Below are 57,671 nucleotides of genomic sequence, written 5' to 3'. Positions count from 1 at the left end.
AGCCAAACAGCAAGGTACGGAACAGAAATATCTTACGGGCAAAAACATCGCCTTAATTTTTGAAAAGGATTCTACGCGTACTCGTTGTGCTTTTGAAGTTGGTGCTTTTGATCAAGGTGCTTGCGTTACTTATTTAGGACCAAGTGGTAGTCAAATTGGCCATAAAGAATCGATTGCCGATACCGCACGGGTATTGGGACGAATGTATGACGGTATTGAGTACCGCGGTTATGGGCAAAATATTGTGGAAACATTGGCAAAATATGCTGGTGTGCCAGTTTGGAATGGCTTAACTACTGAAGCTCACCCAACACAAATTTTAGCTGATTTTATGACTATGCAAGAACATATTGACGAGCGGGAACTTAAATCTGTTAAGTTTGCTTATTTAGGTGATGCACGTAATAACATGGGCAATTCATTGATGGAAGGTGCCGCCTTAATGGGCATGGAAATACGTTTAGTCGCCCCTAAAGCATGCCAACCGGAAGCCGATCTTGTACAAAAGTGTCAAGCAATAGCCAAAACCACAGGAGCAAAAATCATCCTAACCGAGGATGTGACGACTGGTGTTAAAGATGTAGATTTTTTATATACTGATGTTTGGGTGTCAATGGGTGAACCTAAACAAGTATGGGATGAACGGGTTAAGTTATTAACGCCTTATCAAGTTAATCAGAATGTCATTAAACTGACTAATAATCCAAAGGTAAAATTTATGCATTGTTTACCGGCTTTTCATGATATGAATACCACTGTGGGTAAACAAATGGCAACACAATATGGTTTAGCTAATGGGCTGGAAGTAACCGACGAGGTTTTCGAATCCCAGCACAGTATTGTATTTGATGAAGCGGAAAATAGACTGCATACTATCAAAGCAGTAATGGTTGCAACCTTAAGTAAAGACGCATAATATACCTGCCAATCAGAAAATACTCAGCTAATATGTATTTTCTTCACGCTTATGCCGATATAAAGTCGGCATAATAATATCGTTTTAGTTAGCAAAATAGACCAAAATGACAAAACAAGATCGCAACAAAGGTTTTAAAAAATACCTTAAACTAAGCAATCCCATTCATTTATTAGCCGTTGGTTTGGGTAGCGGTATGTCACCAATAATGCCTGGTACGACGGGATCATTAATGGCGATTGTATTTTGGTGGTTATTTTATGGTTTAGAACCTGCTTTGTATTGGGTGCTTATTATTGTCGCTTTTGTATTTGGTTGCTTTTTATGCCAAAAAACCTCAGATGATACCCATACCCACGATTCCGGACATATTGTTTGGGATGAATTTGTCGGCATGTGGATCACCCTATTTTTTATCCCGCAAGTTTCGCTAAGTTGGATTGCTATTGCCTTTATTGCTTTTAGAATATTTGATATGGCAAAACCATGGCCAATTCGCTGGTTTGATAAAAAAGTACCCGGAGGTTTTGGCATTATGATTGATGATGTCATAGCGGCTATTTTTTCATCCACCGCGGTTTGGATTCTAGCTAAAATAATTACTTTCTAATTTTAGCTGCCTTGCTTTAATTAACTGCTCTTATTATTTAATTCGACGCAAAAACATGTTTAAAACATCTTTTGTGACCATCCTAATTTACTGGAAAGATTATTAAAGTAATCATAATCTTTAGTGTGAATTAAATTAAATTGATAAGCTGAACGGCGAATAATCACATCTTGGCTAGGTTTAACCGGCAAAATAATTTGGCTGTCACAAGCAATATTTAAATCCAGTGCTGTGGTCGGGAATTTAAGATGAATAGGCTCACCACTATTAATAACCAGTGGCCTAACCGATAACGAATGCGGGAACATTGGTGTAATAATTAACGCATCTAAATGAGGTGCCAGGATTGGACCGCCAGCTGATAAAGAGTAAGCGGTAGAACCTGTAGGTGTAGCAATAATTAAGCCATCGGCACGTTGTGAAAAAGCATTACGTTCATTAATATATACATCATAATCAATCATATGGGCAACTGTATTGGGGGTGACCACAATCTCATTAACGGCAAAACCAGAATTGATTAAGGCACCATTATCATAAATGGATACTTCCAGTAAAAACCGAGGATCATCATCATAATCACCGGCAATAACTGGGCTTAACTGTTCAATGACCTGTTCGTGCAATATATCAGTTAAAAAACCCAAATTACCGCGATTTACGCCAATTATCTTGATATTATAATGTGATAAATAGCGAGCTGATCGCAACATATTACCATCACCACCGACCACAATGGCTAGATCAGCTTGTTTACCAATAGTATCTAATGAAGCATACTCACTAACCGGAAAGGTGATAAATTCGGCTAATCTGTCTTCGACTAACACGCGAATTTTTTGTTTAACCAGCCAATCATAAAGCACTTGATGGGTTTCAATTGCTTCTAATTTACGTGGAACTCCAATTAAGCCAATACATTTAAATGGTTTATCCATAAAATATTCCTGTAATATTGCCGATTAACTTATGTATTTTTTCACCAAAGATTAAAAAAACACTTATCAATATACCGATAAACTTGTAATAATAAAAATTGTCCCCATAATAACTCTAATTCATTAAGTTTTCGACTACATTTGGAGTACCTTATGACAGAGCAAGATAAGAACATGTCAGAAAATGAAAATAACAATCAAACTGTGACAGAAGAGCCTACCGAAAAAGAGGCACCCGCAGAACCGAGTATTGATGAGCAATTAAAAGCTAAAGATGCTCGCATTGCAGAGCTTGAACAAGAATTACAACTAGCTAAGAAAAATGAAAGTGAAGCCATGATCCGTGCGCGCGCTGAAATTGATAATGTACGCAAACGTGTGGAGCAAGATGTGGATAAAGCGCGTAAATATGCGTTAGAAAAATTTTCCAATGAATTATTACCAGTGATTGATAATTTAGAGCGGGCATTAGAATCAACTGATAAAAATAATCCAGAGCATCAAGCCACCGTTGAAGGCTTAGAGCTCACGTTAAAATCATTTTTAGATACGGTGAAAAAGTTTGGTATTGAAGTAGTTAGTACCGATAACTCTCAATTAAATCCTGATGTACACCAAGCAATTAGTATGGTTGAGTCGCCAGATCATCAATCCGGGCAAATCGTTAATACCATTCAAAAAGGTTATACCTTAAATGGTCGCTTAATTCGCCCAGCTATGGTAATTGTTGCTAAATAACTGTTTTGATAGGTCTACCGCCACCACTAGTGGCGGTTAATTTTATTTATTTTTCTGCTCTTCCCGAGTCATTTTTTTCATTTTTTGTTCGATGCGTTGACGTTTTAGCGGCGAAAGATAGTCAACAAATAACTTACCTTTTAAATGATCCATTTCATGTTGAATACAAATAGCCAGTAACTCCTCAGCATCTATTTCGTACGCCTCACCATGACGATCAAGGGCCTTGATTTTAATTTTTTCAGATCTCGGAACAAATCCACGGCAATCTGGTATGGATAAACAACCTTCTTCAATACCTGTTTCACCTTCTTGACTAATGACTTCCGGATTAATAATCACATAGAGTTGATTTTTATCTTCTGATACATCAATTACAATAATTTGCTCATGCACATCCACTTGTGTAGCTGCCAGCCCAATACCATTTTCAGCGTACATAGTCTCAATCATATTATCAATGATGGTTTGTAGCTCAGGGGTAAATTGGGTAACCGGCTTTGCAATTTTGCGAAGTCGTTCATCAGGAAAACGTAATATCGGTAAAATAGCCATAAATTCTTCGATCTACTCCTCAAAAATAAGGTTAATTAAATTTCGTAATCATTGTAAACATTTATCTTGTTAATGAATAGCTTTTGTTAGCTATTGGTCAAATATATCTTACCAATTTATGGTTTAACACTTGTTTAAAATGAATATACAAAGACTATGATGAGTAAATATGAATTTTTTCTACGAATTTCAATACTAGGCATTGGAAAAATTGAGATCTTTAAAAGAATCGGTGAACTTTTTGAGAAAGGGTTACCTGAACAACTGCCTGATGTGCCGTTTATATTAACTAGTTTAGGATTATCTAATAGTCAACAGTCTCGCTTCTTTGAAGTGTCTTATCTACACTTTGAACCCATGCTTGATTGGTTAAATAATTCTAATCATCAGAATAGTATAATTGCTTATTGTGATGTAGATTATCCGCCTTTACTTAAGCAAATTAGTTCTCCACCTTCGTTGTTATTTGTTTCAGGTAATCGGCAATTATTACATTCACCACAAATTGCTATGGTGGGGAGCCGTGAATTTAGCGAATATGGTGCCCAATGGGGGCGCTATTTTGCTGGTGAATTAGCCATAAATGGTTTGACAGTAACCAGCGGTTTAGCCATTGGTATTGATGCAATTTGTCATAGAGGCGCGCTAGATGTGGCGGGTTATACTGTCGCTGTTTTAGGCGGTGGTAATGCTAATATTACCCCGAGATCTAATTTGAGATTGGCTAATGATATTTTGCAGCAAGAAGGTACGATTGTGTCAGAGTTTCTGCCATTTGAGGCTGCCAGGCCGGAATATTTCCCGCGGCGTAATCGGATCATTAGTGGCTTGAGTTTAGGTACTTTTGTTGTTGAAGCATCAGAAAAAAGTGGTTCACTAATCACCGCTCGTTATGCCCTTGAACAAAACCGCGATGTGTTTGCCTTGCCTGGCGATATTGATAATGAAAATTGTAATGGGACTCACTCGTTAATTAAACAAGGTGCTTATTTAGTGACTAACCCAACTGACATCTTAGAACATTATTGCGGTTATTTATCTACAGTAAATAAGCAACAACATCAAACTAGCAAGCAGGCGAATAGTATTTTATATCCTGAAATTTTTGCAGTTATTCATCATCAACCTATTTCCATTGATCTTATTGCTGAACAGGTAAATTTAACTATTCCAGAGGTAACCAGTAAATTATTAGATATGGAATTGGAAGGACTGATCAAAACTGTAACCGGTGGTTATATTCGTAACCGCACTTTATAAATATTGTTGTCAAGATGTTTCCTGAGACATATACGTTTGAGTATAAAAACCGCTGACAATCATCACCAGCGGTAAGCAATATTTTTATTTTTCTTCGACTTCAAGTGCTATTTCGGACAAGATGATACCGGTATTGTCGGCATACACAAAATCACCAGAAAAGAAGGTTACCCCACCAAAATTAACGCGAATATCAACTTCACCAACGCCCTGATCATCAGCTCCAGCAGGGATTGCGGCTAATGCTTGCACACCGATTTCAGCTTCAGCAAGGTAATCAACTTGACGGACGGCGCCATAAACAATAATACCTTCCCATTGATTTTGAACGGCAATATCAATCAGTTCAGCATCAATTAATGCTCGACGGACTGAACCACCACCATCAATAACCAGGATTTTTCCGGTGCCATCAGATTGTAATACTTCGTATAGTAAACCGTTATCTTCAAAGCACTTAACAGTTACAGCTTGGCCTGAAAATGATGCTACTCCACCAAAATTACTAAATATCGGTTCAACTACGTTAACATCTTCCGGGTAATAATCGCAAAGTATTGAAGTATCAAACTCCATCATCAAGTCTCCTTTTGCTGTCGTATTTAATTTAACCTAGTATACCGCTAACAGTGAGTAACACGATATAAAATTTAAATAAACGTGAGCTAGCTCAAAATAATACCCAAACAATAAAGTAAATTAGTCAATAAAGCAAGCTTAACCATCTGTAATAATAGTGGTGCAGCATCTTTGGATGAATTAAACGTGAAAACCGCATAAATATGTTTAACTAATAACGGCAACGTTAATATAAACAAGCCACTGCAAAGGGTATGTAAATAGAAGTAGGCAAATATGCTAAGTAAGCACCATGCGAGTAATAATAAAAATAAATGATAATAACGACCAACGGTATTACCCATTAATACCACTAATGTGCGTTTATGATTGCGACGATCACTATCAATATCGCGTAAATTATTAATATTAAGTACCGCCACTGATAATAATCCACAACCAATAGCCGGTAACCAAATAAAGGCTGGTAATGATTTAGTTTGCAAATAATAACTCCCCATTACACCAACTAAACCAAAAAAAATCAGCACTGATAAATCACCTAATCCAATATAACCATACGGTTTTTTACCCACAGTGTAAGTTATAGCGGCGACAATAGATAATAATCCTAATAATAAAAAACTGAACAGTTCATAGATATTTTGACAGGCTAATATTAACAATCCCAGTCCGGATAAAATACACAAAAGAGTATTGATACATAATGCTATTTTTAATTGTTTTAGATTAATTAAACCTAGTTGTATTCCCCGAGTATGGGCAATAGGATTGGCATCATCACTGCCTTTAATGGCATCACCATAATCATTAGCTAAATTAGATAATATTTGTAATAAAGAAGCAGTAATCAGCGCGAGAACCATGACTAACCAATGAAATTGTTGTTGCCAAAAAGCCAGAGCATTACCTACAAAAATAGCAGATAAAGACAGGGGTAAGGTTTTTAATCGTAAACTGATCATCCATGGGTAAAATTTCATCTAAATCTAACATGTTATTTCTGTTGATAAAAATTACTAATCATCATAACAGGAATACAAACATGATTCACGTGCTGTAATCAAAATCATTTTTTATCCGAACTTTTGGTTATTGCCCAGGTTAATTATAACTAATGTTTAGTATTTAGCTGTTTTATTTGATTGAATTTCTTAATTTTGCGGAAAAATTTTCTTACCCGACCTTCCCTTAAGGCACAAATAAAAATGCCCATACAGCTATAAATCAATCCTAGCAACAGGATCATAAAGATATTTAGTAAATTATCCGATAAACTTATACCCATTTGGTTTACTCCGGCAATCATATTGGTTGCCCATGTTGATGGCAGCAAATATGAAACAAATTGTACCCAAAGTGGCATCGCATCAATGGGCCAAATAGTGCCTGAAAGGTAGAAAACTGGTGTAGTTAAAAATGCCAGTGTAAGATAAATCATCTCGGTACGGCGTAAGCATTCAGTAACCAATTTACTTAACCCCATAACACCAATTAATAGAGGAAATGTCATCACTAAAATTTCTGGAATACTGGCTAATTGGCGATAGCCGAGTACCCAAGGCCATAAACCAAATAATACAATTGATAAAAATAACCAAATTGGAATTAAACCACATAAACTACCAAAGACAACAATTTTAGGAGGTTTACCCTGAGGTAATGAGCTTAAGGTTATATTAGTTCGAGTCGCGGCAATTAAAAACGAATGTTGCAATAACATCACTAATAAACCAGGAAAGGTAATTGCGGCAAAACTTATTCCGGCATTATAAAGAGGCTCAGTCTGACCATTGATTGGTGATAAAATAATATTAATTTGTTTGTCAGAAAAACCACTATTACGCATTATCTTAGTATTGATATCAGTTAAAATCTGCTGATAAATTCCTCTTAGATCAAGCTGTATTAACCCATTGGCTAAACGACTTGATGCATCCCCGTAAGCTGGGATAGTAATTTCTTCGCCATTTAACAATTTTTTTTCAAAATTTCTAGGAATAGTAATAACCGCAAAAAGTTTACGGGTATTAATATCATCGTAAGCTTGTAATGAGCTTTCATACATAGAAATTTCAATTTTAGTACTGGTATTTAATGATCGGATTAAGCTATGACTTGCGGGTGTATGATCAAGATCCACAATGGCTACAGGTAAATTAGTGATAGTTCCATTACTATAAACGAGGCTCATTAGCGAAACTGATAATAGCAATAATAACCACATTGGTCGTCCTAATAATAAGAAGAATATTCTTACAAATGAAGACCAAAATATTTTAACCATCCGAATATTACCCTCTTACTGCGAATGTAAACGTCTAACAAGACGTTTTCTGACTAATACTGTGATAATTATTGGGTAGACCATTAAAATACCGCAAGTTTTTAATACTGATAACCAACTAGAATGACGTAAAAATAGATCAAACAGTTTATTGAGTGCATAGGTTAAAGGTTCTAACGATGAAATAAGTCTAGCGATCCACGGCATGGAAAGTTCGGGCACCACAATACCAGAATAGGTTAATGCCAAGCCAACTAATACCCCAATATAGGTGTAGGCATCAATTGGCGTTTTGGTAAAGGTATACAGTAAGATACCAATGCTTTGAGCCGCAATCACATAGAAAAATACTACAATTATCATCGCAAATGGCGAGCCTGAAACTCTGGCTTTTGAAAAGAATACTAACATAGCAATTTCAAAAATGAGCAACATTGTAAACCAAATGGTATAAGGTGCTAATTTACCTAATACGAAAGGATAGTTAGGGCGAGTACGCTTAGGTAGTTGCGCTAAAATATGGATGGTTATTGTAACCACAAATAACTGTAGTAAATGTACAACTGCGGAAAATTGCTGGAAATACATTGAATTACCACTGGCATTAAACAACCCATCATAATTAAAATTAACTTTAGCTAAAGGTGGTACAGTTAGCCCAATGCTAGTTGCCATGGTGGTTCGGTATTGCGTATTCAACGTCGCAATTAATCCTGAATAATCCATAATTGAATATAAACCAGCACTGTAATACAAGGCGTTATAATAAAGCATCGGTGTAGGTTGACGGCCGGCTAATACATCAGCTTCAAAATTAGATGGAATATAAAGTATTGCGTAAATTTTAGCTTTTTCAAGATCGCGTTTGGCTTGGGTGAGTTGATTATCATAATTGATAAGATCAGCATGCGCAGCAGCATTAAGATCACGGACTATTTCACGCGATAAAATACTTTTATCCAGATCGATATACCCCACAGGTAAATCAAATAGTACCCCACGGTAAAAAATACTGCTGATTAATATGAAAATAATAAGCGGTAAAATCCACATTAACCAATGGAAAGTGAACCGCCTAAATATTGTTGGTATTTCATCATTAAACGCATCTTTAAAACGATGGTAGAAATCCAACATTAATTGTCTAATTTCCATAATGAACTCATACCTGAACGCAATCCGTCAACAGGATTAATAGGATATAATCTAACTTCAAAAGTTTTTAAATCAAAATCACCTGTGGCACGAGTAGCTCGTTTAGTGGCATAATCACCCATTGGAGCTATGTAGCGAATTTCTGCTTCAACTTCTTTATGGCCTAGTGCTGGTACCTCTAATTTGACGCGGTCACCTTTGTGAATATTGGGCATAATATCTTCACGCAGATTATAGACAAAATAAGCTTGAGGTAGCCGGATTATGGTTAATAACGGGCTGTTAGCATTAAATAATTCACCCACTTCAGCTGGGATTGCCCCAACTTCCCCTTCTACTTGCGCTTTAACTTGTAAATCATCATATTGAATTTGCAACTGTTTAAGTTGTTCTTCTGCTTCTTGTAATTTTGCGGCATAAATTTCACGTTGTTCAACACGATCACCATTTTTAGCTTGATCTAAATTAGCTTGCGCTGATTGTACTTGTTGAAAGGCGGCATCACGAGTTTTTAGGGCATTATCTAATATCGATTGTGATACGAATCCTTTAGCCGCAATGGCTTTATTACGATTATATTCTTTAGTAGCATTATCATAAGTCACTTTAGCTTGTTGGAGCAGCGCTTGGTAATAACGAATACTTTCTTCGCGGGTACCATTATCGGAAAGTGCAACCTGTGCTTGAGCTTGATCGCGAGCAGCCTCGGCAGCTTTAACTTGAGCTAATAATTCAGGACTATCAAGAGTAATTAAAATGTCATTCGGTTTGACATCATCCCCACGATTTACATGAATAAGTTGTACTCGCCCTTTAGCTTTAGACGCGACATTGACATTAGGCGCATCGACTTCGCCTTGTAGTATAAGTTGGCTATTATGCGAACGTATTAATATTGTCATTGAAATTAAAATAACAATTAACGCAATAATAATAAAAGTTTTTTTATTCATAAAATTCTATTATAGAGTGATATTAAATGGGTAAGACAAAGAGAGTTAAGATAATTGCATGTTGAATAGAAATAACACACGTAAATTATTATCGATCGCATTATACGGAAAGAACGGTATCTATACAAGTTAAGTCAATTTTAATTCAAAAAATTAACGTCAGATTTATATCTTATCATCAACTTCATTCTTACTATCTAAAATAGACTAATATAAACATTAAGTTAATTTCAATAATTGTAATCTATATGTTTGATAGCTTTCATTTATAAATAAGATTAGTCAAAGAAATAGATAAAAACCTACTTATTTAGTATGATATTCGCAATTAAATTGAAAAGGTAAAATTATGAAGAAAATAATTATTATCGGTGGTGGGGCTGGTGGTTTCGAACTAGCAACAGAGCTTGGTGATAAATTAGGTAAAACCAACCAAGCCGCAATTACTCTTGTTGATAAAAATAGTTATCATCTCTGGAAACCTTTATTACACGAAGTTGCCACTGGTGTGCTTGATGAACAAGTTGATAATATTTATTATGCTTCGCAAGGGCAACAACATTATTTTCAATTTACCCAAGGTACTTTCACTAATATTGATCGTGAAAAGAAACAAATTAGTTTCTTAAATATTAAAGATGAAACCATGTTTATGGATTACGACATTTTAGTACTAGCAATTGGTAGTACTTCAAATGATTTTGGTACCCCTGGGGTTAAAGAACATTGTATTTTCTTAGATGATCAAAATGCAGCTATTCGTTTACGTGAAACCTTAATTGCCAAATTCACTAGTTTTTGTTCCATTGTTGATGAAAAAGAAATCAAAGACGAAGATAAAATCCATATCGCTATTGTTGGTGGTGGGGCTACAGGGGTTGAATTAGCCGCAGAATTACCACATATGGTTGAAGCTTTTGGTGCCTGTGGACGTAATAAAATGTGTTCTGATCTTTTAGTTGTTTCAGTAATTGAAGCCACTGATCGAATCTTGCCAGCATTGCCCGCAAAAACTGCAGCCAGCATTACTCAAACTTTAAAAAACCGTGGGATTCGTATTTTAACCAAAACTATGATCACTAAAGCTGAAAGTGATGGCTTTTATCCTAAAGAAGGGAATATTATTAAGGCCGATATAATGATTTGGACTGCTGGGGTAAAAGCGCCTGATTTTTTAAAAGAGATCGCTGGTTTAGAATCCAGCCGTTCGAACCAACTCGTTGTTAAGCCAACTTTACAAACTACCCGCGATGACAATATTTTTGTTATTGGTGATTGTGCTTATGCAATGCAAGACAATGGCCATGCTTCACCGGCAACAGCACAAGCTGCTCAGCAAATGGCAAAAGTTTGTTATGAAAATATTGTTAGACTTTTAAATAATCAATCATTGAAAGTATTTAAATATGTAGATAAAGGAACAATTATTACGCTGCATGATACCGCACAAGGTGTGTTAAAATTAATTGGCAAAAATGAAATGAGTGTTAAAGGACGTTTTGCTTTAATGATTCATCGGTTATTGTATCGTATTCATCAAGCTAGTTTGCTTGGTATTTACAAAACAATTCGCTTTGTTAGCGCCAGTAAATTTATGTATAAAACTAAATCTTCATCTATTTTTACCAATAGAGATTAGTGCTTGTATTAAAAAATAGTTAGTTACTTATTATTATTAATTTTATAAGTAACTATTTTTTTTATATAATTTAGTATAAATAAATTTCGTTTGTAGATAATCATTTATGCGTTTAATTTTGCTAATATTTGCACTATTTACTAGTTTTATTAGTGTAGCTAGTTATAACCCCCAAAATGGCGATATAATTTTTCAATCTTCGCAATCACGACAAAGCCAAGCCGTTGAGCAAGTAACTAATTCTCCATACAGCCATATGGGTATTATTTTTATTAAAAATGGCCAACCTTATGTTTTTGAAGCTATTAATAAAGTAGTTTATACACCATTGAATAATTGGATCGCACGTGGAAAACAGCAAAATTATGTAATCAAACGTTTAAAAGATCATAATTTATCTAATAATGAGATAGATAAACTAAAGCAAGTTGCTAGTACTTTTGAAGGTAAGCCTTATGATATCTGGTTTGGTTGGGATGATCATTATATTTATTGCTCTGAATTAGTCTGGAAAATTTACGATAAAGCACTTAAACTAAGAATTGGTCGATTGCAAACTATCAAAGAGTTTAATCTTTCCTCTCCTTTAGTTAAAAAAATCTTGAAAGAGCGTTATGGAAATAAAATCCCTTATCAAGAAACGGTTATTTCACCTGCATCTATGTTTAACTCTCCTTTGCTAATAACCGTTGATAAGCAATGGCAGTATTAAAATAACATTAAATTTTTTACTGGTGCAAAACTTTTACGATATAAATGATTAATACCATGTTCTGCAATTGCCGCTAAATGGGCTTTGGTTGGATAACCTTTATGTTGAGCCAAACCATATTGTGGGTATAACTTATCTAATTCAACCATTTCACGATCGCGTGTGACTTTAGCCAAAATTGAGGCAGCACTAATTTCTGCAACTAATAAATCACCCTTAACAACAGCTTGGCTTTGCATGCCAAAATTAGGGCAACGATTACCATCAACTAATACAAAATTGGGTTTAACTGCTAAACCAGTCACAGCACGCTGCATTGCCAGCATGGTTGCATGTAAAATGTTTAATTTATCAATTTCGGCCACCGAGGCTCTGGCTATAGACCAGGCTAAGGCATTTTGTTGGATAAGATCAAACAATCGTTCGCGTTTTTTTTCGGTTAGTTTTTTGGAATCAGTAAGACCAATAATCGGTTTATTGGGATCTAAAATAACGGCCGCGGTAACAACATCACCACAAAGCGGACCGCGACCTACTTCATCTACCCCAGCAATAAGTGTAGCATCAGGGTAGATAAATTCTAGCAACAAGTTGCAACTCCTAAAACATCAAGCACAGCTTGTGCCGCTTGTTCGTCAGCATTACAACGTATTTGCTGGTGCAAAGAAAGAAATGTTTGTTGCAATGCCGCATTATTGCCTTCTAAAAAGGGGATAATATGATTGGTAATGTTTTCGGGTGTACAATCTTGTTGTAATAACTCTGGTACAATTTCTTTACCGGCTAAAATGTTAGGTAAAGAAACATAAGGTGTTTTAATTAATTTTTTTGCCAACCAAAAAGTAAATGCTTTCATTTTATAACCAACTACCATTGGGCATTTAGCTAACATACATTCTAATGCTACTGTACCGGAAGCTAGGATTGAAGCATTACTAGCGATCATAGCTTCGCGCGCATGCCCCATTAATAATTGCATATCAAGTTCTGGGGTAATTTCGGCTTTGATTTGCTCAAATTCTTCCTGCCGTTTAGCGTTGACTAAAGGTACCACAATATGTAAATCTGGATAACGTTGTTTTAATAATTTTGCTGCCAGTAAAAAAGGTTGGGTTAGTAATGTGACTTCAGCATGACGGCTACCAGGTAGTAAGGCTAAGCAACGACCATTAATGGGGATGCCTAATTGTTGCCGCATAGCGGTTTGATCTGGCTCTAGAGGCACATCATCTGCCATTTTGTGACCAATAAAACGACAGGGTACAGCAAATTTATCATAAAAGGCTTTTTCAAAAGGCAAAAACGCTAAAATAAGATCGGTATTACGCTTAATTTTAAAAACACGTTTTTGCTTCCAAGCCCAAACTGATGGACTAACATAATGAATGGTTTTAATGCCAGCCTGTTTTAGTTTACCTTCTAATGAAAGGTTAAAATCCGGTGCATCTATGCCGATAAAAATATCAGGTTTGAGTGCAATTAAACGTTTAGTTATATCTCGTCGTATTGCTAAAATGTGGCGTAATCGTCCCAAAACTTCAACAATACCCATAACCGATAATTCTTCCATTTCATACCATGCTTGGCAACCTTGTGCTTGCATTTGTGGCCCGGCAATACCAATGAATTGAATATTGGGATAGCGATTTTTGAGAGAACGAATTAAACCCGCACCGAGAATATCGCCGGAGGTTTCTCCGGCGACTAAAGCAATAGTTAATGGTTTATTAGTCATTAACGAATAATGCCTCGAGTTGAACGAGAGAAAAAGTCAATGAACAACTGCACTTCAGGGTATTGTTTGGCAATAGCTTCTATTTCGAGTTTGGCATCATCTAATGCTAAGCCATTTCGGTAAAGGATTTTATAAGTATTACGAATCGCTTGTAAGGCTTCTTTACTAAAACCTCGGCGTTTCAAACCCTCATAATTAACGCCATGGGGAGTTGCATGGTTTCCTTGCGCAATTACATAAGGGGGAACATCTTGAGCTACACCGGAACAACCACCAACCATAACATGTGCGCCGATTACACAAAATTGATGAACGGCAGTCATACCACCAATAATAACGAAATCATCTAATTGAACATGGCCACCCAGTGTTGCATTATTGGCTAAAATACAACGACTACCAATTTGGCAATCATGGGCAATGTGTGCATTAATCATAAATAAATTATCATTACCAATGCGAGTTAACTCACCACCTTGTACGGTACCACGGTGAATAGTTACACTTTCGCGAATCATATTACGATCGCCAATTTCGGTACGCGTAGGTTCACCACGATATTTTAGATCTTGGTTTACCTCTCCAATTGAAGCAAATTGATAAATCTGATTGTCTTTACCTATTTTAGTATGACCATTTATAACTACATGCGATTTTAAAAAGGTTCCATCACCAATTTCAACATTTTCACCAATAAAACAAAAAGGACCAATTTTGACGTTATCGCCAATTTTGGCACCTTTTTCAATCACTGAACTTGGATGTATATCCGTTGTCATAGCACTTCCTTAATACTGTTTTCGGAATTGTTAAAAACAAACATTATTTACGCGCACACATCATTTCGGCTTCACAAACCAATTTTCCATCAACAGTTGCAACACCATGGAATAATGCAATACCACGACGTTCTTTAATATATTCAACATCTAGTACAATCTGGTCACCTGGTACCACTGGTCTTTTAAAACGCGCTTTATCTATAGAAGCAAAATAATATAGTTGCCCAGGCGTTAATTCTTCAATGCTTTTAAATGCCAAAATTCCGGTTGCTTGAGCCATTGCTTCTAAAATTAATACACCTGGGAAAATTGGTTTATTAGGGAAGTGACCTTGAAAGAAAGGTTCATTAACAGTGACATTTTTGATGGCTTTTAACGTTTTACCTTTTTCGTAACAAAGCACACGATCAACCATTAAAAATGGAAAACGATGAGGTAATAAACTAATGATTTCTTCAATATCAAGAGTATTAAGTTCGGTAGTCAAAATAGCTATCCTTTTACATTATTTAAAATAAACTTTTGCTATTATACTGAGGATGCTACTTTCACTCAAGAATGATTTAAATAACCTAATTTTATAGCAATTAAACTGTTAGTTATACGTTAAAGTAGCTTTATTAAATAAATGATTTGTAAATACTATATTATCCTATATTAAATCATATATAATAAATCGAATATTTAGCTAAAAAGTTTTTTTACTTGGAGAGGTAGCATGAAATCATTGATTAAAATGACATTAGTAAGCGGCGCCATAGTGTTAGCATTAGTGGGCTGTGATGATAAGAAAAATAGTTCAGCAGCATCAAATAAAGTAACCATCTCTACTGATGCACAAAAAGAAGCTTATGCATTAGGTTCATCATTTGCTTCTTATATGAAATCAAATTTAGAACAAAATGAAATTAAAGCTGATTCTGAATATATAATAAGTGGTTTTAATGAGACATTTCGAGATGCATCTCAATTATCTAAAGACGAAGTTAAAACTGTACTAGAAACATTTGGGAAACGTATTCAGGAAGAAAATAAAGCTCGTTTTGAAAAAGAAAAAGCAACTAATACTGAAGCCGGTGACAAATTCCGCGCTGAATTTGCTAAACAAGCAGGTGTTAAGCAAACTAAATCCGGGCTACTTTATCAAATTATTCAAGAGGGTTCTGGACGCCATCCAACTGCTGATGATACAGTTATTGTTCATTATACCGGTACCTTAACTGATGGGCGTAAATTTGACAGTTCTTATGACCGCGGTGAAACAGCAACATTTCCACTTAATGGTGTAATTAAAGGATGGACCGAAGGAATTCAATTAATTGGCGTTGGTGGTAAAATCAAATTAGTAGTACCACCAGATTTAGGTTATGGCGATCAAAGCCTTCCTGCCCAAGACGACAAAGTCGGAATTCAACCAGCTTCAACATTAGTATTTGAAGTTGAGTTACTTGGTATTGATGGCGACAATAATAGTAATGAAAAAGAAGCAACCGAATCAAATCAACCAACAAAATAATGTGATTATTCCATTAAATTATGCAATTGTGGTTATGGGTCCCGCTTATGGGACCCAATCTGCCTATTGTGCTTATCAATTCACACAAACACTTGTAACTCAAACCGCACATACAATTAAAAATATTTTTTTTTACGCGGATGGCGTTTATAACGGTAACAGCTATACCGATCCTGCTAATGATGAATTTGATTTAGTTTCTGCATGGCAACAATTAGCCGAAACGTATTGTTTCCCATTAAATATTTGTGTTGCCGCCGCTCAGCGACGTGGCATTATAGAACAAAATCTTGCTAATCATTTTATATTAACCGGACTTAGTGAACTAAGTGAAGCAATGGCTATTTGTGATCGGGTTATTCAATTTTAAAATGAAGGCTGTTAAATGAAAAAAGTCGCAATTATTATTAATACTCCTCCTCATGGCAATGCCAAAGGTAGAGAAGCACTAGACATTGCTTTAGCTATGTCGATAATTAATCATATTTCAGTATTTTTTATAGGCGATGGTGTGTTGCATTTGTTACCCAATCAACATCCTGAAAATATTTTAATGCGGGATTATATTGCTACATTCAACATGTTGGAATTATATGATATTGAAGATGTTTATGTTTGTGAATCTTCACTTACTGCGCGAAATCTTACCCATGCCACACTTAATATTCCTAATAAAGTCATTAATACTCAGGCTTTACAACAATTATTTGCTGCTCAAGATGTAATCTTACGATTTAATTAAATTACCATTCAAAACCTATCCTTAATTTAAAGTAAATTTATATTATTTAATAAAGCTGTATTTATTTACAGTATTTTTATTGTTATACTGGCATTAATTTTAACTGGTCTTATGTATGAATTTACTATGATAACCCAATTAACCATTAATAATTTTGCGATAGTTGATCAGCTATTAGTCGATTTTACTACCGGCATGACTGCCATAACAGGTGAGACTGGTGCCGGTAAATCGATTGCAATTGACGCATTAGGATTATGTTTAGGAAACCGATCTGATGCTTCATCTATTCGATCTGGTGCTGATCGGGTGGACATTTCTGCTAATTTTATACTTGATGACACCCCAGCTGCTTTTTCTTGGTTAGCTGAAAATCAACTTGATGAAGGTAACGAATGTATTTTACGTCGCGTTATTAATCAAGATGGTCGTTCTAAAGCATTTATTAATGGCCGTGCAGTACCTATTTCACAATTAAAAGATTTAGGGCAAATGCTGATTCAAATTCATGGGCAACATGAACATCAACGGCTGTTGCGTAGTGACTATCAACAATTGCTATTAAATCATTATATGAATGATCCAACCCTACTTGCGCAAATGAATCAAGCTTATAAACAGTGGAAAGAGGCATGTCGTGCTTATCAACAATATGAAGCAGCAAAACAAGAACGTGATGCCCATATACAACTGTTGCAATATCAATTAAAAGAATTAAATGAATTTTCCCCTATTGAAGGTGAGTACCAACAAATTGATGAAGAATATAAACGATTATCTAACAGTGAACAATTAATTAATCTCAGTAACCAATCGATAATGTTATTAGAGGAAGCTGATGAATATAATGTCAGCAACTTGCTCAATAGTGTCAAAAACAGTGTTCAAGAATTATCAGAACTCGATCCTACTCTAATTAATATTTATAGCATGTTGGAAGAGGCATCGATTCAAATCAAAGAAGCTAGTTACGAACTACGTCATTATAGTGAAAATTTAGAAATAGATCCTGAGCGAGTCATGCAACTTGAACAACGATTATCAAAACAAATAACACTAGCGCGTAAACATCATGTTGCACCTGAAGCCTTACCTGAATTATATCAAAACCTATTAGCCGAATTTAAACAGTATAATCAGCAAGATGAACAAAATGAACAATTAAAAGAAGATATAGCTAAATACTATGTAATTGCTTTAGAAATAGCCAACAAATTACATCAAAAACGCTTAATCGTTAGTAAAACTTTAGCGAAAAAAGTAACTACTATTATGCATGAATTATCAATGCCAAATGGTCAATTTAGCATAGACATAAATTTTAATGAAAATCGCTTAAATGAAGACGGTGCCAACCAAGTTACTTTCCTAGTTAGTACTAATGCCGGGCAAAATATGCAACCACTTGCCAAAGTGGCTTCTGGCGGCGAGCTGTCTCGAATTGCATTAGCGATTCAAGTATTAACTGCGCAAAAAATGGATACCCCGGCATTAATATTTGACGAAATTGATGTGGGCATAAGTGGCTCAACCGCAGCTAAAGTTGGGCAGTTGTTAAAACAATTAGGACAATCAACTCAGGTAATTACAGTTACACATTTACCTCAAGTTGCTGGTCATGCTAATCAACATTATTTTGTAAGCAAACAAACTAACGGTAAACAAACTACAACTGATATGCAACAATTAGATAATAGTGGGCGCTTGCATGAATTGGCGCGCTTGTTAGGTGGTGATAAAATCACCGCGGCAACATTAGCCAATGCGAAAGAGCTACTTATCATCTAGCTTAATTGTGGTAATATAACGCTTTCAGTTTGGGCATGAAGGAAGCTTGATTATGAATTTATCTGGTAAACGTATTTTATTAGGGATCACGGGTGGCATTGCTGCTTATAAGTGTCCTGATCTGGTTCGCCATTTAAAAAAAGCAGGTGCACAAGTACATGTGGTGATCACTGATTCAGCCAAACATTTTGTAACACCAATGACCTTACAAGTAGTATCAGGTAATCCCGTTGCCAGCGATTTATTTGATCCTTCTGCTGAGCTATCGATGAGTCATATTGAACTCGCTAAATGGGCGGATCTACTATTAATAGCTCCCGCTACAGCCAATATTATAGCTAAAATAGCTAATGGCATTGCTGATGATTTATTATCCACTATTTGCTTAGCGACTTCAGCTCCGATTATACTAGCACCAGCAATGAATCAACAAATGTATAAAGCGCCGGCAACTCAGCATAATTTGGCTACATTAGCTTGCCGCAATATTTTAATGTTAGGCCCTGAAAACGGTTATCAAGCATGTGGTGATGTTGGCCCTGGCCGTATGCTTGAGCCGAGTACTATTATTGAACATATTAATAATTATTTTTTATCATCGGCAAAACTTACCGGTACCTCTATCACTATTACCGCTGGGCCAACGGTTGAAGATATTGATCCAGTACGTTTTATCAGTAACTATAGCTCAGGGAAAATGGGGTTTGCTATTGCTAAAGCAGCGGCAGACATGGGTGCTACGGTAACATTAATCAGTGGACCGGTACATTTAGATACCCCTAATAATGTGACTCGGATTGATGTAAAAAGTGCTAAAGAAATGTACAAAGTGGCGTTAGAGCAAGCTAAAAAATCCAATATTTTTATTGCTTGTGCTGCAGTGGCTGACTATCATGCCGCCACAATTGCTGCGCAAAAAATCAAAAAAACTGATGATAATAATGAACTAGTGATTAGATTGGTCAAAAATCCTGATATAGTTGCTGCGGTGGCAGCACTAAAAAAACAACGTCCTTTTGTAGTTGGATTTGCCGCTGAAACCAATAATGTTAAAACTTATGCACTTAAAAAATTAACCAGTAAAAACTTAGATTTAATCTGTGCTAATGATGTCGCCAATAAAACCATTGGTTTTAATTCTGATCAAAATGCATTAACCCTTTATTGGCAAAATGGTGAACAAAAGTTACCATTAAACAGTAAGAATATATTAGCCCAGCAGTTACTTGAAGCCATCTTAACACTATATAAAGTGAGCAGTAATGAAAAGAAAAATTGATATTAAAGTTTTAGATAAACGTTTAGGCAGTGAATTTCCACTACCAACTTATGCAACTGAAGGATCCGCGGGTATTGATTTACGTGCTATGTTTGACAAAACCACAGAAATTAAACCCGGGGAAACCATTTTAACTCCAACGGGTTTATCTATGCACATAGCAGATCCAAACTTAGCAGCACTGGTCTTACCCCGTTCAGGACTTGGTTCTAAAAATGGTATTGTGCTTGGTAATTTGGTTGGTTTAATTGATTCTGATTATCAAGGGCAATTGTATGTACCGCTTTGGAATCGCAGCCAAACACCTTTTACTATAGAAGCGGGCGATCGAATCGCTCAGTTAATTATTGTGCCAGTTATTCAAGCAGAGTTTAATATTGTTGATGAATTTACTGAATCTCAACGTGGTGAGGGTGGCTTTGGACATTCGGGTAAAAAATGATTGTGAACATCAAAAATAAAAATCGCAAAGAAGATATTTTACAAGCTTTAGCAACTATGCTGGAATCTAATGAAGGAACCCAGCGGATCACTACGGCCAAATTAGCTGCAACTGTCGGAGTTTCCGAGGCAGCTCTTTATCGCCATTTCCCTAGCAAAACTAAAATGTTTGAAAGCTTAATTGCTTATATTGAAGATATTCTACTTTCAAGAATAAATGTGATTTTACAAGACGAACCCAAAACTTTCACTCGGTTACAACTTATTTTAGCCTTAATATTAGGTTTTTCAGAAAGAAACCCTGGATTAACTAGAATTATGACTGGTCATGCATTAATGTTTGAGCAAGAGCAATTACAAGATCGCATAAGTCAGCTATTCGAAAAAATTGAAACCCAAATTAAACAAGTTTTACGTGAAAGTAAAATTCGTGAAGGCATAACTTTTACTACTGATGAACGCATTTTATCTAGTCAGTTATTAGCCTTCTGTGAAGGGATGATGGCCCGTTATTCTCGTTCAAATTTTAAATATCTACCAACAACAGATTTTGATACTCGATGGGCTTTATTAGCCAAACAGCTAGTTTAACCGATTCAATAAAATTATAGTTAATTCTTCGTTTACCGATTGTTGAGGATAATAAAATGAACATTGAAAATATTTTCAATCAGATACTCTCTTTAGTAGATAAGTATGATGGGGTTGTACTTAGTTATATCGCTCATTTATGCTTTGCTATAATTATTTTCATGATTGGTAGGGCTATTGCCAGATTTATTGGTAGTCAACTAAAAAAAGTTTTAACTCACCGCAAAGTTGATCCTACCGTAGTAAAATTTGTTAGCTCATTAGCCTACTACGCAATAATTGTCATAACCCTGGTGGCTGTTTTAGGGCAATTAGGGGTACAAACTGCATCGATAGTAGCCGTAATTGGGGCTGCCGGCTTAGCCGTTGGTTTAGCATTACAAGGTTCTCTCTCAAATTTTGCCGCTGGCGTTATTTTAATTATTTTTCGTCCTTTTAAAGTTGGCGAAACAGTTACCATTAATAATCAACAAGGCATTATTGACTCGATACAGATTTTTTCAACTACCATTATTACCCCTACCAATGAACTGGTGGTTATTCCCAATGGGCAAGTAGTAAGCGCCAATATTACCAACTACACCCGGTTACCGGAAAGGCGTTTAGATCTTGTGATTAATGTCGGTTATGATTCCGATATTCAAAAAGTTTATCAAGTTCTAAAACAAGCAGTGAACGAAACAAACAATATATTAACTAGTAAAGAACCGACTATTCGTTTAGATATGTTAGATGCTTCATCAATGAATTTTAATGTATTAGTGTGGACTTTAAATGATAACTATGGCCCGGTAAAAGGTGAATTACTTGAAAAAATTAAAAATAAATTAACTGAAAATGGTATTAATATTCCATACCCAACCATGGATGTTAATGTCAAAAGTAACCAATAACCATCTAGCTTGACAGCTCCGTTGACAAGGTTCAACGGAGGTTATCGACAAAATAATGTTTGCTTAAATTTCTTGATCCATATTTAAAGCTGGTTTTTCACAGTTTGGATTACCGACTATTTTAGCAGGTACACCAGCAACTGTAGTATGTTGTGGGACAGATTCTAACACCACCGAACCCGCCCCAATTTTGGCACCCTTACCAATTTCTATATTACCTAAAATAGTAGAATGTGCGCCAATCATAACACCTTCACGAATTTTAGGATGACGATCACCATTTTCTTTACCTGTTCCGCCTAAAGTGACTGATTGCAAGATAGAAACATCATTTTCAACCACTGTTGTTTCCCCTATTACAATGCCAGTAGCATGATCAAACATTACCCCAGATCCAATTTTAGCTGCCGGGTGAATATCAACGCCAAAAACAATAGCAATTTGACTTTGTAAAAATATAGCTAACGATTTACGATTTTGCTTCCAAAGCCAATGCGCAATGCGATAAGCTTGCAGCGATAAAAAACCTTTATAATAAAGCAATGGCGTTGAATAATAATTAGTCGCAGGATCACGAATATAAACTGCGATAATATCAGTTATGGCTGATTGAATAATACTTTGATCTGCTTGATAAGCTTGCCACGCTATTTCTCGGATCTCAATGGCCGGCATAACTTGTGTCGCAAGTTTATTTGCCAAAATATAACTTAAGGCACTATCTAAATTATCATGATTTAATAATGTTGCATGAAAATAACTAGCCAACATAGGTTCACTTTCAACAAGTTCCGATGCTTCTTGTCGAATGGTTTGCCATAACATATTTGGATTAACGATGTTTTTTTCAATTTTCACCACAAATTCCTATCCACAAAATGAATGATGTTTACATTGTTTCGCAAACTCTTTGCAGAAGCAAGTTTTCCGCATAAATATCTTAAATAAAATACGTAATAGTTTAATAATCATCTAGTTATCATATGCTCAAACTTGATAATGGTTACTTTTATCACATTTTTCTATTCTACCGCTTACTACAGTACAATTACCCTATTATGCCATTGGTGAACAAACTACATTGTATGTTATAACCAGTAAAAAATAAGGAGACTACTTATATTGTATCTCCTTATTTACCAAGAATATTTTTCTCTTTAATATAATTAACTCACTGTCACAAAAACAATAAAATCAAACAACGAATTACTCATAAATCGATTTTAACTGCCAGCTGTCTAATTTTATAATTTTGGCGGTACCATTTTCGGCAAATAAATTCACTTGTCGTTTTGCTGGTAACTTTGGATAGATACGACTAGAAAAACTATACAAATCATTATTAACAAACACCTCAACTGAAGAAACATCAACATAGATGTGTAAACATAACTTTTTAGTTTTTGGTAACCGCACACTACGATAACCTTTTAAGTCAAGTCCTGAAAAGCTTCTATCAAGTATTATTCGTTGTGATTGTAAATCAACATATAGTAAAGTAGCTTGTTTGCCATCTGGGGTTGCTGCAAGTTGTAAACCAAAGCGTTCAGCATTACTTTGCGTCATATCAAATTCAACTATTAACTCACAGTTAATTGATTCAATAGCAGTATTTTTTAATTGATCTTTGACAACGATATCCACTAATGACTTTGACTTTTCTCGAAGTGTTTCAAGTTCTTTAATCGGGCGATTACGTAAATGATTATTACCATCTAGTATTAATTCACGTGGAATAGTAAAACACCCCCGCCATTTATCTTGTTTGCTTGGCGATTTTGACTCCCACATATCCATCCATGCGAATACAAGCCGCCTGCCATCTGCAGCTAAAAAAGATTGTGGCGCATAAAAATCATGACCAAAATCCATTTCTTGAAAATGTTTACTAATTGTAAACTGTTGTCCTGGACGCCAATTACCAACAATATAACCAGACTGAAACAGATTGCGGTACTTATAGCTTTTTGCTTGCATACCTTGAGGCGAAAACATCAAGATCCATTTATCTCCCAGAGGGAAAAAATCCGGGCATTCGAGCATATAAACCTTGGGGTCAATATTACTTACTACAATATGGTCAAATGTCCAATGCCTTAAATCATCAGATCGATAAAGTAAAACTTGACCAATATTCTCAAGATCGCTTTGGCCGACAACCATCCACCAGTTACCATCTTGTTGCCAAACTTTTGGATCCCGAAAATGAACAATGCCTTTTTTAGGTTCTAATACAACTCCCTGTTTTTCAAAATGAACACCATCTTTACTTGTCGCTAGGCATTGAGTTTGATGAATGGCTTCAAACTTATCTTGTCCTTGTAAATAAACGTGACCGGTATAAAACAAACATAACTCATCATTATTAGCCACAGCTGAACCAGAAAAACAACCACTTTTATCAAATTCTTGATCAGGGGCTAATGCAATGGGTAGACGACGCCAACTAATTAAATCATCACTCACTGCATGGCCCCAATGTATTAATCCCCAATTTTCATCATAAGGATGATGTTGATAAAAAGCATGATACTGCCCTTTGAAGTAGATTAATCCATTAGGATCATTCATCCACCCAGCAAGGGGGGCTAAATGGAAATGTGGATAATACTGTTTGTTAGTGATGGTTTCTAATTGTTGAACTGCTTGATTAGCTTTCTTGATTGCCGTAGACATTGCCGCCCCTTTATCATCGCTTCTTAAACCAAATTTATAGTATAGTACAATAAATAATCTGTTAACGTTAACTGATAATGTAATTCTTAGAAAAGAAACGAAGATAATCACCATCCTTTCAAAGGATAGCCGTATTGCAGCTTCTGGTATACCAAAGATAAGTCAATATTAGAAAGTATAATAACTGCTACTACTTCATGTAACTTTTATAACTCGCGACTTTGAGTGCGTGCCCAATCGTCGATAGCCAATACATCATCAATAGTCGACGGTTCGGGTAAGTTAAGTTTATTCAAAACCGTTGACACATTTTTGGCGATATCCATAAAACCAATTTTATTGTGCAAAAATGCTTCGACTGCAACTTCATTAGCGGCATTGAGCGCTGTAGTCGCCGCTTGTCCTTGATTTGAAGCATCAATGGCTAATTTCAAGCATGGGTAGCGATTAAAATCCGGCTCATTAAAAGTTAATGCAGAAATTTGACTGAAATCTAATGGTGGTACCGTTGATGACACTCGGTCAGGATAAGACATGGCATAAGCGATTGGCGTACACATATCTGGAACACCAAGTTCCGCCACCACACTACCATCTTGGTAACGCACCATGGAATGAATAATAGATTGTGGATGAATAATAATTTCCATTTCTTTAGGGCTAGCATTAAATAACCAACGAGCTTCGATATATTCAAGGCCTTTATTCATCATTGTTGCAGAATCAACCGAAATCTTTTTACCCATTGACCAATTAGGATGCGCGATGGCTTGTTCCGGAGTAACCATAGTCAACTTATTTACATCCACATCTCGAAATGGCCCACCCGATCCGGTTAAAACAATTTTAGTGATGCCATAATCAGCTAGCTTAGCAAAACCTAAATCTTGCTGCACCGCAGCAGGCAAACTTTGAAAAATAGCATTATGCTCGCTATCAACAGGTAACAATTGCGCACCATACTGTTTAAGCGCTTGCATAAATAAATGACCACAAGTTACTAGTGATTCTTTATTAGCTAATAAAATACGTTTACCTTTATGAATCGCCGCCAGTGTAGGTTTTAAGCCTGCAGCCCCGACAATTGCCGCCATTACATAATCGACTTCCGAAAGTTGTGCTAACTCACAAATAGCTTGCTCACCAACCAAAACCGCAATATCCAATTTTAGATCAGCTAGTTGATGTTTAAGTTGCGTAGCGGCTTGTTTATTAGCCATAGCTACATATTTGGGTTTAAACTCAAGGCATTGTGCCAGCATTTTGGTCACATTGTTACCACCTACTAAGGCGATAGCTTTAAACAAGCTGGGATTTTGGCGAATAACCGCTAAGGTACTACAACCAATTGACCCTGTTGATCCTAAAATTGTGATATTTTTCATATTAATATATTCTGATATTAATAGTTACTTGATGAAGTCGCTGCACCGGAAACAATAGCAATGCCAGCGCTTGCACCTAATCTACTTGCTCCAGCTTGTATCATTTTTTCAGCCGTTTGACGATCTCTAATACCGCCTGACGCTTTAACACCCATTTTTTCACCAACAGTTTCACGCATCAATTTAACATCTTCAATTGTGGCTCCTGAAACACTAAAACCAGTTGATGTTTTAACAAATGCTACACCAATCTCTTTACATAGAGTACAAACTCTAACAATTTCTTCTTTAGATAATAGACAGGTTTCTAAAATAACTTTTAATGGCACTTCACCACAAGCTTTAAAGACAGCATTAATATCGTTTTTAACTGCATCCCAGTCATTACTTTTTAACCAACCAACATTGATCACCATATCAATTTCTTGGGCACCTGCTTTGATCGCCATTTCCGTTTCATAGGCTTTAACTGAAGTTAACATTGCGCCGAGCGGAAAACCAACTACCGAACAAACTTTTACATCACTACCTTTTAATAAGTTTGCAACCAAAGGGACATAGCCTGAATTAACACATACTGAATAAAAATGGTATTCTTTGGCTTCATCACATAATTTTCGAATCTGATCTTCTGTCGCATTCATAGCCAGTAAAGTATGATCAATATACTTTGCATAATTCATAATAATTCCTTAAATTGCGTCTTCAATAGAGTGTATGGTTTACCACTCTAAAATACTAAATGGCACTTATTATAAAACTATTTTATAAATAAAAAACAATTAACCAATGAAAATAGCTATCAACTTTTAGGGTTTGTTTATTTTTTAAGTAATAACTGATTTTATTATATTAGAACAATACTAATAGCGTTAAAAATAGCTTTCTAATTCTAGTTATTTGTTTTATATGAAGTATTGCTATAAATATTAGATATGATTGTCGAGGGACTTTACCCAGCTTTAGCTGGGCAATATAAACTAACTCACTACTAAGAAACGTTAGTATTAGAACTCCATTAATTCTTTTTCTTTATCAGCTAAAACAGCATCAAGTTTTTTAATTGCTACATCAGTAGCCTTTTGAATCAAATCTTGGGATTTACGTTCGTCATCTTCTGAGATTTCTTTATCTTTCAATAATGCTTTAATTTGGTCATTAGCATCACGACGGATATTACGAATTGATACTCGACCTTGCTCTGCTTCATTACGCACAATTTTAGTTAAATCACGGCGACGTTCTTCAGTTAATGGGGGTAATGGTACACGAATTACTGTACCTGCTGATGCTGGATTTAGTCCTAAATCAGAGGTTAAAATAGCTTTTTCAATAACAGGGGTAAGTGACTTATCAAAAACGGTAATAGCTAACGTTCTAGCGTCTTCAGCTACCACATTGGCCAATTGGCGAAGTGGTGTTGGGCTACCATAGTATTCAACCATAATACCATCTAATAAACTTGGCGAAGCACGGCCTGTTCTGACTTTAGAAATATGAGTTTGAAACGCTTCGATACTTTTTTCCATGCGCTGTTGCGCTTCTTTTTGAATCTCATTTAACATAATAAAAAAACCTTATTTAAAATAAAGAAGACTAACAGCTTACTGTTGCCTGATTATTAATTAATGTCCCTTCTGGCTCGCCTAAAATAACACGACGTAATGCACCTGGTTTATTCATATTAAATACACAAATCGGTAAATTATGATCGCGAGCTAAAGTAAATGCGGCTAAATCCATCACTTTTAATTCATCATCTAACACTTTTTCATAATTTAATGTTTTATATAGTGTTGCATTGGGGTTTTTAACAGGATCAGCAGAATAAACTCCATCAACTTTTGTTGCTTTCAAAACAACATCTGCCTCAATTTCAATACCACGTAAACAAGCAGCTGAGTCAGTAGTAAAAAAAGGATTTCCTGTACCTGCAGAAAGGATAACCACTTTACCATGGCGAAGCAAGCTAATTGCTTCTGTCCAACGATAGTCATCACATACGCCATTTAATGGGATGGCCGACATTAACCGAGCATTAACTTCAATGCGGTGCAAAGCATCACGCATAGCCAAGCCATTCATAACCGTTGCTAGCATCCCCATATGGTCACCAACTACCCGGTTCATTCCTGCTTTAGCAAGGCCTGCACCACGGAATAGATTACCACCTCCAATAACAACTGCAACTTCAACCTTCATATCGATCAATTCTTTAATTTCTTGAGCCATTCTATCAAGAATCGTTGCATCAATACCAAAACCTTCGGCGCCTTGCAGTGCTTCACCACTGAGTTTAAGAAGAATACGTTTATAGAAAGGGGTTACCATAAGAAGTCTCACTATTTTATTATTTAATTACCAAAATGCTAGACAGACTAGCTATCAGTAATTTTAAAATATTTTGTAGATAAACAAAACCGCCATAACGGCGGTTTTTGTAAAACAATTAAGATTGTTTCGACATCGCAGCAACTTCAGCGGCAAAATCGACTTCGACTTTTTCGATACCTTCACCCACTTCAAAGCGGATAAATGTAGCAACAGTCGCTTTTTTCTCTGTTAATAAATCACCCACAGTTTTGCTTGGATCCATAACAAAAGGTTGACCAGTTAATGAAACTTCACCAGTGAATTTACGCATACGGCCTTCGACCATTTTTTCAGCAATTTCACGTGGTTTACCAGATTGCATGGCAATATCAATTTGGATTTTACGTTCATGTTCAACCACGTCCGCAGGCACATCGCTTGGGTTAACATATTCTGGTTTGCTTGCAGCAATATGCATTGCAATATGTTTAACTAGTTCATCATCACAGCCACTATTTGCGGCAACTAATACACCAATACGCGCACCATGTTGATAACGACCAACTACATCGCCAGCGATTTCAGCAACACGACGAATACTAATATTTTCACCGATTTTAGCGACTAAAGCAGTACGTTCTTCTTCAAATTTTGCTTGTAAAGTTGCAAGATCTTTAATGCGATCTTTTAATACTGTGTCAGCAACTTTTTCACTGAATGCTAAGAAACCAGCATCTTTCGCAACAAAGTCTGTTTCGCAGTTGATTTCTAAAATTACACCAAACTTTTTATCAGCCGCAATTTTAGAAATAATTACACCTTCAGCAGCAACTCGGCCTGCTTTTTTAGCTGCTTTTGCTTGACCAGATTTACGCATATTGTCGATAGCTAGATCGATATCACCCTTTGCTTCAACTAATGCTTTTTTACATTCCATCATACCTGCGCCGGTTCTTTCACGCAGTTCTTTTACCATAGAAGCGGTAACTTCAGCCATTTTTTAATCCTCTATTTAACCATTGTGATGATTTTCATAAGAATGGGTCGACTTAAATTACTTGGCATCGACCCTGAAAATATTTGAGTTATTACTCAGCTGCTGGAGCTTCTTCAACAAAGCTTGCTTCAGAAACAGGAGATTGGTTTTGTTCGCGACCAGAACGAACTGCATCAGCAACAGCATTTACATATAACTGAATTGCACGAATTGCATCATCATTACCCGGTACGATGTAATCAATACCATCTGGATCTGAATTTGTATCAACAACAGCAATGACTGGAATACCTAAATTGTTAGCTTCTTTGATAGCAATATTTTCATGATCTGCACCAATAACAAATATCACATCGGGTAAGCCACCCATATTTTTAATTCCACCCAAGCTATTTTCTAATTTAACCATTTCACGAGAACGCATTAATGCTTCTTTTTTGGTTAATTTATCAAATGTACCATCACTAGCTTGTGTTTCTAAATCTTTTAAACGTTTGATTGATTGACGCACTGTTTTCCAGTTAGTCAACATACCACCTAACCAACGGTGATTAACGTAATATTGTCCACAGCTTTCTGCTGCTTGTTTAATTGCTTCGCTAGCCGCACGTTTAGTACCAACAAATAAAATTTTGCCTTTACGAGCAGCAATTTTATTTAATTCAGCTAACGCATCGTTGAACATTGGAACTGTTTTTTCAAGATTAATAATATGAACTTTATTACGTGCACCAAAAATAAATGGTTTCATTTTTGGGTTCCAATAACGAGTTTGGTGCCCGAAGTGTACACCAGCTTGCAGCATATCGCGCATAGATACTGTAGTCATGATTTCCTCATTTTGACGTTGGGGTTATGCCTCCACATATCCGCTTTAACCGACCTCATTGCTTTTAACATAAGGCACCCCGGAAAAGAGTAATGATATGTGTGTGTTATAACGTTATTTAATAATTAAAATTTATGCTACCTTGTTTCAAAAAAATACTGAAAAGTAGCGCGCGTTTTATACCATATTTTGTGCAAGAATACTAGCTTTATTTAGGCAGGTATTCTTTTAGATATCTACAAAATTAAATTTAATTAATAAATTGGTAATAGATGATGACTAAGAAAGGAATAAATAATTAAATTTTTATACTGAAACGTATACGTCTCAGGAAACATCTTTACAGATGATTTTGTGACTATATAAATAACCAAAACTACAGTCAAGTTAAAAACCTTTAGGACTGTAGTTTAAGGATGTAGATGCTTTTAATTAAACAATTTGTGGAATTGTAAACTTATCCAATCCCAAATACCACCAAAGAACCCTGTTTCTTCAACATTTTGCAAGGCTACTAATGGTTGTTCATTAATCACTTTGCCATCTAATAAAAATTGCATTTTACCAACCGCAGTACCTTTGGTAATTGGCGCATAAATATAGTCGTCAACAATATATTGTACTTGTACATCAGCAGAACGATCTTTAGGTACGGTTACATAAGCGCCATTCACTGAGCCTAGTGGAATTTTATTTTCATCGCCATACCAAATTGATTCAGTGACTATTGGAACACCAGCTTTAATTGGGTTAGCGGTTTCAAAAAAGCGGAAACCCCAAACTAACAATTTTTTACTCTCTTCTTCACGTCCTTTGAAGGTTCGGCCACCAAGTACCGCAGAAATTAAACGGGTGTTACCATTCACTGCCGAAGCCACTAAATTATAACCGGCCGCATTAGTATGACCAGTCTTAATGCCATCCACATTTAATGTAGTATCCCAAAGTAAACCATTACGATTTAATTGTGGTTTAGACAGCGTATAAGTGAATTCTTTTTCTTTATAAATTGCATATTCTGTTGGTAAATCACGAATTAAAGCTTGCCCTAAAAAGGCCATATCTTTGGCTGTGGTATATTGCCCCGGAGCATCTAATCCATGTACTGTTTCAAAATGGGTGTGCTGTAAACCAATCTTTTTAGCATAATCATTCATTAAATTAACAAAAGCACCTTGGCTACCGGCCACATGCTCTGCCATGGCAATACAAGCATCGTTACCTGATTGAATAATAATACCTTTATTAAGATCAGCAACTGATACTGTTTTACCCACTTCTAAAAACATCAATGATGATCCTTTCAAAACAGGATTACCTGTGGCCCAAGCATCTTTACTGACGACTACCATATCATCATTTTTAATGCGTCCTGATTGTAGCGCTTGACCAACCACATAACTGGTCATCATTTTAGTTAAGCTAGCCGGATCACGTTGCTGCTCAGCGTTGTATTGCGCTAAAATTTCACCAGATTTAGCATCAATTAAAATGTAAGATTCAGCATCTAGTTGTGGAATAGCTGGAATAGGGAAAGTTATTTCAGCCGACGCAGACGAGCAAATTGCAAACGCTAATATAGCCAAAGATAATTTCAATTTCTTTTTCATTTATTAAAATTCCGTTAAATATTTTTAGATAACATGTATCGATGTGTGTGAATAGACATCATAATGCCAAAGCCAGCCATTAACACCACTAAAGACGAGCCACCATAGCTAATTAGCGGTAATGGTACACCAACTACCGGTAATATTCCACTGACCATACCAATATTAATAAACACATAAACAAAGAATACTAAAATAAGCCCACCGACCAATATTCTTCCAAATGTGGTTTGTGCTTGGGACGCAATAATTAGCCCACGTGCAATTAAACATAAAAAGAGAACCAGTAAAATAATTGAACCAATAAAACCAAATTCTTCGGCAATTACCGAAAATATAAAATCGGTATGCCGTTCAGGTAAAAACTCTAATTGTGATTGAGTACCCTCAAGCCAACCTTTACCCCACAAACCTCCAGAACCAATGGCTGTTTTTGATTGAATTATATGATAACCCGTTCCCAAAGGATCACGCTCAGGATTAAATAAAGTTAATACTCTTTCCCGCTGATAATCATGCATTAAAAAGAACCACATAATCGGTAAAAATGCCGCAATTAAAATTATTGCAATAATAATAAATCGCCAATGAATACCTGCTAAAAAGATAATAAAAATACCCGACATCACAATTAATATTGCCGTACCTAAATCTGGTTGCATAGCCACCAACAAAGTTGGGACTCCAATAATAGCCAAGGTTTGTAAAGTTGTTTTTAATGGTGGCGGACAACCTTCTCGATTAATAAATTTAGCCACCATTAACGGCACGGCAATTTTTGCAATTTCAGAAGGCTGAAAACGTAATACTCCCAAATCTAACCAGCGTTGTGCACCTTTACTAGTATACCCAAAAATATCTACTAATAATAAAACCACAATACAAATAATATATAAATAAGGCGCTAATTTTTCATAAGTTCTAGGAGAAAACTGCGCCAGAATAATCATCACAAACAGGCCTAAAAGAATTTGGCCAACTCGCCTTTGCATCATATCGATATCTTGCCCACTCGCGCTCCATAAAATATAAAGGCTATAACCAAGCAATAAGGCCACAAATAGGAAAAACAGCGGATCTATATGTATTTTTTGCCAAAATGATTTTTTAATATTATTCATTATCAATCTTCATGTCCTGTATTGGGTGATGGTTCTTCCAATTCTGTTGAATCATTTCCTAAAAGGTAATAATCTAATATTTTTCGCGCCACAGCCCCACCATTTGAACTACCACCACCACCATTTTCCAGGACAATAGCTAAAGCAATAGTTGGCTTATCAAAAGGTGCATAGGCAACAAATAATGCATGATCACGTAAATGTTCAGGGATTTTATGGGCATTATAAACTTCATCTTCTTTCAAGCTATAAACTTGCGCGGTACCGGATTTACCAGCGGCTTGGTATTTAGCATCAGCATAAATTTTACGGGCGGTACCTCGTGATCCAAACATTACCCGATGCATCCCTTCTTTAGCTATTGCCCAATAATTAGGATTAACATCAGTCAAACTATTAGTTTCGGTATATTTATCTTGATTAACTGTGGGTTGTGCCTGATTAGTATTTAAAATGTCACTCTTTTTATACAATAAAAAATGCGGAGTGTAAGTCTTACCATTATTGATCAAAATAGTTAATGCTTTGGCCATTTGCATTGGCGTTGCTGTCCAATAACCTTGCCCAATACCTACAGGAATAGTATCCCCTTGTAACCATGATTTTTTATGGCGTTTTAATTTCCACTCACGACTCGGCATCACTGCACGCGTTTCTTCACTCGGTGCAATATCAATACCTGTTCTTTCGCCATAACCAAATTTACTCATCCATAAATTTAATCGGTCAATACCCATATCATAAGCAACCTGATAAAAATAGGTATCAACTGATTCTTCAATCGCTTTTAATACATCTACACGCCCATGTCCCCATTTCAACCAATCTCGATAACGCCTATCGGTACCAGGTAATTGCCACCAACCAGGATCATTAATTGCACTTTTGGGAGTAACTACGCCTTCACTCAATGCCGCAATAGAAATATAAGGTTTAACAGTGGAAGCTGGCGGATAAGCCCCCAACAATACGCGATTGAATAAAGGTTTATTAGGATCATTAAGTAATTCGTTATATTTAGCACTGGAAATACCGCCAACAAAAGGATTGGAATCATAACTTGGACTGGAAACTAATGCTAAAATTTCACCATTATTTGGATCAATCGCTACTACCGCAGCTTTGCGACCAGCGAGTAACTGTTCGATATAAAGTTGTAGTTTAAGATTTATTGATAAATAAATATCTTCACCTGCTTGTGGTGGGTGTTGATTGAGTTGGCGGACGATTCGTCCACGGCTATTTACTTCAACTTCTTCATAACCGGGATAACCATGCAGTACATCTTCATAATACCTTTCAATGCCCATTTTACCAATATTTAGTGTAGCAACATAATCACTAGTTTTATTTTCATCATCTAAGCGTTGTTTATCTTGGCTATTAATTTTAGAAATATAACCAATAATATGGGTAAGAGAAGCGCCAAAAGGGTAATAACGATGTTGGATACCCACTATAGAAACAAATGGGAACCGGTGTTGATCCACAACGAAACGCGCGATTTGCTTTTGGGTCAAATTATCTTTAAGTGGCACCGGACGGTGCGCTTTATAATTGCGGCGTTCTTTTTGAAAATTTTCGATATCTTCATCAGTTAAATCAACAATCTGTTTTAATTCATTAAATTGTTCATTTAAATTTTTAATTTTATCGGGAATGATATTCAGTTGATAAGTAATATTATTAATTGCTAATGGCGTGCCATTACGATCATAGATCATACCTCGGCTAGGAGGAATAGGAATGATTTCAATACGATTATTATTAGATTTAGTACTATAATAACTAAAATTTGAGATCTGCAGATCGGCTAAATTTACTAGCAACACTATAACCAATAAAATAATCATTACAAAAGCAAATAACGCTCTACGCAAAAACAGATTAGCTTCTGCTGAATGATCGCGAATCTCAGTTCTATTTTTATTGCGTGCGATAGAGATAATAATACTCCTCTAAATACTTTTTTCTGTATATTGCTGCTTATGCTGCATTTCTTTTTCTTCCCATTTTTCATAAGCATTAACAATTCGCGCAACTACAGGATGACGCACTACATCTTCACTATTAAAAAAATTAAAGCTAATATCATCAACTTCACTTAATACTTCTATAGCATGCCGTAACCCTGATTTTTGATTTTTAGGTAAATCAATTTGGGTAATGTCGCCAGTTATCACCGCTTTTGAATTAAAACCAATGCGGGTTAAAAACATTTTCATTTGTTCAATTGTAGTATTTTGACTTTCATCAAGAATAATAAAAGCATCATTAAGAGTACGCCCGCGCATATAAGCAAGTGGTGCAACTTCAATAACGCTTTTTTCAATAAGCTTTTCGACTTTTTCGAAACCTAACATTTCAAATAATGCATCATAAAGTGGACGCAAATATGGATCGACCTTTTGACTTAAATCGCCCGGTAAAAAACCCAACTTTTCACCAGCTTCAACCGCTGGACGAGTTAAAACTATTCGACGGATTTGCTGTTTTTCGAGGGCATCAACTGCAGCAGCTACAGCTAAATAAGTTTTACCGGTTCCGGCAGGGCCAATACCAAAAGAAATATCATAATCTAATACATGGGCAATATATTGTGCTTGATTAGGTGTTCTTGGTTTGATAATGCCACGTTTAGTTTTAATCATTACCAGTTTGCTCCCATGCTGATCTACATAGGCTGGTAAATGCTCATTGGCTTTCTCAAGGACTCCTGATTCTTTAATGGCTAAATGAATCTGTTCCGGTTCAATATCAATGATTTTATCTTTGATTTTAGTTTGTTTATACAATGTGTGTAATATTGCATCTGTCGCTTTGACACTGAGTACATCACCAGTGATTAAAAATAAGTTACTACGATGATTAATTTCAATACCAAGCCGGCGTTCAAGCAGTTTAATATTATCATTATAAGGACCGCACAGACTATTAAGCCGTTGATTGTCAGCTGGTTCTAGCTTGGTTTCATGTGTCGTAATATTCAAAAATAAAACCTCTAATAATTAATTTTAACCACTTCTATTTTATTCATATAATAAAATTTTTTAAGGTTGGTAAATACCTACACCTAAATCATTCTCTTTGCGAGTACGTGAAATAATTGACAGAGGTGATTCACTGACCCGTAAATCCATTTCATCTTCGGTACGCACAACTTTACCACGTAATGAATTTGGATAGATATCAGTAATTTCAACATCCACAAATTTGCCAATCATATCCGGATGGCCTGCAAAATTAACAATGCGGTTATTTTCAGTGCGACCCGTCAATTCCATAATATCCTTTTTAGACGGACCTTCAACTAAAATACGTTGTACTGTATTTAACATCCGGCGACTATATTGCATTGCTTGCTGATTTATACGCTCTTGTAAAATATATAAGCGTTGTTTTTTCTCATCTTCTGAAACATTATCTTCCATCTCGGCGGCTGGTGTGCCAGGACGAGCTGAATAAACAAAACTATAACTTAAATCAAAATTAACATCCGCAATTAACTTCATAGTCTGTGCAAAATCTTCCTGTGTTTCACCAGGGAAACCAACAATAAAATCTGAACTTATTTGAATATCCGGACGTACTTTACGTAATTTACGAATAATCGATTTGTATTCTATAGCTGTATGAGTACGTTTCATTAAATTTAATACCCGATCGGAACCGCTTTGTACTGGCAAATGTAAAAAATTAACCAATTCTGGAGTATCACGATAAACATCAATAATATCATCAGTAAATTCTATCGGATGGCTAGTAGTAAAACGAATACGATCAATACCATCAATGGCAGCAACTAAACGTAATAATTCAGCAAATGAACAAATATCACCATCAAATGTTGGTCCACGATAGGCATTAACATTTTGACCAAGCAAATTTACTTCTCGCACACCTTGTTCCGCCAGTTGAGCTATTTCATAAATAACATCATCACAAGGCCTACTGACTTCTTCACCACGGGTATAAGGCACGACACAATAGGTACAATACTTATTACATCCTTCCATAATAGACACGAATGCGGTTGGGCCTTCACTCCGTGGTTCAGGTAACCGATCGAATTTTTCTATTTCCGGGAAACTAACATCTACAACATGATTACCGTTACCACTTCTAACTTGTTCGATCATTTCCGGTAAACGATGGAAAGTTTGTGGCCCAAAAATGATATTCACAAAAGGGGCGCGCTTGCGAATGTGAGCACCTTCTTGAGAAGCAACACAGCCACCAACTCCAATAATAATATTTGGATTTTGTTGCTTAAGGTTTTTCCAACGACCTAATTGGTGAAAGACTTTTTCTTGGGCTTTTTCACGAATAGAACAGGTATTAAGTAATAAAATATCAGCTTCTTCGGCATTTTCTGTTAAAGTTAGACCATGGGTAGATTCAAGGAGATCCGCCATTTTAGTGGAGTCATACTCATTCATTTGGCAGCCCCAAGTTTTGATATGTAGTTTTTTGCTCATCAATAACTCAGCTATAGTTAATTGTTAAAATGAAAACGGCTTTAAATCCGCGATTTTAGCGAGCTATATTGTAATCCTTTGTGATTGTAGGGTCTATATTAAAAATGAAAATGAAAACACAAAATTGTAATTTATCTTTATTAACTAATAGCAAATATCAATAAATTTATACTTTATAAAGCAGTTAATATTTATAACTAAAATAGCTTTGCAAGAAAAAATAACATAATTATGATAAAAAAAGCTATTCATTGAAAAAACAATCGATTATGAGAATCATTCTTTTTAACATCTGGTTAATTTGTGATATGATTCGCGATTATTTTAAATAACTAATAAATAGTGCTGAGGTATGTCAAAAACATTTAGTCCAACAAAGCGCCTGTTAATTAAAGGCATTATTGCTACATGTTTATTGTCTGTTACTCGAGTAGGCTTTGCTGCGGCAATGGCACAAGTGGTTGCTGTCCGCGTTTGGCCATCGTCAACCTATACCAGAATTACCTTAGAATCGAATATTAGTCTAACTTATAAACGTTCTACATTAAGTAATCCTGAACGAATTGCTATCGATATTGATAACTTAAATCTCAATGCAACTATAAAAACCATTACCGCTAAAGTATTAAATCATGATCCTTATATAAAATCGATCCGCGTATTACAGCTTGATCCTAAAACAGTCAGGATTATGATTGAATTAAAACAAGGTGTGCAGCCTAATATATTTACATTAGCCCCAATTGCTGAATTTAAAAATCGTTTAGTAATAGATCTTTATCCTTCTAAACCGAATACCGTTGATGATGATCCTTTATTGACTTTATTAGAAGAATATAAAAAAGGTGATCTCAATAAAAAACAAGCTGAAATAAAAACACCAACCAATAAAAAGAAAAATGCACCAGTTATTGTTATGTTAGATCCTGGCCATGGTGGTGAAGATCCTGGTGCCATTGGTTATAGCAAAACGCGAGAAAAAGATGTTGTTTTGCAAATAGCTCGGCGAATTTATAATTTACTGAAGAAAGAACCGCAGATAAAAGTTTATATGACTCGCAATGAAGATGTATTTATTCCTTTAAAAGTGCGAGTAGCTAAAGCAAGATCCTTACATGCAGATCTGTTTATTTCAATTCATGCTGATGCTTTTGCTAATAGATCAGTAAAAGGATCGTCAGTATTCTCATTATCCACTCGTGGGGCAACCAGCTCTGCAGCCAGCTATTTAGCGCAAACACAAAACAAAGCTGACCAAATAGGTGGCGTAAGTAAGAGTGGAGACAAATATTTAGATAATACTATTTTAGATTTAGTTCAAAAAACCACTATTAGCAATGGCGTGTTGTTAGGTAACTCTATTTTAAACCGGATAAAAGGTGTCAATCAGTTACATAAACCAGCTCTTGAAAAAGCTGGCTTTGCAGTTTTAAAAGCGCCAGATATTCCATCTATTTTGATAGAAACAGGTTTCATTAGTAACCTTTCAGAAGAACAAAAATTAAAAACAGCTTCATTCCAAAATCAAGTATCTAAAGCAATTGTTGATGGTGTTAAAGATTATCTGAAAAAACGTAAAAATTAATTTTGTAAAGATGTTTCCTGAGAAGTATACGTTTCAGTATAAAATTATTGGATGATTACTAAACATCTTGGCGCATCTAACCCCGGAACCTTTAATTTTATCTTCTGGTTAAGCGTAAATCCTGCCGGAATAGGATCTATATCATTGGCTTTTAAAGCATAAAAAGATCCTTGTTGATTGGGTAAATGCTTGCACCACGTTAACATATCTTGTAAGGATGCAAATGCTCGACTAATCACGCCATCAAATTGTTTTTGAGTATATTCTTCAATGCGACTTTGTAGTGGATTTATATTAGTTAATTTTAATTCAAATTGTACTTGTTTTAAAAAACGGATCCTTTTACCTAAACTATCGACCAGATCAAATTGTTTATCCGGATTAATGATCGCTAGTGGGATCCCCGGTAAACCAGGACCAGTACCCACATCAATAAAGGTTTTACCTTGCAAATAAGGGGAAACAACTAAACTATCCATGATGTGTTTAACCAACATTTCATTAGGATCGCGAACCGCAGTTAAGTTATAAGCCTTATTCCATTTATCAAGCATAGTGACATAATGAACTAGGAGATCTATTTGCTGATCTGAGATCTTAAAATCCATTTGATCGATTAAACTAGTGAGTTTCTTTTTTAACATAATTTTTCTTTTTTAAATAAACCAGTAACATTGAAATAGCCGCAGGGGTAATACCTGAAATTCGAGAAGCCTGACCGATTGAGACTGGCTTATGTTGTTTTAATTTAGCTACAACTTCATTAGATAAACCGGAAATTTCTGCATAATCAATATGTGCCGGAATTAAGGTTTCTTCATTACGTTTTTGGCGTTCAATTTCTTCAATTTGCAATTTGATATAACCATCATACTTAACTTGAATTTCAACTTGTTCAGCAGCTTGTTCATCAGTTAAACCTGGCGCAAATAGTGATAATGATTTAAGGGTTTGATAATTCATTTCCGGGCGTTTAAGTAGCTCCTCACCATTAGCCTCTTTGGTTAAATTAGCCGTTAATACGGCATTAACTTCATCGATTGATTCAATATGTGGATGAACCCAAATATCGCGTAACCGTGATCTTTCTTGCTCGATCGCATCAAATTTTTCATTAAACCGTCGCCAACGATAATCATCAACCATACCAAGATTGCGGCCAATTTCAGTCAAGCGAATATCGGCATTATCTTCACGTAACATTAGGCGATATTCGGCTCGTGAGGTAAACATCCGGTAAGGTTCGTTGGTACCAAGTGTACATAAATCATCAACTAACACGCCTAAATAAGCCTGATCGCGTGTTGGGTACCATTGATCTTGATCATAAACAAAACGCGCTGCATTAAGTCCGGCAAGCATACCTTGGGCAGCGGCTTCTTCATAACCAGTAGTGCCGTTAATTTGACCAGCTAAAAACAGCCCTTTGATCACTTTACTTTCTAATGTTGGTTTAAGATCCCGAGGATCAAAATAATCATATTCGATCGCATAGCCTGGCCTTACTATATTGGCGTTTTCAAGCCCTTTCATACTACGAACAAAAGCTAGCTGAGTATCAAATGGTAAACTCGTTGAGATCCCATTAGGATAAATTTCGTTACTATCTAATCCTTCTGGCTCTAAATAGATCTGATGCGAATTACGATCAGCAAAGCGCATGATTTTATCTTCTATTGAAGGGCAATACCTTGGTCCAACTCCTTCAATCACACCAGTATACATTGGGCTACGATCTAAATTATTACGAATGATCTCATGAGTAGTTTCATTGGTACTGGTAATATAACAAGGGATCTGTTGTGGATGTTCACTTGCTTTGCCTAAGAATGAAAATACTGGTACCGGATCATCACCATATTGAGTTCCTAATTGTGAAAAATCAATGGTTCTAGCATCAATACGCGGTGGTGTACCTGTCTTTAAGCGACCCATTCTAAATGGATATTGGTGTAACGATTTGGACAATCCTATGGAAGCAGGATCACCAGTACGACCACCACTATAATTATCTAGTCCAATATGGATCTTACCGTCTAAAAAAGTTCCTGTAGTTAATACTACTGCTTTAGCTTTAAAGGCAACGCCCATTTGCGTAATAACACCGGTGATCTGATCGTTTTCAATAATCACATCTTCAACTGATTGTTGAAATAACATTAAATTTTGTTGGTTTTCTAGTGCTGTTCTAACTGCTTTTCGATATAAAGATCGATCGGCTTGCGCACGGGTAGCTCTAACTGCAGGACCTTTACTACTGTTTAAGATCCGAAATTGGATCCCAGCATGATCAATAGCATGAGCCATTAATCCACCCATAGCATCAATTTCTTTAACTAAATGCCCTTTACCAATGCCGCCTATTGCAGGATTACAAGACATTTGACCTAATGTGTTGATATTGTGGGTTAAAAGTAATGTTTTTCTTCCCATTCTCGCTGATGCCATTGCTGCTTCTGTACCTGCATGACCGCCACCAACAATGATGACATCAAAAAGATCTGGATAAAACATAAAAAGCCTCGTTATTGTTTTGTATATGCTGATCGTTATTTTAGATGTGATGATCTGATTTAATTTGCGTAAGGAATTTTACTCATCTTTTTGGCTACGTCAAATGATCTAATTTGATCGTTAGTTAAATTAAATAAGATCTTTTGTATGATCTTTTTATTTTTATTGTTATTAGTGTGGATCGTTTTTGTGTATAACTAGATTTAGTAATTATTTTATAGGATCTTATAGATCGTCTAATTCTGTTAATTGATCGGTTTTTTCGTTATTTAAACTTGTTTATAACTCATGTGGTTATCCACAGTTATATTTATTTTTTAGGTTATTAATATGCTTATCACAACTTGTTAGGGGGATTTTAAACAGAGTTATCCACAAAAATTAAATTTGTTTGCTTAAATTTTAGCTTTTATTGGTTATATTTTAATCTTGGTTATTTGTTGTTGTTATATAATTTAACCAACTATTTTTGATTTTTTGTTTTCTATATAAAGTGATTGCTTTTTGTAAAAGCAAATTTATACTTAATACGATTATTTTTTATTTTGAGGCTATTTTATTACTCTTTCACAGCTACCTTTACCTTTTTTATTACCTAATAGTGAAACTTTAACTAGTTTTTATGTGGGTGATAATCAATTGTTGTTTGATTCATTGCAATCATTATTAGTAGAAAAAGGTTTTAAAGCTTTTTATATGTGGTCGGCTAGCGCTGCAGGTCGGACTCATTTATTACATGCATCATGTCAAAATAAACTAGCAAGTTATATTCCGTTAAAAAAACATAATCAGTTAGTTCCTGATATTTTGCAAGGTTTAGATAATTATGATTTGGTCTGTTTAGACGATATTGATGCTATAGCTGGTTATCGAGATTGGGAAGAGGCTGTTTTTGATTTATTTAATCGTTTAACTGAAAAAAATATTAGCAAATTATTAATTACTGCGAGCGCACCCCCTAAACAAATTGCTTTTAGTCTACCAGATCTAGTTTCTAGGTTATCTTGGGGGCAAGTATATCAATTAAAAGAATTAAGTGATGATGATAAACTCAAAGCTTTACAATTAAGAGCTAAATTAAGTGGTTTTGAATTATCAACAGAAGTAGGTTTGTTTTTATTAAAACGGGTTAATCGTGATATGCGTACTTTATTTTCTTTGCTAGAAAAATTTGAAGTCGCAACTTTAGCTCAACAACGGAAATTAACTATTCCTTTTATTAAAAATATTTTGGATTTGTAAAATGAGTAAAAAACCCGAAGCTATCGTTTTTTTCGATTTAGATGGAACTTTATTTGATAGTAATTTAAACGTACTATCTAGTTCTTTAGAAGCTATAATAAAATTAAAAAAGAATAATATTATCCCTATTATTGCTACTGGGCGTTCACCTTGTGAAGTAGCTGATTTATTGCATAAAACCCAAATCGATTCAATTATAGGTATGAATGGACAAGTGGTTATTTATGCAGGTGAAAAAGTTTTTGCCAATAATATTAATAAAGATGTTATTTCCCGAATATATCATTTTTCGAAACAACAAATGAATATTCCTTTATCTTTTTTAAATTATGAAATGATACGTATTTCTGAGCATACTCAGCCAGCAGAAGTATTTTATGATTATATTAAACGCAAAGTTCCTCCAGTTGATGATCAAGTTTATTTAAGCCAACCTATACAGATGTTATTGTTGTTGTGTGAAGAAGGTGAATCCAATTATACGGCAGTGTTCCCTGAATTAACTTTTATTCGCAATACTCCTTACTGTGTTGACGTTTTTAATCATGGGGGTTCTAAAGCTAATGGTATTATTCAGTTGTTGAATAAAAAAGGTTTTACTAATGTACCAACCTATGCTTTTGGTGATGGTATGAATGATTTTGAAATGTTTCAAACTGTTGATCATCCTATTGCAATGGCTAATGCTGTTAGTGAGCTAAAAGATCAGGCTGAATTTGTTACCGATACTAATAATAATGATGGTATTGCTAAAGCGTTACAAAAGTTTGGCTTGATTTAAGCTTTACTTAATTATTAAAATTAATTTTTAGAAATAAGCTTATTTATAAATTACCCCCAAGCATACAGCTTGGTTAGCTCCGGTTACTTCGGGAATATTAGATGCAATATTGTTAATTCTACAATAAGCTAACCAGGCAAAAGCAATAGCTTCCATATCATCACTATTAATACCTTTTTCATTGGTAGTTGATACGGTCCATTTTGGCAGTAAAATGGACAATCTTTGCATAATTAGTGGATTTTTAGCTCCACCACCACAAACTAAAAGTTCACAAGGTAAATTGTTTGTTAATGATAATTTATTAATTTCATTAGCTATAGTTAGAGCGGTAAATTCAACTAAGGTAGCTTGAATATTTTCAGCTTTAATATTGAATCCATTTAATTTTTGATTTAACCAGGGTAAGTTAAATAATTCCCGACCAGTACTTTTAGGCGCTGGTAATTGTAGGTAATCTTCTTGTAATAATTTATTGAGTAATTCATTATTAATGTTACCGGTTTTTGCCCATAAGGCATCTCGATCATAGGCTTGCCCGGTATTTTGATGAATCCAACCATCTAGTAATACATTACCTGGCCCGGTGTCATAGCCTATAACTGTTTGATTGGGAAATAATACTGAAATATTGCTTATTCCCCCTATATTCAGTACTACTCGATTAATATTAGGATTGTAAAGTACTGCTTTATGAAAAGCGGGTACTAATGGTGCCCCTTGGCCACCATAGGCAATATCTTTACGACGAAAATCAGCAATAGTGATGATGCCTGTTTTAGCTGCAATGATATTGGCGTCTCCTATTTGCATGGTAAATGGGTAACTACCAGTGGGTGCATGATAGATGGTTTGTCCGTGGCAGCCAATGGCTTTGACTTGATTTTTATCTATTTTATGTTCTGCTAAAAATTGGTTAATGTTTTGCGCGAATAGTTCACCAAGGCGGTGATCAAGTTCACCTAAATTTTGTAATGTTGTTTGTTTTGTTTGGCAAAGAGTGAGCAATGATTGTTGTAGATCCAACGGCATTAGATAACAATTGCTGGCTATGGAAGAGATTCGCAAACTAGTGATATCAACTAGAGCGATATCAACTCCGTCCATGCTAGTTCCGGACATTACTCCAATATATAAGTTTTGCATAAAAATTATCCTTGACGAATGATTTGACCCGTTTTTATATCTCTAATTTCTGATGGTTGTGATCTTTTACCGGTTTCACCTTGTAAAATGGGAAAATGTTTGCCAAATTGTTTTGCTACTTCATTTGCCGTGCGGCAAGGTTCATGAGCAGAAAGATTAGCACTGGTTGAAACTAATGGTTTACCAAATAGATTACATAGATTTATAACAACAGGATGATCAGTTATTCGCACCGCAATTGAAGCAAATTTACCCGTTAAAAAATAAGGAGTATTTTTATTTTTAGGAAAGACCCATGTAACTGGTCCTGGCCAACTAGCTAAAGCTTGGTGTTTTTGTTCATTAGTAATGGCTGATTCATCTATATAGGGTATTAATTGTTGATAATGACTAGCAATTAAAATTAAACCCTTTTCAATGTTCCGTTGTTTTAATGCCAGTATTTGTAATACTGCGGATTCACAATCAGGATCGCAACCAAGACCAAAAACAGCTTCGGTTGGATAGGCAAGTACTTTGCCTTTATTTAATAATTCATTACTTTCCGCTAAGGTTAATATATTTGCCATTTTAAGCTAAGCCAAATGAAAATATATTAAACTGGGGTAATAGAATTTGCAATTTAGTGTGGTGTTATTTCGATTTTATTTTATTTATTGCCAATGCATTTGTGGGTGATATTTAGCTGTTAATTCAACGGCCTGTTGCATATTGATAACTTTTAACCTTGGATCTATAAATGACTCTAAGCCACGAGCAATAATATCGCTGTCTAAAACATAGCAATTAGTGGTTTTTTCTAAGATATTATTTAATAATAAATTATTTTGCAATGAAATAACGACGCCATTCTGCCAAAATAATACCACATCATGCGCTGATATTAATTGTAATTCCGTTATTGATAGATTAGATGTTGTAATGGTATGTAACATAAATTCACACTTTTATTATACTGGAATATATGAATTATCTATAATAAATTGTCGAGATTCGAGATAACGTTGTTCCGTTCATATTTAATGGTAATTAGTATATAATAATTAACATTTATTGGGCAAAAAATCCATCATGAAACCTATTATTTTAGCTAATGAGCAAGAAACAATTGCATTTGGTAAACAAATAGCTAGCTGTTGTTTAGATTATTTATCTGGTCATGATAGTGCTATTGTGATCTATTTGATTGGTGATCTAGGTGCCGGTAAAACTACTTTTAGTCGTGGATTTTTACAACAATTAGGGCATTCTGGCACGGTAAAAAGTCCAACTTATACGTTAGTTGAACCTTATCAATTTAAGGATTTTTCAGTTTATCATTTTGATTTATACAGGCTTATTGATCCAGAAGAGTTAGAGTTTATGGGAATACGGGAATATTTTTCCTCTCGATCTATTTGCCTTGTTGAGTGGCCACAGCAAGCTGAAGGTTTATTACCAGATGCTGATATTGAAATTCATTTGACCTATTTTGCACTTGAACGTACAGTTTCGGTGCGGGCTAAAAGTGAAAAGGGTAAAACGATTATTAATTATTTACAATAATGACTAACCATAAGAAATGAGATAAATGAAAAAATTACTTACTTTTTTTATGTTATTACTACTTTGTTGTTCTACTTATGCTAGCAAAGTAGTCATTGCCGTTGATGCTGGGCATGGTGGTAAAGACTCTGGTGCAGTTGGTAAAAATAAGTTATATGAAAAAACAGTTACGCTTGCAATAGCTAAGAAGTTAACTAATTTATTAAATCAAGATCCGAATTTTAAAGGGGTATTAACCCGCAGTAGTGATAATTTTATTTCTGTTTTTCAACGGTCAGAAATTGCGCGTAAAAATAAGGCAAATTTGTTAATTTCAATTCATGCGGATGCAGCACCGGATCGTAGTGCTTCAGGAGCTTCACTTTGGGTTCTTTCGACCAAACGTGCTGATACCGAACTTGGTCGTTGGCTTGAACAAGGTGAAAAGCAATCCCAGTTATTAGGGGGGGCGGGGGATGCATTAAGTGATGATCATAATCCTCATTTGAGCCAAGCGGTATTAGATCTGCAATTTTCTTATTCGCAACGGGTTGGTTATGAATTAGCAACTCAAGTATTAAAAGAGATGACTAGTTCAATTAAACTCCATAAACGTAGACCAGAACATGCTAGTTTAGGTGTGTTGCGATCACCTGATATTCCGTCAATTTTGGTTGAAGTTGGCTTTATATCTAATGAAGGTGAAGAAAGTTTATTAGCGAGTAATGCACATCAAGATAAGATTGCTAAGGCGATTTATCAAGGTGTAAAAAATTATGTCAGGCAAAATCCTAAATTTGGAGAACAACATTAATGGCAATTCAAATTCTATCACCACAATTAGCCAATCAAATTGCTGCTGGTGAAGTGGTAGAACGTCCGGCCTCTGTGATTAAAGAGCTAGTGGAAAATAGTCTTGATGCAGGTAGTACTCAAATTGATATTGATCTGGAACAAGGTGGCTGTAAGTTAATTCGTATTCGGGATAATGGTTGTGGTATTGCTAAAGATGAATTGGCTCTTGCGCTTGCTAGGCATGCAACCAGTAAAATTAGTACCTTGGATGATTTAGAAGCTATTATAAGTTTAGGATTTCGCGGAGAAGCATTAGCTAGTATTAGTTCAGTTTCTCGCTTGACATTAACATCGCGTACAGCAGAACAGTCAGAAGCATGGCAAGTTTATGCTGAAGGGCGTGATATGACGCCTACAATAAAACCAGCTGCTCACCCGGTTGGTTCCACTGTTGAAGTATTAGATCTGTTTTATAATACGCCTGCTCGACGTCGTTTTCTAAAGACTGAAAAAACAGAATTTATGCATATTGAGGAATTTGTAAAGCGTATTGCCCTTGCTCGTCCTGATGTGACTTTTAATTTGCAACATAATGGTAAATTAGTTAAACAATACCGTTCATCGGTGCTTGCAAAAAGAGTAGAGTTAGTTTGCGGGCGTGCTTTTATGCAAAAAGCAGTCACATTGGATTGGCAACATGATGATTTATTGATTCAAGGTTGGGTAGCAAGAAGTGAAACAAGTGATCTGCAATATTTTTATGTTAATGGACGAGTGATTAAAGATAAATTACTTAATCATGCTTTACGTCAAGCTTATACTAGTCGCACAAATGAACAACAAAGTTATGTGGTTTTTTTACAGCTTGATCCTAAGCAAGTTGATGTTAACGTTCATCCATCTAAACATGAAGTGCGCTTTCATGAAGCAAGATTAGTTCATGATTTCGTTTACCAAGCAATTGTAATGGCATTAGAATCTCATTTATCGGTTAGCGATGATAAGATTACGATAACGCCTAATCGACAAGCTGCTGGGGAAAATATTTTCAATCAACAGTCTAAAGATAAAACTTATTTAACGACTAGCCAATTACCTAAAAAAGCCAGCAATCACCTAAAAGAGAATACGGCATATGCTAAGTTAGTAACTGTGGATAATGAGCTTGAAATAAATCAATCTGAAACAAATCAACCTCTGCTATCGTCACAAGAAGATAAACTAATAACGTCATCACAACAAGCGGTTATTGAATCGTTGTTCCCTAAACGTAATACACCTTTACAATCATTACAACAGCAAATTGACTGTTCTTCTTTAGTTCAATTAGGTAGAGTTTTAACCGTTATTCAACCTAGTATTGCTTTGTTGGAAAAGTATGAAAATAATCAGCAAAAATTAATGGTGATGAATTTACCTATTGCTCAGCAAAGAGTAACAGCAATCAAGTTATTATCACAAGAATCGGAAAAGCTACTTATTCCATTAACTATTTTAGTTAATCTTAAAGAGCAACAAATACTCGATAATTATAAATCGCAATTGATCTTTTTAGGTTTTGATTTTGATATTGATGAAGCAAAATTACATTTACATAGTGTGCCTAAGATGTTGAGGGCGAGGAATTGGCAGCAATTGTTACCTGCATTAATTACTTTTATATTAGCACCAGAACATGAGGTTTTAAATCCTACCAAGATAGCAAGTTGGCTAGCAAGTCAGAATGATGTTAGTAATGAAGCGAGTTGGAATGTTGCAAAAGTTATTCAATTATTGGCACAATTGGAACAAATAGATATTAATTTATTACAACAAGAAACCTTTTTACATTCAATTGATATTTCATTTTTTACTCAATCAATTTTATCATGAATAAACCCAAAATTATTACTTTAATGGGGCCAACGGCGTCTGGTAAAACTGCCGTTGCTATGGCTCTTTATGAACGTTATCCAATTGATATTATTAGTGTCGATTCGGCATTAATTTATCGTGGTATGGATATTGGTACCGCTAAACCGACTAAAGAAGAACAACAAAAGTATCCACATAAATTAATTGATATTTGTGATCCGTCCGAGAGTTATTCTGCCGCTAATTTTAGACAAGATGCCATTGTTGAAATAGAAACAACATTAAATAATGGCCGAATCCCTCTGTTAGTTGGTGGTACTATGCTTTACTTTAAAGCCTTAATTGAAGGTCTTTCACCACTTCCAGCAGCAAATAGTGAGATTCGTCAACAGATTGAGGAAAAAGCTAGTAAATTAGGGTGGCAAGCTATTCACGAGCAATTAAAAAAAGTTGATCCTATAGCCGCCGACAGAATCCATCCTAATGATCCCCAACGTCTTAATCGAGCTTTAGAAGTTTATTTAATTTCTGGTAAAAGTTTGACTGAATTAACTCAAGATAGCGGTGAAGCTTTGCCATATGAAATTATGCAGTTTGCTATTATGCCAGAGGATAGAGCTATTTTGCATCAACGTATTGAAAAACGTTTTTTACAGATGTTAGAGCAAGGCTTTGAACAAGAAGTAAAAACTTTAATGCAACGAACGGATTTGCATACAAATTTACCATCAATACGCTGTGTAGGTTATCGGCAAATGTGGGAGTATTTACAGGGTGATACTAGTTATGATGAAATGGTATTTAAAGGAATTTGTGCTACCCGTCAATTAGCTAAAAGGCAAATTACCTGGTTACGTGGTTGGAAGCAGCCAATTACTTGGGTAAATAATGATAATTTTGATGTCATATTTGATCACTTACTTAGTTCTGAATAGATAAATATATATGCGATTTTTATTGAATTGTTATATTTTAATGATCAATAAATTCTGTTAAAAAGTTTGTGATAAGACTAATGTTTTAGTGTTTTTATTTGTTTTTTGGGTGGCTGTTTATTCAATTTTTAGGTATTTGTGCATAAATTTTTATTGATTAGTTCAAGAACGATGTTTTTTATGTTAACTTAATGGCTAATATCTTGACGTTTCGCAGTCAGATAAAAGTTTTTTTTGCGAGTACAGTTATATTTCTTCATCTTATTTTTTATTTTATTTCACTTAAAGGAAATACTCATGTCAAAAGGGCAGTCATTACAAGATCCTTATTTAAATTTGCTACGTCGCGAACATATTCCAGTATCGATTTATTTAGTTAATGGTATTAAATTACAAGGGCAAATTGAATCCTTTGATCAGTTTGTTATTTTATTAAAAAATACTGTAAGTCAAATGGTATATAAGCATGCTATCTCAACAGTCGTACCATCAAGACCTATTTCTGGGTTGGTATCTCAACCTGAAGAGGAAAGCGAAAGCTGATAATTTCAGTGGAGAGTTTGATTGTTTGAGCGATATAAAGGCGGTGAAGCTGCCTTATTAGTCCATGTATTTTTCCCTCAAGAAAGCGATATCGAGGATCTTAAAGAATTTGAAGTATTAGTTTCTTCAGCTCAAATTCAGATCCTTGATATTGTGACAACCTCAAGAAAAGCACCACAAGCTAAATATTTCATTGGTGAAGGTAAGGCACAAGAAATTGCCGAAAAAGTTAAACAGCTAGAAGCTTCGGTAATTTTAGTTAACCATACATTAACACCAACTCAAGAGCGTAACCTTGAAAAACTATGTGAATGCCGTGTTGTTGATAGAACGGGATTAATTCTGGATATTTTTGCTCAAAGAGCCAGAACTCATGAAGGTAAATTACAAGTTGAGTTAGCGCAATTGCAGTATCTTTCTACTCGTTTAGTACGTGGCTGGACTCATTTAGAAAGGCAGAAAGGTGGAATAGGTTTACGCGGGCCGGGTGAAACTCAATTAGAAACAGATAGACGTTTAATTCGTCAGCGAATTCAATTAATTTTATCTAGGTTGGCTAAAGTTGAAAAACAACGCAATCAAAATCGCCAATCGCGCAATAAAGCCGATTTATCAACGGTATCATTAGTTGGTTATACTAATGCAGGTAAATCAACACTATTTAATATGTTAACCAATGCGGATGTTTATGCTGCTAATCAATTATTTGCTACTTTAGATCCAACATTAAGACGTATTATTGTTGATGATGTCGGTGAAGTAGTCATTGCCGATACTGTAGGTTTTATCCGACATTTACCTCATGATTTAATCGCTGCTTTTAAAGCAACTTTACTCGAAACTCAAGAAGCAGCATTACTATTACACGTAGTAGATGCCGCGGATCCTAATTTGTTAGATAATATACATGCTGTTGATGATGTGCTGGTGGAAATCGAAGCTAATGAGATCCCTACACTGTTAGTCATGAATAAAATAGATTTAATTGAAGGTAAACAACCAACAATTGATCGAGATGAATCCGGAATGCCAATTCGAGTTTGGATTTCGGCACAAAATGGTTTAGGATTAGATCTACTATTTATTGCATTAAAAGAAAGGCTTGCTAGACAAATTCAAGTTTGTCAATTAAATTTACCAACCTATTTATCTAGGTTAAGAAGTCGCTTTTATCAACTTAATGCAGTGGAACATGAATTTATTAATGATGATGGAAGTTTTCACTTAGATGTGAGAATGCCTGCAATAGAATGGAATCGCCTCTGTAAACAAGAGCCAGATCTGTTATACTTAATTAAAACGCAAAATAACAACTAATTGTTAAATGGAGCATATAAAATATGGCGTGGAATCAGCCCGGAAATAACGGACAAGATAACGATCCATGGGGTAATAATAATAACAAAAAACCTTCCGGTTCATCGGCTGGTTTATTGGATAAAATTAAAGATCTCTTAAAAAAAGGTAAATTCAGCAATAATAACAGTGGTTCATCAGGAATTAAATTGCCAATGAATACCTCTAAAATTATTGGGGCAGTTATTGTTGTATTAATCTTAGTTTGGGGGGTGAGTGGTTTTTATACTATTAATCAAAGCCAACGTGGTGTGATTACACGCTTTGGGCAAGTTCAGCCTGAAATTATTCAACCAGGATTAAATTGGAAACCAACATTAATTGATAAAGTGTATATTGTTGATACTCAAGGTACGCGTAATTTTAACGTAGGAGGTTCTATTATTACAACCGCTACAACTGTCACCTCCGATACAACTGGGGAAAATTTGGTTTTTGTTGAGATGAATGTACAGTACCGAGTTAGTAACCCTTTAAAGTATTTGTTTAATGTAACCAATGTTGAAGATAGTTTACGTCAAGCTGCCGATAGTGCACTAAGAACTACGGTAGGTAGTTCTAATATAGATGCAATTATTTCTGACGGGCGAGCCGCACTTGAAACTAGTACTAAAGATGAATTAGTGAATGTTATTAATAATTATGATATGGGAATTAGCATTGTTGATTTGAACTTCCAAGTTGCTCGTCCACCAGAAGAAGTACAAGACGCTTATGAAGATGCTATTCGTGCTCAGAGCGATAGTGAGCGTGAAATTAAGCAAGCTGAAGCTGATAAAGTTCAGCTAGTGCAACAAGCTGAAGGTCGTGCTGCCAGAATTTTAGCCGATGCCAATGCCTATAAGGTTAAGGTTGAACTTGAAGCTTCTGGTGATGTGGCGCGATTCGAAAAAATATTGCCTCAATATAAAGCGGCTCCGGAAATTACTAAAGAACGTTTATATATTGAAACCATGGAAAGAATTTTAGCTAAAACGAATAAAGTTATTGTTAATGATAAAAGTGGTAATTTAATGGTATTACCATTAGAACAATTATTAAACAATAAAGGTGAAAAAGTTACTGATTCTAGCAATTTATCAAACTCGAATAGTGAATATAATTTTAATATGCCAAGTTCTTCTGATCCACTAAACATTACGCCAGAAGTTAAGAGTGAAACACCGAGTGGTGATTCAACTCATAATAATAATTCTACTGGTAAAACTACGCGAACCTCGCGATTTATGGGACGATAAGGAGAAAATGAGTATGCGTAAATTATTGATTCCGGTAGTTTTAATATTAGTAGGAATATTTTTTTCAAGTGTTTATGTTATTGAAGAAGGTACTCGTGGTGTAGTTTTAAGGTTCAATAAAATTATTGGGTTATCTAATTCTGGATTGCATTTTAAAATTCCTGGCATGGATAGTATTAAAGTTATAGATGCTAAGATTCAAACAATCAATAGTTCTGAACAAAGATTTTTTAATGTTCAGAAGAAAGAACTGATTGTGGACTATTTTGTACAATGGAAGATTGTTGATTTTAATCGCTATTATGAAACAGTAGCTGGTGGTAATAATGTTGAAGATTTACTCTTAGCTAGATTAAATGGTCGGTTACGCGCTGAAATTGGTAAATTAAGTAATAAAGATATTATTAATGATTCCAATGCCGATACCAAATCCCGAAATTCTTTGATGATTAAAGTTAAAGATGCATTAAATGGAACATCGCAAGAAACAATTGATAATGTACCTATTGATAAATTAGTTGCTGATACCAAAAAAGATCCTGAAAGTAACAAAACTAGTTTAAGAGCTTTTGGTGTAGAAGTAATTGATGTACGTATCAAAAAAATCAACTTTCCTCCAGCAGTATCCGGATCGATTTATGAAATGATGAGGTCTGAACGTGGAGTTATTGCTCGAGATAAACGCTTTGAAGGTGTGAGAAAAGCTGAAGAAGAAAGGGCTAAAGCTACTCTTAAAGCAACAAAAATATTATCTGAAGCAGAACGGCAATCTCGTACAATTCGTGGTGAAGGTGATGCTAATGCCGCCAAACTTTATGCTGATGCTTTTGGTAAAGATATGGAATTTTTCAGTTTCATTCGTAGTTTAAAAGCTTATGAACAAAGTTTTTTAGGCAACGATGTTATGGTTATTAGTCCAGATAGTGAATTTTTTCGATATATGAAATTAAAATCTAATAAATAACTTAATGAGTAAATATTTATGAGTAATAATGTTGTTGTTCTAGGCACGCAATGGGGTGATGAAGGCAAAGGAAAAGTTGTTGATTTGCTTACCGAAAAAGCCAAATATGTGGTCCGTTATCAAGGTGGTCATAATGCTGGTCATACCTTAGTGATTAATGGTGAAAAAACAGTATTGCATTTAATCCCTTCGGGAATATTACACAAAGACGTAATGAGTATTATTGCCAATGGTGTAGTACTGTGCCCAGATGCATTAATGAACGAGATGAAAGCACTGGAAGCTAAAGGTATTCCTGTCCGAGAAAGATTACTTATTTCTGAATCATGCCCGTTAATTCTTTCTTACCATATTGCACTTGATCAAGCCCGCGAAAAAGCTCGCGGTAATAAAGCAATAGGCACTACTGGTCGTGGTATTGGTCCGGCATATGAAGATAAAGTTGCTCGCCGAGGATTGCGAGTTGGCGATTTGCGGGATCGCGCTGCATTCGCTGATAAATTAAAAGAAGTTATGGACTACCATAATTTCCAATTAGTTAATTATTACAAAGCTGAACCAGTAGACTATCAAAAAGTACTAGAAGATACTTTTGCAATTGCTGATGTTCTTGTTGCGATGATTGCTGATATCCCTGCGCTTTTAGAAGATGCCCGTAAAAAGGGTGAAAAAATCATGTTTGAAGGTGCACAAGGTACTTTACTTGATATTGATCATGGTACTTATCCTTTTGTTACTTCTTCTAATACTACTGCCGGTGGCGTGGCAACCGGTTCTGGATTCGGCCCTCGTTATGTTGGTTATGTATTAGGAATTGTTAAGGCTTATTCTACCCGTGTTGGTGCTGGGCCTTTTCCTACAGAGTTATTTGATGATATTGGTGAATATCTTTGTAAACAGGGAAATGAATTTGGTGCGACTACAGGCCGCCGCCGTCGTACTGGTTGGCTTGATGCAGTTGCTGTTCGTAAAGCGGTACAACTTAATTCAGTTTCTGGTTTTTGTTTAACTAAGCTTGATGTGTTAGATGGGCTAAAAGAAGTGAAAATTTGTGTTGGCTATCAATTGCCAAATGGGGCAGTGATTAAAACAGCTCCAGCAGCGGCTGAAGAATGGAGTTTAGTTAAACCAGTTTATGAATCAATGCCTGGTTGGAACGAATCAACTTTTGGTATTAAAAATTATGATGCTTTACCTAAAGCAGCAAAAGCTTATATTAAGCGCATTGAAGAGTTAACAGAGACGCCAATTGATATTATTTCTACTGGCCCAGATCGAAGTGAAACAATGATCCTTCGCGATCCTTATCAAGTATAATTTTTTAAAATAAAAAAATCGGGATAATAGTCCCGATTTTTATTTTTAGCATATATTGAACAATATATAGGTTAAGTATTAGAGGTAGTTATGACCAAATTAGGTACTCCACTCTCTCCCTCATCGACTAAAGTCCTACTTTGTGGTGCTGGCGAGCTTGCTAAAGAAGTCGTAATTGAATTACAACGATTAGGTTGTGAAGTCATTGCTGTTGATAGCTATGCTAATGCACCAGCAATGCAAGTAGCTCACCGCTTTCATGTTATTAATATGCTTGATGGAAATGCTTTAAGAAAAGTTATTGAAGCGGAAAATCCAGATTATATTGTTCCGGAAATTGAAGCGATTGCAACAGAAACGTTGGTTGAGTTGGAAAAAGAGGGATTTACGGTTATCCCAACAGCAAAGGCAACACAACTCACTATGAATCGCGAAGGCATTCGTCGTCTAGCTGCAGAAACACTTAACTTACCTACTTCACCTTATCAATTTGCTACGACTGAAACTGAATATAGAGATGCGGTAAAAAAAATTGGTTTCCCGTGTTTAGTAAAACCGATTATGAGTTCATCTGGAAAGGGGCAATCTTTATTACGTGATGTAACCGATCTTGATGCTGCTTGGAAAATTGCGCAAGAAGGTGGGCGTGCTGGTAGTGGAAAAGTCATTATTGAAGGTTTCGTAGATTTTGAATATGAAATTACATTATTAACCATTAGACATATTAATGGGGTTGCATTTTGTGAACCGATAGGCCACCGTCAAGAAAAAGGTGATTATCGAGAATCTTGGCAACCGCAACAAATGTCTAAACCAGCTTTAGCATTAGCTAAAGAAATTGCTACTAAAATAACGGCTGCTTTAGGTGGTCGTGGATTATTTGGTGTGGAACTTTTTGTTAAAGGTGATCAAGTTTGGTTTAGTGAAGTTTCTCCCCGTCCACATGATACAGGTATGGTGACATTAATTTCGCAAAACTTATCTGAATTTGCTTTACATGCCAGAGCTATTTTAGGATTACCAATAACTTCTATTGAACAGTTTGGTGCTAGTGCATCAGCAGTTATTTTAGTTGATGGTGATTCGAAACAAGTCACATTTAGTGAGTTAGATAAAGCATTAAATGAACCACAAACCGATTTACGCTTATTTGGTAAACCTGAAGTAAAAGGTACCAGAAGAATGGGGGTTGCGTTGGCTCGGGCATTAAATGTTAAACAAGCAGTTAACAAAGCTATTAAAGTAGCAAATCAAGTAAAAATTAGTTTGTAATATTGCAATTTGGGTAAAAAGCCATCAGTTGATTTAAAATAATTAAAAAAGCAGAAATAGGGGTTGACGTAAGCAGGTGAAATGAGTAACATACGCAACCCTTGAGACAGCAAACTGAATCAGCCGAGAGGTTGAAGGAAGTTAAAGTAAAAGAAGCTGTCAGCTCTTTAAAAATTAAGAAACAGACAATCTGTGTGGGCACTTACGAGACGAAAAAATTAAAAGTCTACGGACTTAAAAAATTAAGTCTTGATAAGTGACACTGAAGATTCATTTGAATATGTCAGAGACAGTTATTGAGCATCAAACTTTAAATTGAAGAGTTTGATCATGGCTCAGATTGAACGCTGGCGGCAGGCTTAACACATGCAAGTCGAACGGTAACATGAGTGCTTGCACTTGATGACGAGTGGCGGACGGGTGAGTAAGGTATGGGGATCTGCCGAATGGCGAGGGACAACAGTTGGAAACGACTGCTAATACCTCATAAAGTTGAGAAACCAAAGCATGGGACCTTCGGGCCATGTGCCATTTGATGAACCCATATGGGATTAGCTAGTTGGTGGGGTAAAGGCTCACCAAGGCGACGATCTCTAGCTGGTCTGAGAGGATGACCAGCCACACTGGAACTGAGACACGGTCCAGACTCCTACGGGAGGCAGCAGTGGGGAATATTGCACAATGGGGGAAACCCTGATGCAGCCATGCCGCGTGTATGAAGAAGGCCTTCGGGTTGTAAAGTACTTTCGGTAATGAGGAAGGTGTTGTATCTAATAGGTGCAACAATTGACGTTAATTACAGAAGAAGCACCGGCTAACTCCGTGCCAGCAGCCGCGGTAATACGGAGGGTGCGAGCGTTAATCGGAATGACTGGGCGTAAAGGGCATGTAGGCGGATGATTAAGTTAGGTGTGAAAGCCCTGGGCTTAACCTAGGAATTGCACTTAAAACTGGTTATCTGGAGTATTGTAGAGGAAGGTAGAATTCCACGTGTAGCGGTGAAATGCGTAGAGATGTGGAGGAATACCGGTGGCGAAGGCGGCCTTCTGGACAGATACTGACGCTGAGATGCGAAAGCGTGGGGAGC

55 protein-coding genes, 1 rRNA gene and 1 pseudogene (1 of these 57 running past the window's edge) are annotated in these 57,671 nt (G+C 35.6%); 28 read left to right on the top strand and 29 right to left on the bottom strand.

Translation table 11 applies throughout. The features are described 5' to 3' along the window. On the top strand, positions 1-916 hold the 3' portion of the coding sequence (argF, locus tag A9G13_RS00285; protein ID WP_065555640.1) for an ornithine carbamoyltransferase. It extends 95 nt beyond the left edge of the window; 916 of the gene's 1,011 nt are visible here — the last part of the coding sequence; its start codon lies off the left edge, out of view; the stop codon is at positions 914-916. Between the two features lie 106 nt (positions 917-1,022). After that, complete coding sequence (locus A9G13_RS00280) at positions 1,023-1,526, top strand: phosphatidylglycerophosphatase A (RefSeq protein ID WP_065555639.1); 504 nt, start codon at positions 1,023-1,025, stop codon at positions 1,524-1,526. 59 nt (positions 1,527-1,585) lie between these two features. Here A9G13_RS00280 and nadK read toward each other — a convergent pair whose 3' ends face one another. After that, positions 1,586-2,464 (bottom strand): NAD(+) kinase, encoded by an 879-nt coding sequence (gene nadK / locus A9G13_RS00275; RefSeq protein WP_065555638.1) that lies wholly within the window; start codon positions 2,462-2,464, stop codon positions 1,586-1,588. A 153-nt stretch (positions 2,465-2,617) separates the two neighbouring features. Here nadK and grpE point away from each other — a divergent pair, with 153 nt between their 5' ends. Then, positions 2,618-3,202: a nucleotide exchange factor GrpE gene (gene grpE, locus A9G13_RS00270; RefSeq protein WP_065555637.1), complete on the top strand. Its 585-nt coding sequence runs from the start codon at positions 2,618-2,620 to the stop codon at positions 3,200-3,202. Between the two features lie 42 nt (positions 3,203-3,244). On the opposite strand, the gene def is transcribed toward grpE, so the two are convergent. Continuing rightward, positions 3,245-3,757 carry a peptide deformylase gene (gene def, locus A9G13_RS00265; RefSeq protein ID WP_065555636.1) on the bottom strand — a complete coding sequence of 171 codons (513 nt, stop codon included), beginning with the start codon at positions 3,755-3,757 and terminating at the stop codon, positions 3,245-3,247. A gap of 156 nt (positions 3,758-3,913) precedes the next feature. Here def and dprA point away from each other — a divergent pair, with 156 nt between their 5' ends. After that, entirely contained in the window at positions 3,914-5,017 is a 1,104-nt protein-coding gene (gene dprA / locus A9G13_RS00260; protein WP_081301104.1) for a DNA-processing protein DprA, read from the top strand. 84 nt (positions 5,018-5,101) lie between these two features. On the opposite strand, the gene rraA is transcribed toward dprA, so the two are convergent. From rraA to A9G13_RS00235, 5 genes are all read right to left on the bottom strand, one after another. Then, positions 5,102-5,593 carry a ribonuclease E activity regulator RraA gene (gene rraA, locus A9G13_RS00255; protein ID WP_065555783.1) on the bottom strand — a complete coding sequence of 164 codons (492 nt, stop codon included), beginning with the start codon at positions 5,591-5,593 and terminating at the stop codon, positions 5,102-5,104. An 89-nt stretch (positions 5,594-5,682) separates the two neighbouring features. Next, positions 5,683-6,579 (bottom strand): 1,4-dihydroxy-2-naphthoate polyprenyltransferase, encoded by an 897-nt coding sequence (locus A9G13_RS00250; RefSeq protein ID WP_065555635.1) that lies wholly within the window; start codon positions 6,577-6,579, stop codon positions 5,683-5,685. A 131-nt stretch (positions 6,580-6,710) separates the two neighbouring features. Next, positions 6,711-7,883 (bottom strand): ABC transporter permease, encoded by a 1,173-nt coding sequence (locus tag A9G13_RS00245; protein ID WP_065555634.1) that lies wholly within the window; start codon positions 7,881-7,883, stop codon positions 6,711-6,713. Positions 7,884-7,898: 15 nt separating this feature from the next. Then, positions 7,899-9,038, bottom strand: a complete 1,140-nt coding sequence (locus A9G13_RS00240; RefSeq protein WP_065555633.1) for an ABC transporter permease — start codon at positions 9,036-9,038, stop codon at positions 7,899-7,901. Further along, positions 9,020-9,991 carry an HlyD family secretion protein gene (locus A9G13_RS00235; protein ID WP_065555632.1) on the bottom strand — a complete coding sequence of 324 codons (972 nt, stop codon included), beginning with the start codon at positions 9,989-9,991 and terminating at the stop codon, positions 9,020-9,022. Before A9G13_RS00235 ends, A9G13_RS00240 begins: the two co-directional genes overlap by 19 nt. A 349-nt stretch (positions 9,992-10,340) precedes the next feature. Here A9G13_RS00235 and A9G13_RS00230 point away from each other — a divergent pair, with 349 nt between their 5' ends. Both A9G13_RS00230 and A9G13_RS00225 read left to right on the top strand, forming a co-directional pair. Continuing rightward, positions 10,341-11,630 carry an NAD(P)/FAD-dependent oxidoreductase gene (locus tag A9G13_RS00230; RefSeq protein WP_141670825.1) on the top strand — a complete coding sequence of 430 codons (1,290 nt, stop codon included), beginning with the start codon at positions 10,341-10,343 and terminating at the stop codon, positions 11,628-11,630. Positions 11,631-11,736: 106 nt separating this feature from the next. Beyond that, positions 11,737-12,342 carry a YiiX family permuted papain-like enzyme gene (locus tag A9G13_RS00225; protein WP_065555631.1) on the top strand — a complete coding sequence of 202 codons (606 nt, stop codon included), beginning with the start codon at positions 11,737-11,739 and terminating at the stop codon, positions 12,340-12,342. On the opposite strand, the gene rnhB is transcribed toward A9G13_RS00225, so the two are convergent. Genes rnhB through fabZ form a run of 4 tightly spaced genes read right to left on the bottom strand, consistent with a single transcriptional unit; the run spans position 12,339 to position 15,346 of the window. After that, the gene (rnhB, locus tag A9G13_RS00220; protein ID WP_065555782.1) at positions 12,339-12,929 is read right to left on the bottom strand and encodes a ribonuclease HII; all 591 of its coding nucleotides are present in this window, start codon (positions 12,927-12,929) and stop codon (positions 12,339-12,341) included. The genes A9G13_RS00225 and rnhB overlap by 4 nt on opposite strands. Beyond that, positions 12,923-14,077, bottom strand: coding sequence for a lipid-A-disaccharide synthase (lpxB, locus tag A9G13_RS00215; RefSeq protein WP_065555630.1), 1,155 nt, complete (start codon positions 14,075-14,077; stop codon positions 12,923-12,925). Before lpxB ends, rnhB begins: the two co-directional genes overlap by 7 nt. Beyond that, a complete protein-coding gene (lpxA, locus tag A9G13_RS00210) occupies positions 14,077-14,856 on the bottom strand; it encodes an acyl-ACP--UDP-N-acetylglucosamine O-acyltransferase (RefSeq protein ID WP_065555629.1) in 780 nt (259 codons plus the stop codon). Before lpxA ends, lpxB begins: the two co-directional genes overlap by 1 nt. Positions 14,857-14,899: 43 nt before the next feature. Further along, entirely contained in the window at positions 14,900-15,346 is a 447-nt protein-coding gene (gene fabZ / locus A9G13_RS00205; protein WP_065555628.1) for a 3-hydroxyacyl-ACP dehydratase FabZ, read from the bottom strand. A gap of 231 nt (positions 15,347-15,577) precedes the next feature. Between fabZ and fkpA the strand changes: the two genes are divergently transcribed. From fkpA to A9G13_RS00165, 8 genes are all read left to right on the top strand, one after another. Beyond that, entirely contained in the window at positions 15,578-16,375 is a 798-nt protein-coding gene (fkpA, locus tag A9G13_RS00200; RefSeq protein ID WP_065555627.1) for an FKBP-type peptidyl-prolyl cis-trans isomerase, read from the top strand. Then, positions 16,335-16,745, top strand: a complete 411-nt coding sequence (gene tusD, locus A9G13_RS00195; RefSeq protein ID WP_065555626.1) for a sulfurtransferase complex subunit TusD — start codon at positions 16,335-16,337, stop codon at positions 16,743-16,745. The genes fkpA and tusD overlap by 41 nt, the downstream gene beginning before the upstream one ends. A 15-nt stretch (positions 16,746-16,760) precedes the next feature. Further along, positions 16,761-17,117, top strand: a complete 357-nt coding sequence (gene tusC / locus A9G13_RS00190; RefSeq protein ID WP_065555625.1) for a sulfurtransferase complex subunit TusC — start codon at positions 16,761-16,763, stop codon at positions 17,115-17,117. A gap of 126 nt (positions 17,118-17,243) precedes the next feature. After that, positions 17,244-18,905 carry a DNA repair protein RecN gene (gene recN, locus A9G13_RS00185; protein ID WP_065555781.1) on the top strand — a complete coding sequence of 554 codons (1,662 nt, stop codon included), beginning with the start codon at positions 17,244-17,246 and terminating at the stop codon, positions 18,903-18,905. A 52-nt stretch (positions 18,906-18,957) separates the two neighbouring features. Further along, on the top strand, positions 18,958-20,184 hold the full coding sequence (gene coaBC, locus A9G13_RS00180; RefSeq protein ID WP_065555624.1) for a bifunctional phosphopantothenoylcysteine decarboxylase/phosphopantothenate--cysteine ligase CoaBC: 1,227 nt from the start codon (positions 18,958-18,960) through the stop codon (positions 20,182-20,184). Next, positions 20,168-20,626 carry a dUTP diphosphatase gene (gene dut / locus A9G13_RS00175; RefSeq protein ID WP_065555623.1) on the top strand — a complete coding sequence of 153 codons (459 nt, stop codon included), beginning with the start codon at positions 20,168-20,170 and terminating at the stop codon, positions 20,624-20,626. Before coaBC ends, dut begins: the two co-directional genes overlap by 17 nt. Further along, positions 20,623-21,216, top strand: a complete 594-nt coding sequence (gene slmA, locus A9G13_RS00170) for a nucleoid occlusion factor SlmA (protein ID WP_065555622.1) — start codon at positions 20,623-20,625, stop codon at positions 21,214-21,216. The genes dut and slmA overlap by 4 nt, the downstream gene beginning before the upstream one ends. Before the next feature lie 56 nt (positions 21,217-21,272). Then, complete coding sequence (locus A9G13_RS00165; protein WP_065555621.1) at positions 21,273-22,109, top strand: mechanosensitive ion channel domain-containing protein; 837 nt, start codon at positions 21,273-21,275, stop codon at positions 22,107-22,109. Between the two features lie 63 nt (positions 22,110-22,172). Here the strand turns inward: A9G13_RS00165 and cysE are convergent, their stop codons facing one another. The 13 genes from cysE to miaB form a co-directional block, all read right to left on the bottom strand. Continuing rightward, positions 22,173-22,934, bottom strand: coding sequence for a serine O-acetyltransferase (cysE, locus tag A9G13_RS00160; RefSeq protein WP_065555780.1), 762 nt, complete (start codon positions 22,932-22,934; stop codon positions 22,173-22,175). Positions 22,935-23,315: 381 nt separating this feature from the next. Then, positions 23,316-24,785, bottom strand: coding sequence for a glycoside hydrolase family 32 protein (locus A9G13_RS00155; protein ID WP_065555620.1), 1,470 nt, complete (start codon positions 24,783-24,785; stop codon positions 23,316-23,318). A gap of 206 nt (positions 24,786-24,991) precedes the next feature. After that, complete coding sequence (gene ispC / locus A9G13_RS00150; RefSeq protein WP_065555619.1) at positions 24,992-26,170, bottom strand: 1-deoxy-D-xylulose-5-phosphate reductoisomerase; 1,179 nt, start codon at positions 26,168-26,170, stop codon at positions 24,992-24,994. A 17-nt stretch (positions 26,171-26,187) separates the two neighbouring features. Beyond that, positions 26,188-26,853 carry a deoxyribose-phosphate aldolase gene (gene deoC, locus A9G13_RS00145; RefSeq protein WP_065555618.1) on the bottom strand — a complete coding sequence of 222 codons (666 nt, stop codon included), beginning with the start codon at positions 26,851-26,853 and terminating at the stop codon, positions 26,188-26,190. Positions 26,854-27,177: 324 nt separating this feature from the next. After that, a complete protein-coding gene (frr, locus tag A9G13_RS00140) occupies positions 27,178-27,735 on the bottom strand; it encodes a ribosome recycling factor (RefSeq protein ID WP_065555617.1) in 558 nt (185 codons plus the stop codon). A 31-nt stretch (positions 27,736-27,766) separates the two neighbouring features. Beyond that, positions 27,767-28,501 (bottom strand): UMP kinase, encoded by a 735-nt coding sequence (gene pyrH, locus A9G13_RS00135; protein ID WP_065555616.1) that lies wholly within the window; start codon positions 28,499-28,501, stop codon positions 27,767-27,769. Between the two features lie 118 nt (positions 28,502-28,619). Continuing rightward, positions 28,620-29,480: a translation elongation factor Ts gene (gene tsf, locus A9G13_RS00130; RefSeq protein WP_065555615.1), complete on the bottom strand. Its 861-nt coding sequence runs from the start codon at positions 29,478-29,480 to the stop codon at positions 28,620-28,622. A 91-nt stretch (positions 29,481-29,571) separates the two neighbouring features. Continuing rightward, on the bottom strand, positions 29,572-30,309 hold the full coding sequence (rpsB, locus tag A9G13_RS00125; protein ID WP_065555614.1) for a 30S ribosomal protein S2: 738 nt from the start codon (positions 30,307-30,309) through the stop codon (positions 29,572-29,574). A gap of 428 nt (positions 30,310-30,737) precedes the next feature. Further along, positions 30,738-31,919 carry a serine hydrolase gene (locus tag A9G13_RS00120; RefSeq protein ID WP_065555613.1) on the bottom strand — a complete coding sequence of 394 codons (1,182 nt, stop codon included), beginning with the start codon at positions 31,917-31,919 and terminating at the stop codon, positions 30,738-30,740. 14 nt (positions 31,920-31,933) lie between these two features. Beyond that, entirely contained in the window at positions 31,934-33,046 is a 1,113-nt protein-coding gene (gene mrdB / locus A9G13_RS00115) for a peptidoglycan glycosyltransferase MrdB (RefSeq protein WP_442902779.1), read from the bottom strand. Further along, positions 33,043-34,980: a penicillin-binding protein 2 gene (gene mrdA / locus A9G13_RS00110; protein ID WP_442902782.1), complete on the bottom strand. Its 1,938-nt coding sequence runs from the start codon at positions 34,978-34,980 to the stop codon at positions 33,043-33,045. The genes mrdB and mrdA overlap by 4 nt, the downstream gene beginning before the upstream one ends. 18 nt (positions 34,981-34,998) lie before the next feature. After that, a complete protein-coding gene (locus tag A9G13_RS00105; protein WP_065555610.1) occupies positions 34,999-36,030 on the bottom strand; it encodes a PhoH family protein in 1,032 nt (343 codons plus the stop codon). Positions 36,031-36,090: 60 nt separating this feature from the next. Further along, positions 36,091-37,518, bottom strand: a complete 1,428-nt coding sequence (miaB, locus tag A9G13_RS00100) for a tRNA (N6-isopentenyl adenosine(37)-C2)-methylthiotransferase MiaB (protein WP_065555609.1) — start codon at positions 37,516-37,518, stop codon at positions 36,091-36,093. A gap of 352 nt (positions 37,519-37,870) precedes the next feature. On the opposite strand from miaB, the gene A9G13_RS00095 reads away from it, so the two are divergent. Then, positions 37,871-39,103, top strand: a complete 1,233-nt coding sequence (locus tag A9G13_RS00095; RefSeq protein WP_065555608.1) for an N-acetylmuramoyl-L-alanine amidase — start codon at positions 37,871-37,873, stop codon at positions 39,101-39,103. 44 nt (positions 39,104-39,147) lie between these two features. Here the strand turns inward: A9G13_RS00095 and rsmG are convergent, their stop codons facing one another. Next, positions 39,148-39,747, bottom strand: coding sequence for a 16S rRNA (guanine(527)-N(7))-methyltransferase RsmG (gene rsmG / locus A9G13_RS00090; protein WP_065555607.1), 600 nt, complete (start codon positions 39,745-39,747; stop codon positions 39,148-39,150). Continuing rightward, entirely contained in the window at positions 39,725-41,617 is a 1,893-nt protein-coding gene (gene mnmG, locus A9G13_RS00085) for a tRNA uridine-5-carboxymethylaminomethyl(34) synthesis enzyme MnmG (protein WP_065555606.1), read from the bottom strand. Before mnmG ends, rsmG begins: the two co-directional genes overlap by 23 nt. A gap of 558 nt (positions 41,618-42,175) precedes the next feature. Here mnmG and hda point away from each other — a divergent pair. Further along, on the top strand, positions 42,176-42,859 hold the full coding sequence (gene hda / locus A9G13_RS00080) for a DnaA inactivator Hda (RefSeq protein ID WP_065555605.1): 684 nt from the start codon (positions 42,176-42,178) through the stop codon (positions 42,857-42,859). A gap of 1 nt (position 42,860) precedes the next feature. Beyond that, the gene (locus A9G13_RS00075) at positions 42,861-43,640 is read left to right on the top strand and encodes a Cof-type HAD-IIB family hydrolase (protein WP_065555604.1); all 780 of its coding nucleotides are present in this window, start codon (positions 42,861-42,863) and stop codon (positions 43,638-43,640) included. Between the two features lie 39 nt (positions 43,641-43,679). Here A9G13_RS00075 and A9G13_RS00070 read toward each other — a convergent pair whose 3' ends face one another. The 3 genes from A9G13_RS00070 to tusB form a co-directional block, all read right to left on the bottom strand. Continuing rightward, the gene (locus A9G13_RS00070; RefSeq protein ID WP_065555603.1) at positions 43,680-44,786 is read right to left on the bottom strand and encodes an anhydro-N-acetylmuramic acid kinase; all 1,107 of its coding nucleotides are present in this window, start codon (positions 44,784-44,786) and stop codon (positions 43,680-43,682) included. A 5-nt stretch (positions 44,787-44,791) separates the two neighbouring features. After that, positions 44,792-45,355, bottom strand: coding sequence for a Sua5/YciO/YrdC/YwlC family protein (locus A9G13_RS00065; protein ID WP_065555602.1), 564 nt, complete (start codon positions 45,353-45,355; stop codon positions 44,792-44,794). Positions 45,356-45,439: 84 nt separating this feature from the next. Then, complete coding sequence (gene tusB, locus A9G13_RS00060; RefSeq protein WP_065555601.1) at positions 45,440-45,721, bottom strand: sulfurtransferase complex subunit TusB; 282 nt, start codon at positions 45,719-45,721, stop codon at positions 45,440-45,442. Positions 45,722-45,854: 133 nt separating this feature from the next. Here tusB and tsaE point away from each other — a divergent pair, with 133 nt between their 5' ends. From tsaE to A9G13_RS00005, 11 genes and pseudogenes are all read left to right on the top strand, one after another. After that, a complete protein-coding gene (tsaE, locus tag A9G13_RS00055) occupies positions 45,855-46,331 on the top strand; it encodes a tRNA (adenosine(37)-N6)-threonylcarbamoyltransferase complex ATPase subunit type 1 TsaE (RefSeq protein WP_442902781.1) in 477 nt (158 codons plus the stop codon). Positions 46,332-46,410: 79 nt separating this feature from the next. Next, positions 46,411-47,103: pseudogene (locus A9G13_RS00050) on the top strand (N-acetylmuramoyl-L-alanine amidase); the annotation flags it as partial. Positions 47,104-47,123: 20 nt separating this feature from the next. After that, positions 47,124-48,977 (top strand): DNA mismatch repair endonuclease MutL, encoded by a 1,854-nt coding sequence (mutL, locus tag A9G13_RS00045; RefSeq protein WP_065555598.1) that lies wholly within the window; start codon positions 47,124-47,126, stop codon positions 48,975-48,977. Beyond that, positions 48,974-49,894 (top strand): tRNA (adenosine(37)-N6)-dimethylallyltransferase MiaA, encoded by a 921-nt coding sequence (miaA, locus tag A9G13_RS00040; protein WP_065555597.1) that lies wholly within the window; start codon positions 48,974-48,976, stop codon positions 49,892-49,894. Before mutL ends, miaA begins: the two co-directional genes overlap by 4 nt. A gap of 297 nt (positions 49,895-50,191) precedes the next feature. After that, the gene (gene hfq, locus A9G13_RS00035; protein ID WP_065555596.1) at positions 50,192-50,437 is read left to right on the top strand and encodes an RNA chaperone Hfq; all 246 of its coding nucleotides are present in this window, start codon (positions 50,192-50,194) and stop codon (positions 50,435-50,437) included. A gap of 21 nt (positions 50,438-50,458) precedes the next feature. Next, a complete protein-coding gene (gene hflX, locus A9G13_RS00030; RefSeq protein WP_065555595.1) occupies positions 50,459-51,754 on the top strand; it encodes a ribosome rescue GTPase HflX in 1,296 nt (431 codons plus the stop codon). A gap of 23 nt (positions 51,755-51,777) precedes the next feature. Beyond that, positions 51,778-53,031, top strand: a complete 1,254-nt coding sequence (hflK, locus tag A9G13_RS00025; protein WP_065555594.1) for an FtsH protease activity modulator HflK — start codon at positions 51,778-51,780, stop codon at positions 53,029-53,031. A 13-nt stretch (positions 53,032-53,044) separates the two neighbouring features. Next, positions 53,045-53,995: a protease modulator HflC gene (gene hflC / locus A9G13_RS00020; protein ID WP_065555593.1), complete on the top strand. Its 951-nt coding sequence runs from the start codon at positions 53,045-53,047 to the stop codon at positions 53,993-53,995. 18 nt (positions 53,996-54,013) lie between these two features. Beyond that, a complete protein-coding gene (locus A9G13_RS00015; RefSeq protein WP_065555592.1) occupies positions 54,014-55,312 on the top strand; it encodes an adenylosuccinate synthase in 1,299 nt (432 codons plus the stop codon). Between the two features lie 90 nt (positions 55,313-55,402). Further along, on the top strand, positions 55,403-56,584 hold the full coding sequence (gene purT / locus A9G13_RS00010) for a formate-dependent phosphoribosylglycinamide formyltransferase (RefSeq protein WP_065555591.1): 1,182 nt from the start codon (positions 55,403-55,405) through the stop codon (positions 56,582-56,584). Positions 56,585-56,896: 312 nt separating this feature from the next. Further along, a 16S ribosomal RNA gene (locus A9G13_RS00005) occupies positions 56,897-57,671 on the top strand; the annotation flags it as partial.

Source organism: Gilliamella sp. wkB178, from assembly GCF_001690705.1.
GTDB lineage: Bacteria > Pseudomonadota > Gammaproteobacteria > Enterobacterales > Orbaceae > Gilliamella > Gilliamella apicola_K.
This window is presented reverse-complemented; position numbering and strand designations above follow the sequence as displayed.

Excerpts from the sequence above, each read along its gene's own strand:
- A9G13_RS00280 (WP_065555639.1), top strand. The coding sequence starts at position 1,023 with ATGACAAAACAAGATCGCAACAAAGGTTTTAAAAAATACCTTAAACTA.
- nadK (WP_065555638.1), bottom strand. The coding sequence starts at position 2,464 with ATGGATAAACCATTTAAATGTATTGGCTTAATTGGAGTTCCACGTAAA.
- grpE (WP_065555637.1), top strand. The coding sequence starts at position 2,618 with ATGACAGAGCAAGATAAGAACATGTCAGAAAATGAAAATAACAATCAA.
- def (WP_065555636.1), bottom strand. The coding sequence starts at position 3,757 with ATGGCTATTTTACCGATATTACGTTTTCCTGATGAACGACTTCGCAAA.
- dprA (WP_081301104.1), top strand. The coding sequence starts at position 3,914 with ATGATGAGTAAATATGAATTTTTTCTACGAATTTCAATACTAGGCATT.
- rraA (WP_065555783.1), bottom strand. The coding sequence starts at position 5,593 with ATGGAGTTTGATACTTCAATACTTTGCGATTATTACCCGGAAGATGTT.
- A9G13_RS00250 (WP_065555635.1), bottom strand. The coding sequence starts at position 6,579 with ATGAAATTTTACCCATGGATGATCAGTTTACGATTAAAAACCTTACCC.
- A9G13_RS00245 (WP_065555634.1), bottom strand. The coding sequence starts at position 7,883 with ATGGTTAAAATATTTTGGTCTTCATTTGTAAGAATATTCTTCTTATTA.
- A9G13_RS00240 (WP_065555633.1), bottom strand. The coding sequence starts at position 9,038 with ATGGAAATTAGACAATTAATGTTGGATTTCTACCATCGTTTTAAAGAT.
- A9G13_RS00235 (WP_065555632.1), bottom strand. The coding sequence starts at position 9,991 with ATGAATAAAAAAACTTTTATTATTATTGCGTTAATTGTTATTTTAATT.
- A9G13_RS00230 (WP_141670825.1), top strand. The coding sequence starts at position 10,341 with ATGAAGAAAATAATTATTATCGGTGGTGGGGCTGGTGGTTTCGAACTA.
- A9G13_RS00225 (WP_065555631.1), top strand. The coding sequence starts at position 11,737 with ATGCGTTTAATTTTGCTAATATTTGCACTATTTACTAGTTTTATTAGT.
- lpxB (WP_065555630.1), bottom strand. The coding sequence starts at position 14,077 with ATGACTAATAAACCATTAACTATTGCTTTAGTCGCCGGAGAAACCTCC.
- lpxA (WP_065555629.1), bottom strand. The coding sequence starts at position 14,856 with ATGACAACGGATATACATCCAAGTTCAGTGATTGAAAAAGGTGCCAAA.
- fkpA (WP_065555627.1), top strand. The coding sequence starts at position 15,578 with ATGAAATCATTGATTAAAATGACATTAGTAAGCGGCGCCATAGTGTTA.
- tusD (WP_065555626.1), top strand. The coding sequence starts at position 16,335 with ATGAAAAAGAAGCAACCGAATCAAATCAACCAACAAAATAATGTGATT.
- tusC (WP_065555625.1), top strand. The coding sequence starts at position 16,761 with ATGAAAAAAGTCGCAATTATTATTAATACTCCTCCTCATGGCAATGCC.
- recN (WP_065555781.1), top strand. The coding sequence starts at position 17,244 with ATGATAACCCAATTAACCATTAATAATTTTGCGATAGTTGATCAGCTA.
- coaBC (WP_065555624.1), top strand. The coding sequence starts at position 18,958 with ATGAATTTATCTGGTAAACGTATTTTATTAGGGATCACGGGTGGCATT.
- dut (WP_065555623.1), top strand. The coding sequence starts at position 20,168 with ATGAAAAGAAAAATTGATATTAAAGTTTTAGATAAACGTTTAGGCAGT.
- slmA (WP_065555622.1), top strand. The coding sequence starts at position 20,623 with ATGATTGTGAACATCAAAAATAAAAATCGCAAAGAAGATATTTTACAA.
- A9G13_RS00165 (WP_065555621.1), top strand. The coding sequence starts at position 21,273 with ATGAACATTGAAAATATTTTCAATCAGATACTCTCTTTAGTAGATAAG.
- cysE (WP_065555780.1), bottom strand. The coding sequence starts at position 22,934 with ATGTTATGGCAAACCATTCGACAAGAAGCATCGGAACTTGTTGAAAGT.
- A9G13_RS00155 (WP_065555620.1), bottom strand. The coding sequence starts at position 24,785 with ATGTCTACGGCAATCAAGAAAGCTAATCAAGCAGTTCAACAATTAGAA.
- ispC (WP_065555619.1), bottom strand. The coding sequence starts at position 26,170 with ATGAAAAATATCACAATTTTAGGATCAACAGGGTCAATTGGTTGTAGT.
- deoC (WP_065555618.1), bottom strand. The coding sequence starts at position 26,853 with ATGAATTATGCAAAGTATATTGATCATACTTTACTGGCTATGAATGCG.
- frr (WP_065555617.1), bottom strand. The coding sequence starts at position 27,735 with ATGTTAAATGAGATTCAAAAAGAAGCGCAACAGCGCATGGAAAAAAGT.
- pyrH (WP_065555616.1), bottom strand. The coding sequence starts at position 28,501 with ATGGTAACCCCTTTCTATAAACGTATTCTTCTTAAACTCAGTGGTGAA.
- tsf (WP_065555615.1), bottom strand. The coding sequence starts at position 29,480 with ATGGCTGAAGTTACCGCTTCTATGGTAAAAGAACTGCGTGAAAGAACC.
- rpsB (WP_065555614.1), bottom strand. The coding sequence starts at position 30,309 with ATGACTACAGTATCTATGCGCGATATGCTGCAAGCTGGTGTACACTTC.
- A9G13_RS00120 (WP_065555613.1), bottom strand. The coding sequence starts at position 31,919 with ATGAAAAAGAAATTGAAATTATCTTTGGCTATATTAGCGTTTGCAATT.
- miaB (WP_065555609.1), bottom strand. The coding sequence starts at position 37,518 with ATGAGCAAAAAACTACATATCAAAACTTGGGGCTGCCAAATGAATGAG.
- A9G13_RS00095 (WP_065555608.1), top strand. The coding sequence starts at position 37,871 with ATGTCAAAAACATTTAGTCCAACAAAGCGCCTGTTAATTAAAGGCATT.
- rsmG (WP_065555607.1), bottom strand. The coding sequence starts at position 39,747 with ATGTTAAAAAAGAAACTCACTAGTTTAATCGATCAAATGGATTTTAAG.
- mnmG (WP_065555606.1), bottom strand. The coding sequence starts at position 41,617 with ATGTTTTATCCAGATCTTTTTGATGTCATCATTGTTGGTGGCGGTCAT.
- A9G13_RS00075 (WP_065555604.1), top strand. The coding sequence starts at position 42,861 with ATGAGTAAAAAACCCGAAGCTATCGTTTTTTTCGATTTAGATGGAACT.
- A9G13_RS00070 (WP_065555603.1), bottom strand. The coding sequence starts at position 44,786 with ATGCAAAACTTATATATTGGAGTAATGTCCGGAACTAGCATGGACGGA.
- A9G13_RS00065 (WP_065555602.1), bottom strand. The coding sequence starts at position 45,355 with ATGGCAAATATATTAACCTTAGCGGAAAGTAATGAATTATTAAATAAA.
- tusB (WP_065555601.1), bottom strand. The coding sequence starts at position 45,721 with ATGTTACATACCATTACAACATCTAATCTATCAATAACGGAATTACAA.
- mutL (WP_065555598.1), top strand. The coding sequence starts at position 47,124 with ATGGCAATTCAAATTCTATCACCACAATTAGCCAATCAAATTGCTGCT.
- miaA (WP_065555597.1), top strand. The coding sequence starts at position 48,974 with ATGAATAAACCCAAAATTATTACTTTAATGGGGCCAACGGCGTCTGGT.
- hfq (WP_065555596.1), top strand. The coding sequence starts at position 50,192 with ATGTCAAAAGGGCAGTCATTACAAGATCCTTATTTAAATTTGCTACGT.
- hflK (WP_065555594.1), top strand. The coding sequence starts at position 51,778 with ATGGCGTGGAATCAGCCCGGAAATAACGGACAAGATAACGATCCATGG.
- hflC (WP_065555593.1), top strand. The coding sequence starts at position 53,045 with ATGCGTAAATTATTGATTCCGGTAGTTTTAATATTAGTAGGAATATTT.
- A9G13_RS00015 (WP_065555592.1), top strand. The coding sequence starts at position 54,014 with ATGAGTAATAATGTTGTTGTTCTAGGCACGCAATGGGGTGATGAAGGC.
- purT (WP_065555591.1), top strand. The coding sequence starts at position 55,403 with ATGACCAAATTAGGTACTCCACTCTCTCCCTCATCGACTAAAGTCCTA.